The organism is Chromobacterium sp. S0633, from assembly GCF_024158805.1.
Classification (GTDB): domain Bacteria; phylum Pseudomonadota; class Gammaproteobacteria; order Burkholderiales; family Chromobacteriaceae; genus Chromobacterium.
Genome location: NZ_JAMZGH010000043.1, coordinates 1 through 57,671 on the forward strand (window position 1 = coordinate 1; position 57,671 = coordinate 57,671).

Annotated in this window: 47 protein-coding genes (1 of these 47 running past the window's edge); 25 read left to right on the forward strand and 22 right to left on the reverse strand. The window is 64.8% G+C overall.

The window, feature by feature from the left end:
* From dnaX to hrcA, 3 genes are all read right to left on the reverse strand, one after another.
* On the reverse strand, positions 1–1,286 hold a 1,286-nt coding region (gene dnaX, locus NK214_RS19950), incomplete at its 3' end, for a DNA polymerase III subunit gamma/tau (protein WP_253315316.1).
* A 73-nt stretch (positions 1,287–1,359) separates the two neighbouring features.
* Positions 1,360–2,370: a lytic murein transglycosylase B gene (gene mltB, locus NK214_RS19955; protein WP_227107469.1), complete on the reverse strand. Its 1,011-nt coding sequence runs from the start codon at positions 2,368–2,370 to the stop codon at positions 1,360–1,362.
* A gap of 130 nt (positions 2,371–2,500) precedes the next feature.
* Positions 2,501–3,523 (reverse strand): heat-inducible transcriptional repressor HrcA, encoded by a 1,023-nt coding sequence (hrcA, locus tag NK214_RS19960; RefSeq protein WP_107799013.1) that lies wholly within the window; start codon positions 3,521–3,523, stop codon positions 2,501–2,503.
* Between the two features lie 310 nt (positions 3,524–3,833).
* Between hrcA and recA the strand changes: the two genes are divergently transcribed.
* From recA to alaS, 4 genes are all read left to right on the forward strand, one after another.
* Positions 3,834–4,886: a recombinase RecA gene (recA, locus tag NK214_RS19965; protein ID WP_043591738.1), complete on the forward strand. Its 1,053-nt coding sequence runs from the start codon at positions 3,834–3,836 to the stop codon at positions 4,884–4,886.
* 8 nt (positions 4,887–4,894) lie between these two features.
* Complete coding sequence (gene recX / locus NK214_RS19970) at positions 4,895–5,350, forward strand: recombination regulator RecX (RefSeq protein WP_235089538.1); 456 nt, start codon at positions 4,895–4,897, stop codon at positions 5,348–5,350.
* Between the two features lie 2 nt (positions 5,351–5,352).
* On the forward strand, positions 5,353–5,811 hold the full coding sequence (locus tag NK214_RS19975) for an SRPBCC domain-containing protein (protein WP_107799011.1): 459 nt from the start codon (positions 5,353–5,355) through the stop codon (positions 5,809–5,811).
* A gap of 76 nt (positions 5,812–5,887) precedes the next feature.
* Positions 5,888–8,521 (forward strand): alanine--tRNA ligase, encoded by a 2,634-nt coding sequence (gene alaS, locus NK214_RS19980; RefSeq protein WP_253315317.1) that lies wholly within the window; start codon positions 5,888–5,890, stop codon positions 8,519–8,521.
* A gap of 408 nt (positions 8,522–8,929) precedes the next feature.
* On the opposite strand, the gene NK214_RS19985 is transcribed toward alaS, so the two are convergent.
* Complete coding sequence (locus tag NK214_RS19985) at positions 8,930–9,700, reverse strand: sulfite exporter TauE/SafE family protein (protein WP_227107460.1); 771 nt, start codon at positions 9,698–9,700, stop codon at positions 8,930–8,932.
* A 307-nt stretch (positions 9,701–10,007) separates the two neighbouring features.
* On the opposite strand from NK214_RS19985, the gene NK214_RS19990 reads away from it, so the two are divergent.
* From NK214_RS19990 to kdpE, 7 genes are all read left to right on the forward strand, one after another.
* On the forward strand, positions 10,008–10,199 hold the full coding sequence (locus NK214_RS19990; RefSeq protein ID WP_146176613.1) for a hypothetical protein: 192 nt from the start codon (positions 10,008–10,010) through the stop codon (positions 10,197–10,199).
* Positions 10,200–10,651: 452 nt separating this feature from the next.
* On the forward strand, positions 10,652–10,741 hold the full coding sequence (gene kdpF / locus NK214_RS19995) for a K(+)-transporting ATPase subunit F (RefSeq protein ID WP_019103745.1): 90 nt from the start codon (positions 10,652–10,654) through the stop codon (positions 10,739–10,741).
* Between the two features lie 2 nt (positions 10,742–10,743).
* A complete protein-coding gene (gene kdpA / locus NK214_RS20000; protein ID WP_253315318.1) occupies positions 10,744–12,567 on the forward strand; it encodes a potassium-transporting ATPase subunit KdpA in 1,824 nt (607 codons plus the stop codon).
* A 97-nt stretch (positions 12,568–12,664) separates the two neighbouring features.
* Complete coding sequence (gene kdpB, locus NK214_RS20005; RefSeq protein ID WP_235089785.1) at positions 12,665–14,710, forward strand: potassium-transporting ATPase subunit KdpB; 2,046 nt, start codon at positions 12,665–12,667, stop codon at positions 14,708–14,710.
* A 20-nt stretch (positions 14,711–14,730) separates the two neighbouring features.
* On the forward strand, positions 14,731–15,303 hold the full coding sequence (kdpC, locus tag NK214_RS20010; protein ID WP_253315319.1) for a potassium-transporting ATPase subunit KdpC: 573 nt from the start codon (positions 14,731–14,733) through the stop codon (positions 15,301–15,303).
* Positions 15,304–15,357: 54 nt separating this feature from the next.
* On the forward strand, positions 15,358–18,048 hold the full coding sequence (locus NK214_RS20015) for a DUF4118 domain-containing protein (RefSeq protein WP_253315320.1): 2,691 nt from the start codon (positions 15,358–15,360) through the stop codon (positions 18,046–18,048).
* A 20-nt stretch (positions 18,049–18,068) separates the two neighbouring features.
* Positions 18,069–18,764, forward strand: a complete 696-nt coding sequence (gene kdpE, locus NK214_RS20020) for a two-component system response regulator KdpE (protein WP_107801747.1) — start codon at positions 18,069–18,071, stop codon at positions 18,762–18,764.
* A gap of 52 nt (positions 18,765–18,816) precedes the next feature.
* On the opposite strand, the gene NK214_RS20025 is transcribed toward kdpE, so the two are convergent.
* The 9 genes from NK214_RS20025 to NK214_RS20065 all read right to left on the reverse strand — a co-directional run bounded on the left by NK214_RS20025 (position 18,817) and on the right by NK214_RS20065 (position 31,976).
* Positions 18,817–19,485 carry a response regulator gene (locus NK214_RS20025; RefSeq protein WP_107801745.1) on the reverse strand — a complete coding sequence of 223 codons (669 nt, stop codon included), beginning with the start codon at positions 19,483–19,485 and terminating at the stop codon, positions 18,817–18,819.
* A 69-nt stretch (positions 19,486–19,554) separates the two neighbouring features.
* A complete protein-coding gene (locus tag NK214_RS20030; RefSeq protein ID WP_107799005.1) occupies positions 19,555–21,489 on the reverse strand; it encodes a type IV pili methyl-accepting chemotaxis transducer N-terminal domain-containing protein in 1,935 nt (644 codons plus the stop codon).
* Between the two features lie 10 nt (positions 21,490–21,499).
* Positions 21,500–22,474, reverse strand: a complete 975-nt coding sequence (gene moaA / locus NK214_RS20035; protein WP_235089544.1) for a GTP 3',8-cyclase MoaA — start codon at positions 22,472–22,474, stop codon at positions 21,500–21,502.
* A 237-nt stretch (positions 22,475–22,711) separates the two neighbouring features.
* Complete coding sequence (locus tag NK214_RS20040) at positions 22,712–24,691, reverse strand: methyl-accepting chemotaxis protein (protein WP_253315321.1); 1,980 nt, start codon at positions 24,689–24,691, stop codon at positions 22,712–22,714.
* Positions 24,692–24,834: 143 nt separating this feature from the next.
* Positions 24,835–25,161, reverse strand: coding sequence for a glycine zipper domain-containing protein (locus NK214_RS20045; protein ID WP_107799002.1), 327 nt, complete (start codon positions 25,159–25,161; stop codon positions 24,835–24,837).
* Positions 25,162–25,365: 204 nt separating this feature from the next.
* On the reverse strand, positions 25,366–26,052 hold the full coding sequence (gene narI, locus NK214_RS20050; protein WP_253315322.1) for a respiratory nitrate reductase subunit gamma: 687 nt from the start codon (positions 26,050–26,052) through the stop codon (positions 25,366–25,368).
* A gap of 22 nt (positions 26,053–26,074) precedes the next feature.
* On the reverse strand, positions 26,075–26,716 hold the full coding sequence (gene narJ / locus NK214_RS20055) for a nitrate reductase molybdenum cofactor assembly chaperone (RefSeq protein WP_253315323.1): 642 nt from the start codon (positions 26,714–26,716) through the stop codon (positions 26,075–26,077).
* Between the two features lie 11 nt (positions 26,717–26,727).
* A complete protein-coding gene (narH, locus tag NK214_RS20060; protein WP_107798999.1) occupies positions 26,728–28,278 on the reverse strand; it encodes a nitrate reductase subunit beta in 1,551 nt (516 codons plus the stop codon).
* Positions 28,275–31,976: a nitrate reductase subunit alpha gene (locus NK214_RS20065; protein ID WP_253315324.1), complete on the reverse strand. Its 3,702-nt coding sequence runs from the start codon at positions 31,974–31,976 to the stop codon at positions 28,275–28,277. Before NK214_RS20065 ends, narH begins: the two co-directional genes overlap by 4 nt.
* A 314-nt stretch (positions 31,977–32,290) precedes the next feature.
* Here NK214_RS20065 and zigA point away from each other — a divergent pair, with 314 nt between their 5' ends.
* The 5 genes from zigA (at position 32,291) to NK214_RS20090 (ending at position 39,136) form a co-directional block, all read left to right on the forward strand.
* Positions 32,291–33,532, forward strand: coding sequence for a zinc metallochaperone GTPase ZigA (gene zigA, locus NK214_RS20070; protein ID WP_227107446.1), 1,242 nt, complete (start codon positions 32,291–32,293; stop codon positions 33,530–33,532).
* Positions 33,529–34,413: a GTP cyclohydrolase FolE2 gene (folE2, locus tag NK214_RS20075; RefSeq protein WP_253315325.1), complete on the forward strand. Its 885-nt coding sequence runs from the start codon at positions 33,529–33,531 to the stop codon at positions 34,411–34,413. The genes zigA and folE2 overlap by 4 nt, the downstream gene beginning before the upstream one ends.
* A gap of 151 nt (positions 34,414–34,564) precedes the next feature.
* Positions 34,565–35,125 carry a carbonate dehydratase gene (locus tag NK214_RS20080; protein ID WP_166451759.1) on the forward strand — a complete coding sequence of 187 codons (561 nt, stop codon included), beginning with the start codon at positions 34,565–34,567 and terminating at the stop codon, positions 35,123–35,125.
* Positions 35,126–36,463, forward strand: coding sequence for a dihydroorotase (locus NK214_RS20085; protein ID WP_253315326.1), 1,338 nt, complete (start codon positions 35,126–35,128; stop codon positions 36,461–36,463).
* Positions 36,464–37,147: 684 nt separating this feature from the next.
* Positions 37,148–39,136, forward strand: coding sequence for an exotoxin A binding domain-containing protein (locus tag NK214_RS20090; protein ID WP_253315327.1), 1,989 nt, complete (start codon positions 37,148–37,150; stop codon positions 39,134–39,136).
* A gap of 252 nt (positions 39,137–39,388) precedes the next feature.
* Here the strand turns inward: NK214_RS20090 and NK214_RS20095 are convergent, their stop codons facing one another.
* The gene (locus NK214_RS20095) at positions 39,389–41,197 is read right to left on the reverse strand and encodes a carbon starvation protein A (protein ID WP_253315328.1); all 1,809 of its coding nucleotides are present in this window, start codon (positions 41,195–41,197) and stop codon (positions 39,389–39,391) included.
* 207 nt (positions 41,198–41,404) lie between these two features.
* Here NK214_RS20095 and NK214_RS20100 point away from each other — a divergent pair, with 207 nt between their 5' ends.
* From NK214_RS20100 to NK214_RS20110, 3 genes are read left to right on the forward strand one after another with little or no spacing between them, the layout of a single operon-like run.
* The gene (locus NK214_RS20100; RefSeq protein WP_235089557.1) at positions 41,405–41,992 is read left to right on the forward strand and encodes a PAAR domain-containing protein; all 588 of its coding nucleotides are present in this window, start codon (positions 41,405–41,407) and stop codon (positions 41,990–41,992) included.
* Between the two features lie 11 nt (positions 41,993–42,003).
* Positions 42,004–42,630, forward strand: coding sequence for a hypothetical protein (locus NK214_RS20105; protein WP_253315329.1), 627 nt, complete (start codon positions 42,004–42,006; stop codon positions 42,628–42,630).
* Positions 42,627–43,115, forward strand: a complete 489-nt coding sequence (locus NK214_RS20110) for a hypothetical protein (protein WP_253315330.1) — start codon at positions 42,627–42,629, stop codon at positions 43,113–43,115. The genes NK214_RS20105 and NK214_RS20110 overlap by 4 nt, the downstream gene beginning before the upstream one ends.
* Before the next feature lie 28 nt (positions 43,116–43,143).
* On the opposite strand, the gene NK214_RS20115 is transcribed toward NK214_RS20110, so the two are convergent.
* The 5 genes from NK214_RS20115 to NK214_RS20135 form a co-directional block, all read right to left on the reverse strand.
* A complete protein-coding gene (locus NK214_RS20115; protein ID WP_146176666.1) occupies positions 43,144–43,920 on the reverse strand; it encodes a hypothetical protein in 777 nt (258 codons plus the stop codon).
* 71 nt (positions 43,921–43,991) lie between these two features.
* On the reverse strand, positions 43,992–44,726 hold the full coding sequence (gene btsR, locus NK214_RS20120; RefSeq protein ID WP_253315331.1) for a two-component system response regulator BtsR: 735 nt from the start codon (positions 44,724–44,726) through the stop codon (positions 43,992–43,994).
* The gene (locus tag NK214_RS20125) at positions 44,723–46,441 is read right to left on the reverse strand and encodes a sensor histidine kinase (RefSeq protein WP_305883567.1); all 1,719 of its coding nucleotides are present in this window, start codon (positions 46,439–46,441) and stop codon (positions 44,723–44,725) included. Before NK214_RS20125 ends, btsR begins: the two co-directional genes overlap by 4 nt.
* Positions 46,442–46,725: 284 nt before the next feature.
* Complete coding sequence (locus NK214_RS20130) at positions 46,726–48,252, reverse strand: fumarate hydratase (protein WP_253315332.1); 1,527 nt, start codon at positions 48,250–48,252, stop codon at positions 46,726–46,728.
* 195 nt (positions 48,253–48,447) lie between these two features.
* A complete protein-coding gene (locus tag NK214_RS20135; RefSeq protein ID WP_253315333.1) occupies positions 48,448–49,404 on the reverse strand; it encodes a GlxA family transcriptional regulator in 957 nt (318 codons plus the stop codon).
* 170 nt (positions 49,405–49,574) lie between these two features.
* On the opposite strand from NK214_RS20135, the gene NK214_RS20140 reads away from it, so the two are divergent.
* Both NK214_RS20140 and NK214_RS20145 read left to right on the forward strand, forming a co-directional pair.
* Positions 49,575–50,720: an aromatic ring-hydroxylating dioxygenase subunit alpha gene (locus NK214_RS20140; protein ID WP_253315334.1), complete on the forward strand. Its 1,146-nt coding sequence runs from the start codon at positions 49,575–49,577 to the stop codon at positions 50,718–50,720.
* Positions 50,721–50,735: 15 nt separating this feature from the next.
* A complete protein-coding gene (locus tag NK214_RS20145) occupies positions 50,736–51,665 on the forward strand; it encodes a PDR/VanB family oxidoreductase (RefSeq protein ID WP_253315335.1) in 930 nt (309 codons plus the stop codon).
* A 171-nt stretch (positions 51,666–51,836) separates the two neighbouring features.
* Here the strand turns inward: NK214_RS20145 and NK214_RS20150 are convergent, their stop codons facing one another.
* From NK214_RS20150 to NK214_RS20160, 3 genes are all read right to left on the reverse strand, one after another.
* Positions 51,837–52,247: a type II toxin-antitoxin system HicB family antitoxin gene (locus NK214_RS20150; RefSeq protein ID WP_107799897.1), complete on the reverse strand. Its 411-nt coding sequence runs from the start codon at positions 52,245–52,247 to the stop codon at positions 51,837–51,839.
* A gap of 9 nt (positions 52,248–52,256) precedes the next feature.
* The gene (locus tag NK214_RS20155) at positions 52,257–52,439 is read right to left on the reverse strand and encodes a type II toxin-antitoxin system HicA family toxin (protein WP_253315336.1); all 183 of its coding nucleotides are present in this window, start codon (positions 52,437–52,439) and stop codon (positions 52,257–52,259) included.
* 283 nt (positions 52,440–52,722) lie between these two features.
* Positions 52,723–54,141, reverse strand: coding sequence for a sigma-54-dependent Fis family transcriptional regulator (locus NK214_RS20160; protein WP_253315337.1), 1,419 nt, complete (start codon positions 54,139–54,141; stop codon positions 52,723–52,725).
* 490 nt (positions 54,142–54,631) lie between these two features.
* On the opposite strand from NK214_RS20160, the gene NK214_RS20165 reads away from it, so the two are divergent.
* The 4 genes in view from NK214_RS20165 to NK214_RS20180 are tightly spaced (at most 40 nt apart) and all read left to right on the forward strand, a layout consistent with a single transcriptional unit that may run on beyond the window.
* On the forward strand, positions 54,632–55,423 hold the full coding sequence (locus NK214_RS20165; protein ID WP_235089566.1) for an ABC transporter ATP-binding protein: 792 nt from the start codon (positions 54,632–54,634) through the stop codon (positions 55,421–55,423).
* Between the two features lie 19 nt (positions 55,424–55,442).
* A complete protein-coding gene (locus NK214_RS20170; RefSeq protein ID WP_253315338.1) occupies positions 55,443–56,213 on the forward strand; it encodes a transporter substrate-binding domain-containing protein in 771 nt (256 codons plus the stop codon).
* Between the two features lie 40 nt (positions 56,214–56,253).
* Positions 56,254–56,967, forward strand: coding sequence for an ABC transporter permease (locus NK214_RS20175; RefSeq protein ID WP_205465673.1), 714 nt, complete (start codon positions 56,254–56,256; stop codon positions 56,965–56,967).
* 13 nt (positions 56,968–56,980) lie between these two features.
* Positions 56,981–57,671, forward strand: the 5' portion of a protein-coding gene (locus tag NK214_RS20180) for an ABC transporter permease (RefSeq protein WP_253315339.1). Its footprint extends 5 nt past the window's final position; the window shows 691 of its 696 coding nt (coding positions 1–691); it begins with the start codon at positions 56,981–56,983; its stop codon lies beyond the right edge, outside the window.

The following is a 57,671-nucleotide window of genomic DNA, read 5'->3' on the forward strand; positions in this document are numbered from 1 at the left end:
GATATTTTTATAAGAGACAGGACCTGAACCGGCTGCGGCGCGTATTGCCGCGGCGCCGGCGAACTCAGGCCGGCGGCCTGCAAGGCCCGCGCGGCCGGCGAAATGCCTCCCGGCGCGGCCGGGACCGGCTGCGCTTGCGGCGGCTGCGGGCGAGCCGGCGCGCCGGCGGCCGGGCGCGGAGGTGCGGCTTCGGCCCGGGCGTTGGCCGGATGGAAGGCCAGCATGCGCAGCAGGGTCATATTGAAACCGGCGTGCTCGTCCGGCGCCAGCGCCAGGTCTTTGCGGCCGTGGATGGCGATCTGGTAATACAGCTGCACGTCCTGCGGCGCAATGGCGTCCGCCAGCGCCTGCAGGGCGTCGCGTTCCGGCTCGTCCTGGGCAACCGCCTGCGGCACGGTCTGCATCAGCGCCAGCTGCTGCAACAAGACCGCCAGTTCGCTCAAAGCGCCTTCGAAGCTGACCCCGCGCTCGGCCAGGCCGTCGGCCTCGGCCATCAGCTGCGGGCCGTCGCCGGCGGCCAAGGCCTGCAGCAAGGCGAACAGATAGCGGCGGTCCACCGCGCCCAGCATCGCGCGCACGCCGTCTTCCTTCACCTCGCCCAGACCGTAGGCGATGGCCTGGTCCAGCAGCGATTGCGCGTCGCGCATCGAACCGGAGGCGGCGCGGCCCAGCAAGGCCAGCGCCGGCGTCTCGTAGGCGATGCCTTCCACGTCCAGCATGTGGGCCAGATGGCCGGCCACTTGCTGCGGCGTCATATTGCGCAAGGAGAACTGCAGACAGCGGCTCAACACCGTGACCGGCACTTTCTGCGGATCGGTGGTGGCCAGAATGAATTTGACGTGGGCCGGCGGCTCCTCCAGCGTCTTCAGCATCGCGTTGAAGGCGCTCTTGGACAGCATGTGCACTTCGTCGATGATGTAGACCTTGAAGCGGCCGGACGTCGGCGCGTACTGGGCGTTTTCCAGCACTTCGCGGATATTGTCGATGCCGGTGTTGGACGCGGCGTCGATCTCCAGCAGATCGACGAAGCGGCCGGTGTCGATCTGACGACAGGCCGAACATTCGCCGCAGGGTTCGGCGGTGGTGCCGGTTTCGCAGTTCAGGCTCTTGGCCAGAATCCGGGCGATGGTGGTCTTGCCCACCCCGCGCGTCCCCGTCAGCAGATAAGCGTGATGCAGACGCTGTTCTTTGAGGGCGTTGGTCAAGGCGCGCACCACGTGCTCCTGGCCGACCAGATCGGCAAAGCGCTTGGGACGCCACTTACGGGCAAGGACTTGATAGCTCATGGGGGCGGATTTTAATGGCAATTGCCGCGCGTGGCGACAGGTTTCGCGCCGCCGCGGCGGGCGGCGCGCGGCGTCACGGCTGGGCCGCGGCCTGGCCCGCCAGATAGCGCTGGCGCAGCTGATCCGCGATTTCCTGCACCGCCTTGGCGTACAGCGTGCTGCGGTTGTAGCGGGTGATCACGAAGAAGTTGTTGAGGCCCAGCCAGTATTCGGTGACGCCGGGCGCCGTTTCCAGCGGCACCAGCACCGCCGGCACGTCGTCGGCCACCGGCGACTGCGGCGTCACGCCCATTTTCTTCAGCTCGCCCACGGTGTAGTGCAGATTGAATTTGTCGGCGATCAGCTGATCGATCTGCGGCCCCGGCTGCACGCTGGCCGGCAGGATCACATCGTCGCCGTGGCGCCAGCCGTGGCGCTGGAAGTAATTGGCCACGCTGCCGATCGCGTCGTCCGGATCGCTCCAGATGTCGCGGTGGCCGCTGCCGTCGAAATCCACCGCCCATTTGCGGAAGCTGGACGGCATGAATTGCGGCCAGCCCATCGCGCCGGCGTAGGAGCCCTTCAGCGTCAGCGGGTCCTTGCCCTCCTCCTTGGCCAGCAGCAGGAACTCGGTCAGCTCCTTGCGGAAGAATTCCGCGCGGCGCGGGTAATCGAAGCCTATGGTGGACAAGGCGTCCACCAGGCGGAACGATCCGGTGTTGCGGCCGTAATGGGACTCCACGCCCAGGATGGCGACGATGAGCTCGGGCGCCACGCCGTATTGCTGCTCGGCCCGCGTCAGCGCGGCCGCGTTGGCGCGCCAGAACGCCACGCCGTCGGCAATGGTCTTTTCCCCCACCGTGGAATTGCGGAACTGATACCAGGGGCGCGAGGTGGACGGCTTGTCCAGAATCTTGATGATGTTGGGCTTGAGTTCGACATTGGCGAACACCGCCTCCAGCTCCGGGCGGTTGAACTGGCCGCCGGCCACTTGCTCGTCGATATAGCGCTGCACGTCCGGACGCGCCAGAAAGGCCGCGTCGGCCTGCGCCAGCTGGAAGGAGAACAGAGCCGCCAACGGGGCCAGTTTAAGCAAAGATTTCATGGGCTGGTTTCTGAATAAGCGTTTTTGACTTAGCCGCGCTCCTCGAAGAACGCGGCGCGAAAACTATAGCCGCAGACCTCGCGTCAAGCCTTGCGGCGGCCAAAACCGGCGCTCGGCCGGCGCACGGGCGCTAGGCCCGGAACGACAAGGCGCTGGACACCAGGCGCGCGGTAATGTCGACGATAGGGATCACCCGCTCGTAAGCCATCCGGGTGGGACCGACCACGCCCAACGCGCCGACCACCTGGCCGTTGATCCGGTAAGGCGCGGTCACCACCGAGCATTCGTCCAGCGTCATCACGCCAGACTCCTCGCCGATGAAAATGTTCACGCCCTGCGCTTCCCGCCCCTGGTTCAGCAGCTTTAGCAGCTCGGTCTTGCGTTCGAACACGCTGAACAACTGACGCAGCCGCGACAAGTCCTCGGACAGGTCGCTCACCTCCAGCAGCCGGCTGCCGCCGGCCACCACCACCGCGGCGCTGCTGGCCGCCATCGAGCTCTGCCCCAGACGGATCGCCGCCGACATCAGTTCGGCGATGTCGCCCTGCAGCTGGCGCAACTCGTCCGCCACCCGGCTGGCGATGCGATCCAGCCCCTGGCCGGCGTAATGCTGGTTGATGAAATTGCCGGCCTCTATCAATTCCGACGGCGTGTAATCGCGTTCGGTGGTCAGCAGATGGTTCTGCACGTCCCCGTCCAACGTCACCAAGATCATCAGCACCCGCCGCTCGGACAGGCGCAGGAATTCGATCTGGCGAAAAGCGATGTCGGAGCGCTGCGGCGTGACGATCACGCCGGCGAAATGCGTCAGCTCGGACAGCAAGGAGGACGCGGACTGGGCGATGCGCTGCGGGCTGTCCGGCTGCAGATTCAGTTCCAGCTCGTGCAGCGCCGCCTCTTCCAAAGGCCGGATGGTGAGCAGACGATCGACGAACATGCGGTAGCCGCGCGCGGTGGGCACCCGGCCGGCCGAGGTGTGCGGCGCCGCGATCAGCCCCATCGCCTCCAGCTCCGCCAGCACATTGCGGATGGACGCGGACGACAGCTCGACGCCGGGCAGCATGGACAGGGTTTTGGACCCCACCGGCTGGCCGTCGACGATGTAGCGTTCGATCAGGACCTTGAGCAGGTGTTGCGCGCGTTCGTTCATCATGATGGCTTCATTGTACACAGGGTGGACACTTGTAAAAGTGGTCGCAATCACAACTTTTTCAAGCGAGATCGCGGTTTCCCGTCCCGAAGGACGGTATCGCCGGCAAGCGGCTCTGCCGTTGGCCAAGGCTTTATGAGATAATCGACGGCATCTTTTCGGCTATCGGCGCGGCAAGCGCGAGCGCGACGGGGCAACCCCGCCGGCGCCGCGCAAACCCCTGTCCGGCATCGGGTTTTCCCCGCCGCCATGGACGCGGCCCGCCGCTGGCCGAGCATTCATTTTGTTTAGCGCCCCCCACACTGGAGACAGCATGGCATCCGAAGACAAGAGCAAAGCGTTGGCCGCGGCCCTTGCCCAAATTGAAAAACAGTTTGGCAAGGGTTCGATCATGCGCATGAGCGACAACCAGATCAACGAAAACCTGCAAGTGGTCTCCACCGGCTCGCTGAGTCTGGACCTGGCGCTGGGCGTCGGCGGCCTGCCGCGCGGCCGCGTGGTGGAAATCTACGGCCCGGAGTCGTCCGGTAAAACCACCCTGTGTCTGCAAGCGGTGGCCGAGATGCAAAAATTGGGCGGCACCTGCGCCTACATCGACGCGGAAAACGCGCTGGACCCGCAATATGCGCAAAAGCTGGGCGTCAAGGTCGACGACCTGCTGATCTCGCAGCCGGACACCGGCGAGCAGGCGCTGGAAATCTGCGACATGCTGGTGCGCTCCAGCGGCGTCGATCTGATCGTGATCGACTCCGTCGCCGCCTTGGTGCCCAAGGCTGAAATCGAAGGCGAAATGGGCGACAGCCACGTGGGCCTGCAAGCCCGCCTGATGAGCCAGGCGCTGCGCAAGCTGACCGGCAACATCAAGCGCACCAACACCCTGGTGATCTTCATCAACCAGATCCGCATGAAGATCGGCGTGATGTTCGGCAACCCGGAAACCACCACCGGCGGCAACGCGCTGAAGTTCTACGCCTCCGTGCGCCTGGACATCCGCCGCACCGGCGGCATCAAGAAGGGCGAGGAAGTGATCGGCAACGACACCCGCGTCAAAGTGGTGAAGAACAAGGTGTCGCCGCCGTTCCGCCAGGCCGATTTCGAAATCCTTTACGGCGAGGGCATCTCCCGTCAGGGCGAGATCATCGAACTGGGCGTCAAGCACGGCTTCATCGACAAATCCGGCGCCTGGTACGCCTACAACGGCCAGAAGATCGGCCAGGGCAAGGACAACACCCGCGAATGGCTGAAGTCCAACCCGGAAATCGCCGCTGAAGTGGAACGCAAGATCCGCGACGCGGTGGGCATCAAAGTGGAAATCACCGAAGGCCAGCCGGACGAAGAGTTCGCCGACGACGCGCTCGACGCCTGATTCCCTGAATGGAAAAAAGCCTGAGGGCGCGAGCCGTCGATCTCCTGTCCCGCCGCGAATACACGCGGCGGGAACTGGAGCGGCGGCTCGCTCCGTTTGCGGAGAGCCCGGAACAATTGACGGCCTTGCTGGATGATCTGGCCGAACACAGCTGGCAGTCCGATCAGCGTTTCGCCCAGCAGTTCGCCGACAGCAAGGGCCAGCGCTACGGCAGCCGCCGCCTGCAACAGGAAATGCGTCAACGCGGCGTGGACGCCGAGCTGATCCGCGACGCCTTGCAAGGCCGCGACGACCTTGCCGCCGCCCAGGCGCAATGGCGGAAGAAGTTCGGCCAGCTGCCGGACACGCCGCAGGAGCGCGCGCGCCAGATCCGCTTTCTGGCCGGACGCGGCTTCCCGATGTCCGTGATCGGCAAGGTGCTCAGCGGCGCCGCCGACGACGACTTTCCCGCCGACGAGGACTGAGCATGCAAACGCGCGGCATCGCCACCCATATCGACATAGACGCCGCGCCGTCCGCGGTCTGGCGCGTGCTGTGCGACTGGGCAGCCTACCCGGAATGGAACCCCTTCATCGTCGGCCTGCACGGCCGCCAGCAGATAGGGTCTCGCCTGGTGGTCAGCATCCATCCGCCCGGCCGGCCGCGGCTGACCTTCCGCCCGCGGCTGGAAGTCTTGCAAACAGCGGAGGAGCTGGTGTGGCTGGGGCGCGCGCTGCTGCCCGGCCTGCTGGACGGCCGCCACAGTTTTCGCCTGGAAGCGCTGGAAAACGGCGGCACCCGCCTGCATCACGGCGAAACTTTCAGCGGCCTCTTGCTGCCGCTGTTCGGCCAGACGCTGCTGGCCGACACGCGCAAGGGTTTCGAATTGATGAACCAGGCGCTCAAGCGCCGCGCCGAAACCCTTGCCAGCGCCGGCGCGGCTTGACACAATCAGCTGTCCGCGCCGCTCTGGGTTCAAGCCCCCAAAGCGGCCCAGAATTCGCAATCTTACGAAATCAAACATGAAAACCTCTGAAATTCGCCAGAAATTCCTGGATTTCTTTGCCGGCAAAAACCATCAGGTGGTGCCCTCCAGCAGCCTGATCCCCGGCAACGACCCCACGCTGATGTTCACCGTCGCCGGCATGGTGCAGTTCAAGGACGTGTTCCTGGGCTTTGAAAAACGCGATTACACCCGCGCCACCACCAGCCAGAAATGTCTGCGCGCCGGCGGCAAGCACAACGACCTGGAAAACGTCGGCTACACCGCGCGCCACCACACCTTCTTCGAAATGCTGGGCAACTTCAGCTTCGGCGATTACTTCAAGCAGGACGCCATCACCTTCGCCTGGGAATTCCTGACCGGCGAGCAATGGCTGAACCTGCCAAAGGACAAGCTGCTGGTCACCGTCTACGCCTCCGACGACGAAGCCTACGACATCTGGCACAAGAGCGTGGGCCTGCCGGCCGACAAGATCATCCGCATCGGCGACAACAAGGGCGCGCCGTACGCCTCCGACAACTTCTGGACCATGGGCGACACCGGCCCCTGCGGCCCCTGCACCGAGATCTTCTACGACCACGGCCCGAGCGTGGCCGGCGGCCCTCCGGGCAGCCCGGACGAAGACGGCGACCGCTTCATGGAAATCTGGAACAACGTGTTCATGCAGTTCAACCGCGACGAGTCCGGCACCCTGCATCCGCTGCCCAAGCCGTCGGTCGACACCGGCATGGGTCTGGAGCGCCTGTCCACCGTGCTGCAACACGTCAAGTCCAACTACGAGACCGACGCGCTGGCCTGCCTGGTGCGCGCCGCCGCGCGCGAAACCGGCATAGCCTACAGCCAGGACGTGCCGTCGCTCAAAGTGATCGCCGACCACATCCGCGCCTGTTGCTTCATGGTCGCCGACGGCATCTTGCCGTCCAATGAAGGCCGCGGCTACGTGCTGCGCCGCATCGCCCGCCGCGCCATCCGCCACGGCTACAAGCTGGGCCAGAAAGGCCTGTTCTTCCATAAGATCGTCGCCGATCTGGTGGCCGAGATGGGCGACGCCTATCCGGAACTGCGCGAGAAGCAGGCGCATATCGAAGACGCGCTGCGCGCCGAGGAGATCAAGTTCGCCGAGACGCTGGAAATCGGCATGGGCCTGGTGGACTCCGCGCTGGAAGGCGGCAAGACCAAGCTTGACGGCGACACCATCTTCAAGCTCTACGACACCTTCGGCTTCCCGGTGGACCTGACCGCCGACATCTGCCGCGAACGCGACATCCACGCCGACCTGGAAGGCTTCGAGCGCGCGATGGAAGCGCAGCGCGAGCGCGGCCGCGCCGGCTCCAGCTTCAAGATGACCGGCAAGGTCAGCTACAGCGGCGCCGACACCTGCTTCCACGGCTATGATTCCGCCAGCACCGACGCCAAGGTCTTGGCGCTGTTCAAGGGCACCGAGGCCGTCGCCGCGCTGGAAGCCGGCGAAGAAGGCATCGTGGTGCTGGACGACACCCCCTTCTACGCAGAAGGCGGCGGCCAGGTCGGCGACGTGGGCGAGATTTCGCTGCAAGGCGGCATCGGCGCGCTGTTCGACGTCAACGACACCCAGAAGATCCAGGCCGCGGTGTTCGGCCACAAGGGCAAGCTGGCCCGCGGCCGTCTGGCCGTCGGCGACAGCGTGACCGCCACCATCGATCTGCACGCGCGCGCCGCCAGCGCCCGCAACCACTCCGCCACCCACCTCTTGCACGCGGCGCTGCGCCACGTGCTGGGCGACCATGTCGCGCAGAAGGGCTCGCTGGTGAATCCGGAGCGCACCCGCTTCGACTTCGCCCACGGCGAACCGGTCAGCGCAGAACAGATCGCCGAGCTGGAGCGCGTGGTCAACCGCGTGATCAGCCACAACTTGCCGGTCAAGGCCGAAGTGATGAGCATGGAAGCCGCGCAGAAATCCGGCGCGATGATGCTGTTCGGCGAAAAATACGGCGATGAAGTGCGCGTGCTGACCATGGGCGACTTCTCCGCCGAACTGTGCGGCGGCACCCATGTGCAGCGCACCGGCGACATCGGCCTGTTCAAGATCGTGGCGGAAAGCGGCGTCGCCGCCGGCGTGCGCCGCGTCGAAGCCGTCACCGGTGAAGGCGCCATCGCCCACATCCAGTCTCAGGACGCCCTGCTCAAAGAGGCGGCCGGCGCGCTGAAAGCGCAGACGCTGGACGAGGTGGCCGCCAAGATCGGCAGCTTGCAGGACAACGTCAAGACCCTGGAAAAAGAGCTGGCCAAACTCAAGGGCCAACTGGCCGCCTCCGCCGGCGACAGCCTGGCCGACGGCGCGGCCGACGTCAACGGCGTCAAGGTGCTGGCGGTGGAACTGCCGGGCGCGGACAACAACGCGCTGCGCGAAACCCTGGACAAGCTGAAGGACAAGCTGGGCTCCGCCGCCATCGTGCTGGCCGCCAAGGGCGACGGCAAAGTGGCGCTGGTGGCCGGCGTCACCGCCGACCTCACCTCCAAGCTCAAGGCGGGCGAGCTGGTCAACTTCGTCGCCCAGCAAGTGGGCGGCAAGGGCGGCGGCCGTCCGGACATGGCCCAGGCCGGCGGCACTCAGCCGGAAAACCTGGTGGCGGCCTTGGCCGGCGTGCAGGCCTGGGTGGCGGCTAAGCTGTAAGAACGTGTTTGCGATCTCGCGAGCTAAGGCAAGACAAGGAGAAAACGGCTGAGAAAGCGGAATGTACGCGTGGTACATGAGCATTTCGAAAACGTTTTCAACGCCGTATCGCCGACGCGCAGCAGATCGGAAACAGGTTCTAAGCCTCCCAACTCTCATCAACAGACCGCGCGCTGCGCGGTCTTTTTATGTCTTCCACGCCGTCGACCTTGGCTGCCGCCGCTTTCTTGCTCCAGGTCAAGGGCATCAGGATTACGAAATACTAATATTGAGAGGCTTAATGATGGCTTCTCCTTTTGTTGTTTGCATTTCAGCCCTGCTCGCCTCTCCGATCAGGGCGTTTTTTTTGCGCACGGCCATGGAAAAAGGCGGCCTGAGCCGCCCTGTCCCGTCATGCCGCGCCGCGGCTCACAACACCAGCTTGCCGCCTATCACCGCCAGCATCACCGCCAGCGCCGGCCGCAACCAGCCCTCCGCCAGCCGCCGCGTCAGCTTGCTGCCCAGCCAGATGCCGGGCAGGGAGCCCGCCAGCAGATTGAGCAAGAGCGTAAAATCCACATTGCCGAGCCCGGCGTGTCCCAGACCGGCCACCAGGGTCAAGGGCACCGCGTGGGCGATTTCGGTGCCCACCAGCCGCGAAGTCGGCAAGGCCGGATACAGCAGGAACAAGGCCAGGGTGCCCAGGGCCCCGGCGCCGATGGAACTGAGCGTGACCAAAACGCCCAACACCACGCCGGTGGCCACGGTCAAGCCTATCCGCGGCTCGAACGACGGGCTGGCCGCGCCGGCGCGGCCCAGCCAGCGCAAGAGCAAGGGTTTGCCCAGGATGGCCGCGGCGGTCAGCAGCAAGGCGACGCCCAGCACCAGCTTGAACAGGGTGTCCAGCATTTTTTCCGGCAGATGCAGATAGGACAGGCCGGCTAGCACCAGCAGGGCCGCCGGCACGCTGCCGGCGGTCAGCCAGCCGGCGATGCGCCAATCGACATGGCCTTGGCGATGATGCACCGTCACTCCGCCCATCTTGGTCAAGGCCGCGTATAAGAGATCCGTGCCCACCGCGGTGGCCGGAGAGATGCCGAACCACAGCAAGATGGGCGTCATCAGCGAACCGCCGCCCACGCCGGTCAGACCTACGATGAAGCCCACCGCCAAACCCGCGATCGCATACCCCCACTCCATAAAACCGCTCCTTGGCCGCGCCATTCGATAGCGGCATGCTACGCCAGTTTCATATAACGATTTATACCGTTTCGAAACAACATTATTCGAAAAGTGATTTACCTCAAAGACTTGCCCCGGACGCCCGCTCCATCATGCTGCGGTAACATCGCGCCGGTAGCGTGGGCGGAGTCCGCTGGAATGCCCAAGTCCGATTTGCTCCTAATCACAAGCAAACAGGGCTTTACAAATCGCGAAAATAGCGTCAATGTCAAAGGGTCAGGGTTTGCCCTGGCCTCACACAAGTACGTGACCGAGAGGTGCAAGGATGATGACTTCCCGTATTCCTCTGAGTGTTCGCAGAAAGCAGGCTAGAGACCAGCACGAGAGTTTTCTCTATGCGGTCGCCAAGCCTCAGTTGAGTGATGCTGAGAGGTCGCGCCAGCAGAAAGTGCGCCAGCGCGCGCACGATCGGGACGATGCCCGATTCCTGGCCGACCGCTGCGACGACCTGTTCTGAACACCTTGCCTACTGGCGGCTTGCCGCCTGTTGACGGTTAGCGGCCCAGCCATACGCCACGCCGCAACCTCCCTGCCTTGAAGCGGACCGCGCGCTTGCCGCCTGTGCCGAGCCGCCCGTTTCGTTTCCCGCCGCCGCGCCCGCGTCCAGCGACGCCGGTCGTCCGCCCGTTGTCCCCTGCGTCTCCGCCTCCGCGCGCATAAAGAAAATTCCTTTTCCCGCCGAAATCCGTCCGAATTTGCGCCAAACGGCGATTTCCCATCGATTTTTACGCGATTTTTATCTCTATCCAACGGCTTTTATCGGGTTTTTGACGCCGGCTTCAGTACCTTTCCATTACTGATTCAAATGGAGATTTTCATGATGGATGTCGTCTATCTGGGACTCGTCCTGTTGTTCGGCGCGCTGGCCTGCGGCTTTGTCGCCGGCTGCCGGAAACTGGGAGAAAAGGAATGAGCGTCTGGTATCTGCTCAGCGCGCTGATCGCGCTGGGCCTGCTTGGCTATCTGATCTACGCACTGCTTAAGCCGGAGAATTTTTAATCATGTTCGCCAATTTCATCGGCTCGGCCGCACCCTTGCAGCTGGGCTTGTTCCTGCTGGTGCTGCTGGCGCTGGCCTGGCCGCTGGGCGCCTATATCGCCCGTGTGATGCAGGGCGACAATGTCGGCCCCCTGCGCCTGTTCGCGCCGCTGGAGCGCGGCTTTTACCGGCTGGCCGGCGTCAAGCCGGACGAAGACATGGGCTGGCGCGGCTACGCCGTCGCCTTGCTGTTGTTCAATGTGCTGGGCGCGCTGGCCTTGTATCTGCTGCAACGCTTGCAGGGCTGGCTGCCGTTCAACCCGCAAGGCATGGGCGCGGTGGCGCCGGACTCCGCGTTCAACACCGCGATCTCCTTTGTCACCAACACCAACTGGCAAGGCTATGGCGGCGAATCCACCATGGGCTATCTGGTGCAGATGCTGGGCCTGACGGTGCAGAACTTCCTGTCCGCCGCCACCGGCGCGGCGGTGGTGCTGGCCCTGGTGCGCGGCTTTGTCCGTCACGGCTCGGCCAAGATCGGCAACTTCTGGGTGGACGTCACCCGCTTCACCCTCTACGTATTGCTGCCGCTGTCCTTCGTGTTCGCGCTGGCCTTCAGCCAGCAAGGCATGATCCAGAACCTGTCCGCCTATAAAAACGCGCAGACGGTGGAAACCACCCATTATCAGCAGGCCAAGACCGATGCTCAGGGCAACGCGGTCCTGGGCGCCGACGGCAAGCCGGTGATGGCGGACGCCAGCACCCAGCAGCAAACGCTGCCCATGGGGCCGGTGGCCTCGCAAGAAGCGATCAAGCTGCTGGGCACCAACGGCGGCGGCTTCTTCAACGCCAACTCGGCGCACCCGTTTGAAAACCCCACCCCGCTGAGCAACTTCCTGCAAAGCCTGGCCATCTTCCTGATCCCGGCGGCGCTGTGCTTCGTGTTCGGCCGCATGGTGGGCGACCAGCGCCAAGGCTGGGCCATCATCGCCGCGATGACGGTGATGTTCGTCTGCGCGGTCGTAACGGCCACCGGCGCGGAACAGGCCGGCGTGCCGCAGCTGAGCGCAATGGGCGTGGATCAGCAGGCCAGCCATTTGCAGGCCGGCGGCAATATGGAAGGCAAGGAAACCCGCTTCGGCGTCATCGACACCTCGCTGTTCATCGCGGTGACCACCTCCGCCTCCTGCGGCGCGGTCAACGCCATGCACGATTCGCTGACCCCGATCGGCGGCCTGGTGCCCACCTTCCTGATGCAATTGGGCGAGGTGGTGTTCGGCGGCGTCGGCTCCGGCCTGTACGGCATGCTGATCTTCGCCATCCTGGCGGTGTTCATCTCCGGCCTGATGGTGGGCCGCACCCCGGAATACCTGGGCAAGAAGATAGAAATCCATGAGATGAAGATGACGGCGATCACCATTCTGGTCACCCCGGTTCTGGTGCTGACGCTGACCGCCATCGCGGTGCTGGCCGCCTCCGGCAAGGCCGGCGTCCTCAACCCCGGCGCCCACGGCTTCAGCGAGGTGTTGTACGCCTTCACCTCGGCCGCCAACAACAACGGCAGCGCCTTCGCCGGCCTGTCCGCCAACACGCCCTTCTACAACGTCGCCACCGCGGTGGCCATGTTCTTCGGCCGCTTCTTCATGATCGTGCCCATCCTGGCCATCGCCGGTTCCTTGGCCGCCAAGAAGCGGCTGGCCGTCACCGGCGGCACCCTGCCCACCCATGGCCCGCTGTTCGTGGTGCTGCTGATAGGCACCGTCTTGCTGGTGGGCGCGCTCAACTATGTTCCCGCGCTGGCGCTGGGCCCGGTCGTCGAGCAATTGCAGATGATCAGCGGTCGCTGAACCTTGCGGGAGGACTCATAAAATGAACGATATCAATCATTCCAAACTGCCGGCCGCCCAGCCCGTTCAAGCGGGCCACAGGAGCGCGGCCAAATCCATGCTGGACCCCAGCCTGGTGAAACCGGCCATCGTCGACTCCTTCAAGAAGCTGTCGCCGCGCGCCCAGTGGCGCAACCCGGTGATGTTCGTCGTCTACATCGGCAGCATCCTGACCAGCGCGCTGTGGGTTCAGTCCCTGGCCGGCCAGGGCGAGGCGCCGTCCGGCTTCATCCTGGCGGTGGCGCTGTGGCTGTGGTTCACCGTCTTGTTCGCCAACTTCGCCGAAGCGCTGGCCGAGGGCCGCAGCAAGGCCCAGGCGGCCAGCTTGCGCTCGGCCAAGAAAAACGTGGTGGCCAAGAAGCTGTCCGGCCCCAGCCACGACGCCGGCAAGACCGTGATCGACGGCAGCAGCCTGCGCAAGGGAGACTATGTGCTGGTGGAAGCCGGCGACGTGATCCCGGTGGACGGCGAGGTGATCGAAGGCGTGGCCTCGGTGGACGAGTCCGCGATCACCGGCGAATCCGCGCCGGTGATCCGCGAGGCCGGCGGCGATTTCTCCTCGGTCACCGGCGGCACCCGCGTGCTGTCCGACTGGATCGTGGTGCGGATTTCCGTCAACCCGGGCGAAACCTTCCTCGACCGCATGATCGCCATGGTGGAAGGCGCCAAGCGCCAGAAAACGCCGAACGAGATCGCGCTGACCATCCTGCTGGTGGCGCTGACTATCGTCTTCCTGGTGGTCACCGTCACCCTGCTGCCCTTCTCGCTGTTCAGCGTGGAAGCGGCCAAGGCCGGCTCGCCCATCGGCATCACCACCCTGGTGGCCTTGCTGGTATGCCTGATCCCCACCACCATCGGCGGCCTCTTGTCCGCCATCGGCGTGGCCGGCATGAGCCGGATGATGGGCGCCAATGTGATCGCCACCTCCGGCCGCGCGGTGGAAGCCGCCGGCGACGTGGACGTGCTGCTCTTGGACAAGACCGGCACCATCACCCTGGGCAATCGCCAGGCCTCGGCCTTCATTCCGGCGCCCGGCGTCAGCGAACAGGCTTTGGCCGACGCCGCCCAGCTGGCCTCGCTGGCCGACGAAACCCCGGAAGGCCGCAGCATCGTGGTGCTGGCCAAGAAGCAGTTCAATCTGCGCCAGCGCGAGCTGGCCAGCCATGAAGCCGCGTTCATCCCCTTCACCGCGCAAACCCGGATGAGCGGCATAGACTACGATGGCCGCCGGATCCGCAAAGGCGCCATCGACGCCATCCGCCGCCACATCGCCGAACTGGGCGGCCAGTTCCCGGACGCGCTGGCGAAAAGCGCCGATGAAGTGGCCCGCCGCGGCTCCACCCCGCTCTTGGTGGCGGAAGGTAATCGCGCCTTGGGCGTGATCGAACTGAAGGACATCGTCAAGGGCGGCATCAAGGAGCGCTTCGCCGAGCTGCGCCAGATGGGCATCAAGACGGTGATGATCACCGGCGACAACCCGCTGACCGCCGCCGCCATCGCCGCCGAGGCCGGCGTGGACGATTACCTGGCCGAAGCCACGCCGGAAGCCAAGCTCAAGCTGATCCGCAGCCATCAGGCCGAGGGCAAGCTGGTGGCGATGACCGGCGACGGCACCAACGACGCGCCGGCGCTGGCCCAGGCCGACGTGGCGGTGGCGATGAACACCGGCACCCAGGCGGCCAAGGAAGCCGGCAATATGGTGGACTTGGATTCCAACCCCACCAAGCTGATCGAGATCGTGGAAATCGGCAAGCAGATGCTGATGACGCGCGGCTCCTTGACCACCTTCTCCATCGCCAACGACGTGGCCAAATACTTCGCCATCATTCCGGCCGCCTTCGCCAGCACCTATCCGCAATTGAACGCGCTGAACGTGATGGGCCTGAACAGCCCGGCCTCGGCCATCATGTCGGCGGTGATCTTCAACGCCGTCATCATCGTGTTCCTGATCCCGCTGGCGCTGAAGGGGGTCAAGTATCAAGCCAAGAGCGCGGCGGAGCTGCTGCGCGGCAACCTGCTGATCTACGGCCTGGGCGGCCTGCTGGTGCCCTTCGCCGGCATCAAGCTGATCGACATGCTGCTGGGCGCGCTGAGCCTGGCATAAGCACTGAAAGGACAAAGCAAATGAAACTGTTACGCCCGCTGCTGGTGGTGTTCGGCGGCCTGACCCTGATCACCGGCCTCGCCTATCCCTTGCTCACCACCGGGGCCGCCCAGGCGCTGTTCCCTTTCCAGGCCAACGGCAGCCTGATCGAACGCGACGGCAAGATCGTCGGCTCGCGGCTGATAGGCCAGAACTTCACCGGCCCGCAATATTTCTGGGGCCGCCCGTCCGCCACCAGCCCAATGCCGTACAATGCCGGCGGGTCCGGCGGCTCCAACCTGGGCCCCACCAACCCGGCGCAGCTGGACGCGGTGAAGGCCAATGTGGAACGCATCCGCGCCGCCCATCCGGGACAGACCGGCCCGGTGCCGGTGGACCTGGTCACCGCCTCGGCCAGCGGCCTGGACCCTGAAATTTCCGCCGCCGCGGCTTTCTACCAGTTGGAGCGCGTCGCCGCCGCCCGCAAGATGGAGCCGGCCGCGCTGCGCAAGCTGGTGGAAAGCCGGGTGATAGGCGAAACCTTCGGCCTGCTTGGCGAGCCGCGCGTCAATGTGCTGGAATTGAACCTGGCGCTGGACCAGCGGCGCGGCTGATAAGAACGAGCCGCGGAATCCCCGGCTTCCGCGGCTAAAAAAACAGGACAAGCCATGCCCGACATCCGTCCCGATCCGGACGCGCTGCTGGATGAACTGAAACGCGAAGAACTGGACGCCCAACGCGGCCGGCTGAAGATTTTCTTCGGAGCCTGCGCCGGGGTCGGCAAGACCTACGCCATGCTGGCGGCGGCCCGCGCCCGGCGCCAGGAAGGCGTGCAAGTGCTGGTGGGCGTGGTGGAAACCCACGGCCGCAAGGAAACCCAGGCGCAACTGGCGGACCTGGAATTGCTGCCGCCGCGGCGGATCGCCTACAAGGGCCACGAACTGTCCGAGTTCGATCTGGACGCGGCGCTGGCGCGCCGGCCGCAGCTGATCCTGATGGACGAATTCGCCCACTCCAACGCGCCCGGCTCGCGCCACCCCAAGCGCTGGCAGGACGTGGAGGAGCTGCTGGCCGCCGGCATCGACGTCTACACCACCCTCAATGTCCAACATCTGGAAAGCCTGAACGACGTGGTCGGACAGATCACCGGCATCGTGGTGCGCGAAACCCTGCCCGACCACGTGTTCGACCGCGCCGACGAAGTGGCGCTGGTGGACCTGCCGCCGGACGAGCTGCTGGGCCGGCTGGCCGCCGGCAAGGTCTATCTGCCGCAGCAGGCCGAGCGCGCGGTGAAGAACTTCTTCCGCAAGGGCAATCTACTGGCCTTGCGCGAACTGGCGCTGCGCCGCACCGCCGACCGCGTGGACGCGCAGATGCGCGCCTACCGCGCCGACCAGTCCATCAACCCCGTCTGGCACGCGCGCGAGCGCTTGCTGGTCTGCGTCGGCGCCAGCGCCGGCATCGACAAGCTGATCCGCAGCGCCAAGCGCCTGGCCGCCAATCTGGACGCGGACTGGATCGCCGTCTACGTGGAAACGCCGCGCCAGCAAAAACTGTCCGAGGAGCAGCGCGCCCGCGTGCTCAAGGGCCTGAGGCTGGCGCAGGAATTGGGCGCGGAAACCACGGTGCTGGGCGGCAACGAACTGGCGCCCACGCTGCTGGCCTACGCCCGCAGCCGCAACGTCTCCAAGCTGGTGGTGGGCAAATCCGTCCGCGGCCGCTGGTCGCGGCTGTGGCGCCCTACCCTGGTCAACGAGCTGAGCCGCCGCTCCGGCGACATCGATCTCTACGTGGTGGCCCACGACTTGGAAGCGGAGGACGCCGGCGCCGCCAAGACCGGCGCCAGCCTGTTGTTCGAAGAGCAGGACAGCCCGCGCTCCCGCGCCGGCTACATCGCCGCCGCCGTCGCCTGCCTGCTGACCACGCTGCTGGCCGGCCTGCTGATTCCCCATGTGGCGCTGGCCAACGACATCATGATCTACCTGCTGGTGGTGGTGCTGGTGTCGGTGCGCTACGGCCGCGGCCCCGGCATGCTGGCCTCGCTGCTGTCGGTGGCGGCCTTCGACTTTTTCTTCGTGCCGCCGCAGATGTCCTTCGCCGTCACCGACACCCAGTACCTGATGACCTTCGTGGTGATGTTGCTGGTGGCCGCCATCATCAGCCAGCTCACCGCCCGGCTGCGCTTCGCCGCCAATATCTCCACCTATCGCGAACGCCGCACCCGCGCGCTGTACGATCTGGGGCGCGAACTGGCCGGCGCGCTGACCGCCGCCCAGATCGTGGACACCGCCGTCGGCCGGCTGGAGCCGCTGTTCGCCGCCAAGGTCAACCTGTTCCTGCCCAATAGCGGCGACGAACTGCGCCTGGCCGGCGAAGACCGCGGCCATGCCGACATCGGCGTCGCGCAATGGGTTTACGATCATCAGCAGCCAGCCGGCCTCGGCACCAACACCCTGCCCGCCAACGCCGCGCTCTACGTGCCGCTGCGCGCGCCGATGCGCAACCGCGGCGTGATCGCGCTGCTGCCGGAAGTCACCGATCAGGCTTTTCTGCCGGAACAGCAAAGACTGCTGGAAACCTGCGCCGCCCAGATCGCGCTGGCGCTGGAGCGCGTGCATTACGTGGAAGTGGCGCAGGACGCCATCGTGGCGATGGAATCCGAGCGGCTGCGCAACAGCGTGCTGTCCGTGGTGTCCCACGATCTGCGCACGCCGCTGACCACCATGGCCGGCCTGTCCGAGCGGCTGTGTTCGCCCAATGTGGACGACGGCCAGCGCGCCGAGATCGCCGCCGCCATCCAGGACGAGGCGCTGCGCATGAACAAGCTGGTGACCAATCTGCTGGACATGGCGCGGCTGCAATCCGGCGTCAAGCTGAACAAGGAATGGCAGATGCTGGACGAGGTGGTGGGCAGCGCGCTGCGCGCCGCCGAACGCGGCCTGCGCGGCCGGGAACTGAAGCTGGAGCTGGACCCGGACCTGCCGGTGCTGGAATACGACGCCGTGCTGCTGGAGCGGGTGCTGGTCAACCTGCTGGAAAACGCCGGCAAATACACGCCGCCGGGCAGCCGCATCACGCTGGCGGCGCGGCGCGAAGGCGCGGAGGTGCTGGTGTCGGTCAGCGACGACGGCCCCGGCCTGCCGCCCAATATGGAACAGCGCGCCTTCGACAAATTCTCGCGCGGCGCGGCGGAGTCCAGCACCCCCGGCGTGGGGCTGGGCCTGGCGATCTGCCGCTCCATCGTGGAAATCCACGGCGGCCGCATCAGCGCGCGCAACCGCTCGCCGCACGGAGCGGAATTCCGCTTCAGCCTGCCGGCCGGTCAAGCGCCGGCGCTGCCGCCGGATGAGACGCCCTAACTCAAAAGAAAACCATGACCATGCAAGACGCACCGATCAGCATCGTCGTCATTGAAGACGAAAAACCGATACGCCGCTTTCTGAGCGCGGCGCTGGAAGAAGAAGGCCTGACCGTCCACGAGGCGGAAACCGGCAAGCAAGGCCTGATCGAAGTGGCCACCCGCAAGCCGGACCTGGTGATCCTGGACCTGGGCCTGCCGGACATGAACGGCCAGGACACCATCAAACAGCTGCGCGAATGGACCGACCTGCCCATCCTGGTCTTGTCCGCGCGCACCCAGGAAACCGAGAAGGTGGCCGCGCTGGACGCCGGCGCCGACGACTATCTGACCAAGCCCTTCGGCGTGGCCGAATGCCTGGCGCGCGTCCGCGTGCTGCTGCGCCGCCGCACCCACGGCAGCGCCGCCGCGCAACAAGTGTTCCAGTTCGGCGACATCAAGGTGGACCTGGTCAACCGGCAGGTGGCCAAGGCGGAAACGGCGGTGCATCTGACGCCGATAGAGTACCGGCTGCTGTCCACCTTGATACGCAGCGCCGGCAAGGTGATCACCCATCGCGAACTGCTGCTGGCGGTGTGGGGGCCATCGTTCTCGGAGCACAACCAGTATCTGCGCGTCTATATGGGCCATCTGCGGCAGAAGCTGGAAGACAATCCGGCGATGCCGCGCCACATCCTCACCGAGACCGGAGTCGGCTATCGGCTGGTGGAGGGCTGAGCGGACCGCCGCTTAGAAGCTGTTCATGGGAGCCAGGGCCGCGTGCAGCCGCTCACGCGCTGCGCCCCACCCCGTTCTCCACCGCGAACACCGCCGCCTGCACCCGGCTGCTGAGGCTGAGCTTCTTCAGGATGTTCTGCACATGGATTTTGACCGTGCTCTCGGCCAGATCCAGGCTGCGCGCGATCTCCTTATTGCTCTTGCCCTGGGCCAGAAAGCCGAGGATTTCGCGTTCGCGCGGGGTCAGCCGGTCCAGTTCCTGTTCCGCCGGCTCCACCGGCGCGGCCGCGCCGTGGCGGAACTGGGCCATCAGCTTGGCGGTCATCGAATCGCTCATCACCGATTCGCCGGCGGCGGCGCGCGCCACCGCCTGGGTCAGGAAGTCGGCGTCGATGTTTTTCAATAGATAGCCGCGCGCGCCGGCCTTCAAGGCCGCGGTCAGATCGTCGGCCTCCTCGGACACCGTCAGCATCACCACCGCCCGTTTGGGCTGGTCCTGCAGCATCAGGGTCAGCGCCTCCACGCCGGAAATGCCCGGCATGTTCAGGTCCAGCAACACCACGTCCGGGTCCAGCTGCTTGGCGAGCTTGACGCCCTCGGCGCCGTCGGCCGCCTCGCCGACAACGTCGAAAGCCGCCTGGCGCGCCAGCAAGGCCTTGATTCCGCTGCGGAACAAGGTGTGATCGTCCACCAGCAAAATGCGTATGGTCTGTTCAGACATCATCGAGTCCGGGTCTTTCAAATTCAGATATAGACAGTATGAGAGCTGTCTAGCCGCCGCGCCAGTGGCTCAAGCGGCCATGCGCCGCGCGCGCGGCAGCAGCAGGCTGACCAGGGTGCCCGCCTCCGGAGTGGATTCGATGTCCAGTTGCAGACCGGCGCGCTGCGCGCGCTCCTGCATGATGGACAGGCCGAAATGGCCGTCGCCCTTGTTGCGCACGGTATCCAGATCGAAACCGACGCCGTTATCCAGCACGCTGAGCACGAAGACCTCGCCGTCGTCGCTGAGGCTGACCGTGACCTGGCTGGCCTCGGCGTGCTTGCGCACATTGGACAGCGCCTCCTGCAAGATGAACAGGATCTGCAATTGCTGTTCCGGCATCAGCGGCGCGCCGGCTCCGGTGGAGCGCAGCTCCACCCGCATCCCGGTCTGCTTGCGGAATTTGTCCAGCAGGCTGCTCACCGCCTGGCTCAGGCTTTCCGACAGTTTGGAACGGAAGTTGTTGAGCAGCTCGCGCACATCGTCGTAGCTTTCTTTGACCCCGGCCTCGAACAAGGCCAGCGTGTCGTCCACCAGGCCCGGGTCGCCGCTGTCCAGCGCCTGGCGCATGATCTGGGTTTGCAGGTTCAGGAAGGACAGGCCCTGGGCGATGCTGTCGTGCAGGCCCTGGGCCACCAGATTGCGCTCCTCCAGCACCGCCAGTTCGCGCTCCTTGGCCGCCAGCCTCAGGTTTTCTATCGCCACCGCCAGGTGCTGGCCCAGCATCTCCAGTTGCCGCACCTGCTGCGGCGGCAGGATGCGCGCCTGTCGGAAATGCAGATTGAAAATGCCCAAGGTGCGGTTTTGCGTCGCCACCGGGAAGGCGCTGACCACGCGGAAACCTTCGCGGCTGCACTGTTTGTCCGGCAGGCCGCGCATATTCTCCACCCGGCTCTCTGCCTTGGCGGCGGCTTCTCCGCACAGGCAGTCGCCCACTTTCAGGCAATGCTCTTCACGCAGCAGCCCTTCCGGCAAACCGTCGTCGGCCACCACGAACACCATGCCCTGGCCGTGATCGGTCAAGCGCACCGCGCCGCCGTCGGCGTCGAAGGCGCGCATCACCCGGGCGAGGAAGCCCTTGCACAGCGCTTCCAGCGGCTGGGATTGATTGCAGAAGGAGGTGATTTCGTACAACAGCGCCAATTCCTGGTTTTTCTGCTGCAGGCTGGCGGTCTTGCCGCGCACCCGCTCTTCCAGCGTGGCGTGGGATTCGGACAGACAGGCCGCCATCAGATTGAAACCGGTGCTGACCTGACCGAATTCGTCGTCGGTCTCCACCGGCACCCGCACGCTGTAATCGCCGGCAGCCAGCCGGCGTATGCCCTGGTGCAGCTTGTCCAGCGGCCGCAGCACGATCAGCAGCATCAGATAAATCAACGCGACGGTGCCCACCACCGCCATGCTGGCGAGCAAGAGCTGCAGCAGGCGCAGATAATCGGTGTTGCGGGCGTTGTAGGCCTCCATGCCGCTAACGAAGGTGTTGATGTCCGCCACGTAGAGCGCCACGCGCTCGGCGAAACGGGCGGCCTCCGCCGCGTTGTCGCCGGGCCGCGTCAGCGCGTCCTGCAACACCGGTTTCAGTTGCTCGCGCCACTGCGTTTCCACCTGGGTCAGCGCCTGCTGGATGTCCGCCTGACGCGGCACCAGCAGCGGGCGCGCCGGGTCGCCGCGGCGCAGCCGCTGCAAGATGGCTTCGTAATTGACCATGTCGCGGCGCAGCGCGTCGGCGCGCGCGCCGTCCTGGCCGCTAAGCTGCAAATCCAGCGCCAGCCGGGTGACGCGCATACGCAGGCTGCCGGCGTCGTTGATCGCCGCCGCGCCGCCCTCCTGCTGCCAGGACAGCCACAACGTGGCGCCGATGGAACCCAGCGCCACCAAGAGAAAAATCGCCAGCACGCCGACGATCTTGGCGCTGAGCCGCTGGCCCAGCGGGCCGCCCAGCACCGGAGACACGTTCAGCCGCATCGCCGTCGCCCTAGCCACCGGTCATCGACATGAATCGCACCAGCTTTTTCGGCTTCTCGCTGAATTCATGTCGCTCCGGTTTCAGTTCTATCGCCGCGCGGATCGCCGCTTCCAGTTCGGCGTCGCTGACGCCGGCGCGCAGCAGAGGGCGCAGTTCGAAACTTTCTTCCTGGCCCAGGCACATGTAGAGCGTGCCGTCCACGGACAGCCGCACCCGGTTACAGGTGGCGCAGAAATGTTGGGAAATGGGCGTGATCAGGCCCAGCGAGAAACCGCCGTCCCGGGTTTTCCAGTAGCGGGCCGGGCCGCCGCCCAGGGTGGCGGCCTGTTCGACCAGGTCGAATTCGGTTTGCAGCTGACGCAGCACCGGCTGCAAGTCCAGGTAACTGGCGGCGCGGCCGGTGTCGCCCATGGGCATGGCTTCGATCAGCCGCAGCACGAAGCCATGCTGAATACAGAAGGCGACCATGGCGCCGATGTCGGCGTCGTTGACGTCCTTCATCGCCACCATATTGATCTTGATCGGGGAAAAGCCGGCCTCCTTGGCCGCCATCAGCCCTTCCATCACCCGCGGCAGGCTGTCGCTGCCGGTGATGTCGTGCACGCAATCGCGGCGCAGCGAGTCCAGGCTGACGTTGACGCGGCTGACTCCGGCGGCGCGCAGCGCCTGGGCGTGGCGCGCCAGCTGAGTGGCGTTGCTGGTCAGCGACAGGTCGTTGAGGCCGGGCAGCGCGGACAGGCGCGCCGCCAGCTCCGGCAGATTGCGGCGCAGCAGCGGTTCGCCGCCGGTCAGCCGCAGCCGCCGCGTGCCCAGGCGCGCGAAAGCCGCCACCACGCGTTCTATCTCGTCGAAGGTCAGCCAGTTGGCCGGCTCTTCGAAGCCTTTGAAGCCTTTGGGCAGGCAGTAATTGCAACGCAGGTCGCAACGGTCGGTCACGGACAGACGCAGGTATTCGATGGAGCGCCCGAAGCGGTCGGTAAGCATGAGTTCCTCCATGGCAGCCAATGATACCGCTTAGTCGCAACCAAGTGGCCCGGCTGTCGCCGCCAATCTGATATTTCCTGATTCCATTTTACTAGCTAGCCCAACAATTCGCAGTCCAACCAAAGCACGCCGGCCCCTAGTCACTTGTGACTAGGGGCCGGCCGGCGAAATGCGAGCGCAGGATGAAGGGAACAGGCGCGTCCGGCGATCAGGAGCGACCCCGTGGGAAATCGGCGCTCAGGCGTGTTTGAACTTGTCCACCAGATCCACCAGCTCGCTGGCCGAGGCGTTGAGACGGTCGGACAAATCCGCCACCTCTTGCACCAGGCCGGAATTCTCCTCCGCCAGCGAGGCGATCACGCTGATATTGTTGGCCACCTCGCCGCTGGCCGCGGTCTGCTGCGCCATCGCCACCGCGGTGCCCTGGCTCTTGGCCGCGGCTTCGCTGGCTTCCTGGTGGATTTCGTCCAGGTCGTTGACGGTCTGCCCCACCAGCTCCAGGCCGGACTCCATGCGCTGGCGCGCCTCCTGCATGTGGTGGGCGGCGGTCTGGGTCTCGCCGCGGATGTCCTCGATCAGCGATGTGATGTCCAGCGTCTCCTTGCCGGTGCGCTCGGCCAGTTTGCGCACCTCGTCCGCGACCACGGCGAAGCCGCGGCCCATCTCGCCGGCGCGCGCGGCCTCGATCGCCGCGTTCAAGGCCAAGAGATTGGTCTGGTCGGCGATCTCGCGGATGGCGGTGATGATGGAGCGGATGTCTTCGGACTTCTGCTGCAAGGATTCTATCCGGCCGCCGGCGTCGTCCAGCACCGTCGAGGTCTGATTCATCGCCTGCGTGGTGCTGCGCATGCGTTCGCGGCCGTCGCTGACGCTGCTCTGCATCTGCTGCGCCACGTTCAGCGACAGCCGGGTGTTGGCGCTGACCGACTCGATACCCGCGCTCATCTCCTCCACCGCCGCGGCAATGCCGGCCGCCGACTGGCTCTGGGTTTCCGAAGCCTTGGCGGCGCGATGGGAAATCGCCAGCATCGCGTGCGCCGCCTCCACCAGGCTGTGGGCGTTGTGATTGACTTGGTTCAGGGTGCGGGCGAAGGCCTCCACCAAGTGGTCGAAAGCCTTGCCCATGCGCGCGATTTCATCGTGACCGCGGATGTCGGCGCGCGGCCTCAGGTCGAAATCCCGGCTCATCGAGGTCATCAGCAGTTCCAGCCGCTGCACCGGCACATGGATGCCGCGATAGATGGCGAAACCCAGGCCGCCCAGGGCCAGAATCACCAGGGCGGAGCCGCCCAGCGTCACCCACAGGTCGACGCGGGCCTGGGACACCTTGGCCGCCACCAGGCCGGCCAGATCGGACAGCAGCTTGTCCTGCAGCGTTTTCAGCGCGCCGATGCGCTGGGTCGCCGCCTGAAACCACGCCGCCGGCGCCACGCCGGCCGGCTGGCCCAGGGCCTGGCCCAAGAGTTTATCGCGCAGCGCCTGCAAGGCCTTGGCCTCGTCGCCGCCTTCCACCGCGTCCATCTGGGCGCGCAGCGTATCGTCCGCCATCAGCCGCAGCTGTCCGGCGCAGGCGTCCTGCTTGGCCTTGAGGCCCACCGCCTGGGCAAAGCTTTTTTGATCGAACACGCCGCCGTTGAGCACGCCGTTGACGTAGCCGCGCTCGCGGCCGGCGAACTCCTTCTCGCATTGCAGGCTGAGCAAGGCCGCGGTGCTGCGCAGCAGATCGCCGTCGCTATTGGCCTGCGCCAGCTTGGCGATCAGGCCGATCAGGGCGTCGATGCGGCCGGAATAGGCGGCGAAGGCCTCAGCCGCCGGCATCGCGCGTTTTTCCACGCTGTCGCGCAGCTGGGACAGGCCGTCCAGTTGACTGCTCAGGGCGGACAGATCGCCGGCCAGGCTGCTGGCGGCGTGATTGGCCGCCTCGTCGCGGAAGGCGGCCAGGTCCTTGTCGCTGACCGCGCGCGCCTGCTGCAAGGGCGGCGGCAAGCCGGCGGCCTGGCCGCTGAGGAAGCCGTTGCTCAGGCCGCGTTCGGTCTGCAAATCGTGGATCAACTGGCTGGAACGCGCCGCCACCTGGATCAGGCGATCCGAGCGTTGCAGTTCCGACAGGGTCTGGAAGCGATCGACGGCCAGCACCGAGGCCAGGCCGATCAGGGCGGCGGAAAAAGGCAGCAGCAGCAATAGCAGCTTGCTGGCGAGGGATAGCCTGGACAGCATGGCGGGCTCCGATCTCTATCGACTGTTTCTCTTGACTTTCCATGACAATGGAAACCAACACCCATCAATATAGATCAAGCCCGGTTCATGCTGAATACTGCAATGGGTTTAATGCCAATGGCCGGCTGGACAGCCGCGGCGGCTCAGCAACGGCCTTTCTTGGCCTGGCCCGGCGGGCAGAAATAGCCTTTGTCGCGGTGATGGCGATGGCGGTGCTTGCGATAGCGGCGGCCGTCGTCGTCGCGGCGTTCCGACGCCGCCGGCTTGCCGTAGTCGTGGCCGATGGCCGCGCCGGAAGCGCCGCCCACCGCGCCGCCGATGATGGCGCCGTTGCGGCCGCCCACCGCCTCGCCCACCGCCGCGCCGGCCGCGCCGCCCAGCGCGCCGCCAACGATGGTGGAGGTGTCCGCCAGGGCGGTGGAGGCCAAACCGGCCAGGCTCAGCGATAAGATGACAAGTGCGCGTTTCATGCGGCTAACTCCTGAATTTAAACGGATGAGGCAGCTTAACCGTTTGGTTGACAGCCGGCTGTTTCGAATTGTTAGGAATTGTTCTCTCTTGTTATCGCTTCACAACTTATCGAATTTATATGTAGCCGGACGGCATGAAAAACGGCGGAGCATCCAAAGATGCCCCGCCGCGACCTCATGCTGAATCTTGGCAAACCCGCCGGATCACCCCCGCGGCCGCACCAGCTGCCAGGCCCGGCCCAGATAGCTCACCGCGCCGAAGCCGCTCCACACGTGCACCAGACGGGTGAACGGGAAGATCACGAACAAGCTCATGCCCATGAACAAGTGCGCCTTGAACACCGGCGAGGCGCCGACGATGAAGATGGCCGCGTCGCCGCGCAGGGTGACGATGTGCTGAGCCCAGCTCATCAGCAACACCATCTCGTGGCCGTCCAGATGCTGCGCCGACACCGCGATGGTGCTGAGGCCCAGCAGCAAGGTGGCCAGAATCCACAGCAACACCAGCTTGTCGCGCCAGGTGGTGTTGGCCGCCAGCCGGTCACAGGTAAAGCGACGGTGCAGCAGGATCAGGATGCCGATCAGGCACAGGCCGCCCATGATGCCGCCGGCCGTCATCGCGAACACTTGCTTGAAGCTGTGGCTGACGCCCAGCGCGTCCCATACCGCCACCGGCGTCAACAGGCCCACCAGATGGCCGAAGAACAGGCCGATGATGCCGAGGTGGAACAGGATATTGCCCAGCCGCAGCTGGCCGCGGTACAGCAGCTGCGAGGATTCGCTCTTCCAGCTGTATTGCTCGCGGTCGAAGCGGATCAGGCTGCCCAGCAGGAACACCGCCAGCGCGATGTAGGGGTAGATGCCGAATACGAATTGGTGCAGATAGTTCATGTTGCTCTCCTGGCAGCGGGATTCAGCCCTGCGGCCGCTGCGGGTAAAAGTTCACCGGAGCGATGGCCGGCCGCGCCGGCTTCAGCAGCGGCTCCACGCCGTCCACGCCGGGGCCGAAGGTCTCCAGCATCTCGTCCATGTCGCGTACCGGCGGCACGGTCAGCGCTTCCGGCTCCACCGGCGACAGCAGCACCAGCCCCTGCAGCACGCCGGCGTAGTGGGAGTGGCTGTCGGCCAGCTTGCCGGCCACGTGGGCGATCACATGCACCGCGTCGGAGAGCAGCCGGGCGGCCTCCTCCGGCTGGCACTGCGCCAGGAACTCCAGGAACAGCGGCAGATAGTCCGGCAGCTCGTTCGCCGCCGGCTCCAGGCCCTGGGCCTGGTATTCGGCCAGCAGGTCCACCATGGCCTGGCCGCGGGCGCGGTCCTCGCCGTGGATATGCTCGAACAGGTGCAGCGAATGGCTGGGGTTGCGATCGAAGGTCTGCACATAGCGTTCTTGCAGCGTGATCAGATCCTCGCCCTCCAAGGACAGCAGCAAGGGCTCCAGCAGCCGGGCGATGCGCGGCTCGGCCGCCACCTCGGCGCGGATGTCGTCCGCCGCCGCGATCAGATCCGGCTCCGGGTAGCACAGCAGCGCCGATAAGGCCTGATAGATGCGCATGGCGTTCTCCTTCACTGACCGGAATTGGACTTGCGGTCGCGCCGCATGTCGTGGAACACGATGGGAGTGGCCTTCTTCTTGCCGAACAGGCTGGCCTCGGACTCGCCGCCGGAGCAGCCGTTGCCGAAGGTGAAGCCGCAGGACGCCTTGTCCTCGAAGGTGTTTTCCACCAGCTCCTTGTGGCTGGACGGAATCACGAAGCGGTCTTCGTAATTGGCGATGGCCATCACCTGATACATCTCCTCCACCTGGGCCGGGTTCAGATGCGTGCCCTTGAGGGTGGCGGGGTCCGACACCTTCTCCACGCTCTTCTTGCGCATATAGCGCCGCATCGCCACCATGGTTTCCAGCGCCTTCACCACCGGCTCTTCCTTGCCGGCGGTCAGCAGATTGGCCAGGTACTGGATGGGGATGCGCAGGTCCTTGACGTCCGGGATGATGCCGTTCTCGCCGATCAGGCCGTTTTCCATCGCGGACTGGATGGGCGACAGCGGCGGGATGTACCACACCATCGGCAGGGTCCGGTATTCCGGGTGCAGCGGGAAAGCCACTTTCCACTCCATCGCCATCTTGTAGACCGGGGAGCGCTGCGCGGCGTCGATCCAGCTTTGCGGAATGCCCTGCTTCTGCGCCTCGGCGATCACTTCCGGCGCGTTCGGGTCCAGGAACACGCCCAGCTGCGCCTCGTACAGGCTCTTCGGGTCTTCCACCGCGGCGGCTTCGTCTATCTTGTCGGCGTCGTACAAGAGCACGCCCAGGTAGCGGATGCGGCCGACGCAGGTTTCCGAGCACACCGTCGGCTGGCCGCCCTCGATGCGCGGGTAGCAGAAGGTGCACTTCTCGGCCTTGCCGGAGGTCCAGTTGTAATAAATCTTCTTGTACGGGCAGCCGGACACGCACATGCGCCAGCCGCGGCATTTGTCCTGGTCTATCAGCACGATGCCGTCGTCTTCGCGCTTATAGATGGAGCCGGACGGACAGGAGGCGACGCAGGCCGGGTTCAGGCAGTGTTCGCACAGGCGCGGCAGATACATCATGAAGGTGTTCTCGAAGGCCGAGTACATTTCCTTCTGGATGCCCTCAAACAAGGCGTCCTTGCTGCGCTTGGAGAATTCGCCGCCCAGATCGTCCTCCCAGTTCGGGCCCCATTCGATCTTGTTCATCTTCTTGCCGGTCAGCACCGACACCGGCCGCGCGGTGGGCGGCGTCTTCATCTCCGGCGCGTTCTGCAGATGTTCGTAGTCGTAGGTGAACGGCTCGTAGTAATCGTCTATCGCCGGCATATTGGGGTTGGCGAAGATATTGCCCAGGATTTTCAGCCGTCCGCCCTGACGCGGCTCCAGCTTGCCGTTGGGCTTGCGCACCCAGCCGCCCTTCCATTTTTCCTGGTTTTCCCATTCCTTGGGATAACCGATGCCGGGCTTGGTTTCCACATTGTTGAACCAGGCGTATTCGACGCCGTCGCGGCTGGTCCAGACGTTTTTGCAGGTGACCGAACAAGTGTGGCAGCCGATGCACTTGTCCAGATTCAACACCATGCCGATTTGAGCGCGGATTTTCATTGTTGCTCTCCTGCCGGACTATCCATCCAGTCCACTGAGTTCATCTTGCGCACCACCACGAATTCGTCGCGGTTGGCGCCCACGGTGCCGTAGTAGTTGAAGCCCCAGGACAGCTGCGCGTAGCCGCCTATCATGTGGGTGGGCTTGGTCACCGTGCGGGTCACCGAGTTGTGGATGCCGCCGCGCTTGCCGGACACTTCCGCGCCCGGCACGTTCACGATCTTCTCCTGGGCGTGGTACATCATCGTCATGCCCTGCGGCACCCGCTGCGACACCACGGCGCGGGCGGTCAGCGTGCCGTTGGCGTTGAACACCTCGATCCAGTCGTTGTCCACGATGCCGGCCTTCTTGGCGTCGTCCTCGGACAGCCACACGTTCGGGCCGCCGCGGCTCAGGGTCAGCATGCGCAGATTGTCGGAGTACGTGCTGTGGATGCCCCATTTCTGGTGCGGGGTCAGGAAGTTCAGCACCAATTCGTGATTGCCGTTGCCGTGCTTGCCCAGCACCGCCTGGGTGGTTTTCAGATCCACCGCCGGCTTGTACACGCACAGGCCTTCGCCGAAGGCGCGCATCCACTGGTGATCCTGGTAGAACTGCTGGCGGCCGGTGATGGTGCGCCAGGGAATCAGCTCGTGCACATTGGTGTAGCCGGCGTTGTAGCTGACTTCTTCGCTTTCCAGGCCGGACCAGGTGGGCGAGGAAATGATCTTGCGCGGCTGCGCCTGCACATCGCGGAAGCGGATGCTGTCGTGCTCGCGCGGCTTGGCCAGGTGGGTGTGGTCGCGGCCGGTGATCTTGGACAGCGCGTCCCAGGCCTTCACCGCCACGTGACCGTTGGTTTCCGGCGCCAGCGTCAGAATCATCTCGGCGGCGTCGATCGCGGTTTCCAGCTTGGGCTGGCCCTTGCCGGCGCCCTGGCTCGCCACCTGGTTCAGGCCGCGCAAGATGTCCACCTCATGGCCGGTTTTCCAGTTGATGCCCTTGCCGCCGTTGCCGGCTTTTTCCAGCAAGGGACCGATGGTGGTGAATTTGTCGTAGATCGCGCCGTAGTCGCGCTCCACCACCGTCATCTTGGGCATGGTCTTGCCCGGCACCGGCTCGCACTCGCCTTTTTTCCAGTCCTTGGGATCGAAGGGCTGGCCCAGTTCTTCCGGGGTGTCGTGCATCAGCGGGGTCAGCACCAGGTCCTTTTGCACGCCCAGATAGTCCTTGCCCAGCTCGGACAGCTTCTTGGCGAAGCCCTTGTAGATCTCCCAGTCGGTGCGCGACTGCCACAAGGGCTGCACCGCTTCGGACAGCGGGTGGATGAAGGGGTGCATGTCCGAGGTGTTGAGGTCGTCCTTCTCGTACCAGGTGGCGGTGGGCAGCACGATATCGCCGTACAAGCAGGTGGTGGACATGCGGAAGTCCAGCACCACCAGCAGGTCCAGCTTGCCTTCCGCCGCCGGGCGCACGGTGATTTCGGTGGGCTTGATGCAGTCGTCTTCCGAATTCAGCACCGCGTTCTGGGTGCCCAACAGGTATTTGAGGAAGTATTCGTGGCCCTTGCCGGAGCTGCCCAGGATGTTGGAACGCCACACGAACATATTGCGCGGGAAGTTCTGCGGGTTGTCCGGGTCGTTGCAGGCCAGGTCCAGCTTGCCGGACTTCAGACCGTCCACCACGTAGGCGGCGGCGTCCTGGCCGGCGGCGGCCGCGGCGCGGGTCACCTCCAGCGGGTTGGCGGACAGCTGCGGCGCGGACGGCAGCCAGCCCATGCGCTCGGCCTTGGCGTTGTAATCGATCAGCGCCATGCCAGCCATGCGACCGTCGGCGGTGGGCGCCAGGATTTCGCCTACGCCCAGTTTTTCATGCCGCCACTGGCTGGTGTGGGCGTAGAAGAAGCTGGTGCCGTTCATCTGCCGCGCCGGGCGGTTCCAGTCGCCGGCGAAGGCCAGCGGCGCCCAGCCGGTTTGCGGACGCAGTTTTTCCTGGCCCACATAGTGGCACCAGCCGCCGCCGGACTGGCCGATACAGCCGCACAGCATCAGCATATTGATGATGCCGCGGTAGGTCATGTCCATGTGGTACCAGTGGTTCAGCGCCGCGCCGACGATGACCATGGATTTGCCCTGGGTCTGATCAGCGTTCTGCGCGAACTCGCGCGCCACCTGGATCACCAGTTCCGGTTTCACGCCGGTGTGCTTCTGCTGCCAGGCCGGGGTGTAGGGCACGTCGTCCATGTAATCGACGGCGACGTTGCCGCCGCCCAGGCCGCGGTCTATGCCGTAGTTGGCCGCCATCAGGTCGAATACCGTGGCCACCAGGGTTTCGCTGCCGTCGGCCAGACGGATGCGCTTGGCCGGCACATTGCGGGTCAGCAGTTCATCGTGCTCGGCGCCGAAGTAAGGGAAGCCCACGCCCACCACCGCGTCGCTTTCTTTGATCAGCGACAGCTTGGCGGACACCTCGCGGCCATTGCCGCCGTCCTTCTGCTCCAGGTTCCACTTGCCGGCCTTGCCCTCGGCCTGGCCCCAACGGAAGCCGATGGAGCCGTTGGGCGCGACGATGTCGCCGCTGGCTTCGTCGATCAGCAGGGTTTTCCAGTCCGGGTTGTTGTCTTCGCCCAGGCTGCCTTCCAGATGGGAGGCGCGCAGGAAGTAGTCCGGAATGTAGCGCTCGCCGTCTTGCTTCAGCGCCACCAGCATCGGCATGTCGGTATAGCGGCGGATGTAGTCGGTGAAGTAGCCGGACGGATTATCGAGGTGGAATTCCTTGAAGATCACATGGCCCATCGCCATTGCCATCGCGGCGTCGGTGCCCTGCTTGGGGGCCATCCAGATGTCGCCGAACTTGGCCATTTCGCCAAAGTCGCTGGACACCGCCACCGTCTTGGTGCCCTTGTAGCGCACCTCGGTATAGAAGTGGGCGTCCGGGGTGCGGGTCATCGGCACATTGGAGCCCCACACCATCAGATAGGTGGAGTTGTACCAGTCCGCGGATTCGGCCACGTCGGTCTGCTCGCCCCAGGTCTGCGGGCTGGCCGGCGGCAAATCGCAATACCAGTCGTAGAAGGACAGCGGCACCCCGCCGATCAGGCTGAGGTAACGGCTGCCGGCGGCGTAGGACACCATGGACATCGCCGGAATCGGCGAGAAGCCCACCACGCGGTCCGGACCGTATCGCTTGATGGTGAAGGCGTTGGCGGCGGCCACGATCTCGTTGGCCTCGTCCCAGCTGGCGCGCACGAAACCGCCCTGGCCGCGCTTGGACTTGTACTGCTTGGCCAGTTCCGGCGTCTGGCTGATCTTTTCCCAGGCCTCCACCGGGCTCAGGGTCTGGCGCGCCTCGCGCCACAATTTGGCCAGCCGGCCGCGGATCATCGGATATTTGACGCGCTGGGCGGAGTAGACGTACCAGCTATAGGACGCGCCGCGCGGACAGCCGCGCGGTTCGTGATTGGGCAGGTCCGGCCGGGTGCGCGGGTAATCGGTCTGCTGGGTTTCCCAGGTGATCAGGCCGTTCTTCACATACACCTTCCAGCTACAGGAGCCGGTGCAGTTCACGCCATGGGTGGAACGCACCACCTTGTCGTGCTGCCAGCGCTGGCGGTAGGCGTTTTCCCAACCGCGATCCTCGTTGACGACGGCGCCGTGACCATTGGCAAAGGTGGAGCGGGTCTTGCCCAGGAAATTCAAACGGTCGAGAAAGTGACTCATCTTGCCTCCAAATATCGGGGTCCGCGCCGCACGGGCCGGCGGCTCCAGCCACCGGGGGAAACGGACCTTTTCACTTGATTGCAAGCTTAGAACGCGGCGGCAAGCGCCGACATTCGCCGAAGGTCGACGCCGGACGGCGCATTGGCACTAGTCACGGTTAGTACTTTGGCGAGACGAACTAGCCAGAAAGAACTAGTGGCGATATTCGACCCTTGCCGTCGAAAAATAAAATGTTATAACATAACAAAAACCGCGAACAGCCAAAGGCCTTCCTTCGCCACTCGCATCGCCCTCACCTAATCGGACCCCATGCCATGACGCCCACGCCCTCCTCCTCCGCCGCGCTAGACGCCAGACTGCCGGTCACCGTGCTGTCCGGCTTCCTCGGCGCCGGCAAAACCACCTTGCTCAACCACATCCTCAACAACCGCGAAGGCCGCCGCGTGGCGGTGATCGTCAACGATATGAGCGAGGTCAATATCGACGCCGCCCTGGTGCGCGAAGGCGGCGCCGCGCTGTCGCGCACCGAGGAAAAACTGGTGGAGATGAGCAATGGCTGCATCTGCTGCACCCTGCGCGAAGACCTGCTGCTGGAAGTGTCGCGGCTGGCGCGCGAAGGCCGCTTCGACCAACTGGTGATCGAATCCACCGGCATCGCCGAACCGCTGCCGGTGGCGGAAACCTTCACCTTCGCCGATGAGCAGGGCCGCAGCCTGGCCGACTCCGCGCGGCTGGACACCATGGTCACCGTGGTGGACGCCTGTCACTTCCTGCGCGACTACGCCTCGCGCGATCAGCTGCGGCAACGCGGCGAATCCCTGGGCGAGGCCGACGAGCGCACGGTGGCGGACCTGTTGATCGAACAAGTGGAGTTCTGCGACGTGATCGTGCTCAACAAAACCGATCTGATCGACGCCGCGGACAAGGAACGGCTGGCCGGCATTCTGCGCCAGCTCAACCCGCGCGCCCGCATCGTCGAAGCCCGCTTCGGCCAGGTGCCGCTGGACGCGGTGCTCGACACCGGCCTGTTCGACTTCGACGCCGCCGCCGACGCCCCCGGCTGGCTCAGCGAGCTGCGCGGCGAACACACGCCGGAAACCGAGGAATACGGCATCGCCAGCTTCGTCTACCGCGCGCGCCGCCCCTTCCACCCCCAGCGCTTCTTTGAACTGGCGCAGCGGGAATGGCCGGGCGTGCTGCGCTCCAAGGGCTATTTCTGGCTGGCCAGCCGCCCGGCCCACGCCCAGCTGTGGTCGCAGGCCGGCGCGGTGTGCCGCCACGAGCTGGCCGGCCAATGGTGGGCCGCCACCCCGCGCGAATACTGGCCGCAGGACGAAGACAGCCTGCGCCAGATCGAAAGCCACTGGCGGGACGGCATCGGCGACGCGCGTCAAGAACTGGTGCTGATCGGCATCGCCATGAACGAAGCCGAACTGCGCCGGCAATTGGACGACTGCCTGCTGGACGAGGCCGAAATGGCCGCCGGCCCGGCCGCCTGGGCGCTGCTGCCGGACCCCTTCCCGCCGCTGGACACCCTTGCCGAGGACGCCGCATGAACGCCCCGCTGCCCGATATCGCGCGCAGCGGCGCCGCCGCCGCGCTGCTGCCCTTGAACTGGGTGGGTATGGACGGCATCGCGCTGCCGCTGCGGCTGGCGGACGCCGCCCACGGCTGCGTCGCCGCCCGCGCCAGCGTGCAAGTCAACCTGCCCCGGCCGGCGATCAAGGGCATCCACATGTCCCGGCTCTACCGGCTGCTGCAAGCCCACGCCGACGCCGCGCCGCTGAGCCCGGACGCCCTAAGCCGGCTGCTGCGGGCGATGGCGGACAGCCACGCCGACTGCGGCAGCGACGCCGCCCGCGCGGAATTCCGCTTCGAACTGCTGTGCCAGCGCCCGGCGCTGGCCACGCCGGGCCTGTCCGGCTGGAAGGCCTACCCCGCCGCGCTGGGCGCCGAACTCGACGGCGGCGGCTGCCGGCCGTGGGCCGAAGTGGAAATCGCCTACTCCTCCACCTGCCCCTGCTCCGCCGCGCTGGCGCGCCGGCTGATCGCCGACGCCTTCCGCCAACAGGAGCGCGCGGCCACGCCGGACGCGGTCTACGACTGGCTGCTGGAACACGCCACCCTGGCCACCCCGCACAGCCAGCGCAGCCAGGCGCGGCTGCGCTTCGACATCCCCGCCGACGCCGCCGGCTGGGAGCTGGCGGCGCGCATAGACCTGGCCGAACAAGCGCTGGCCACCCCGGTGCAAACCGCGGTCAAGCGCGCCGACGAACAAGCCTTCGCCGCGCTCAACGGCGCCAATCTGATGTATGTGGAAGACGCCGCGCGCCGGCTGCAAGCGGCGCTGGCCGGCCACGGCCTGAGCCGGGTGGACGTCCGCCACCAGGAAAGCCTGCACCCGCACGACGCGGTGGCGGCCAGCCAACTCTCATAAGCTATCCACGATCTCGCGAGCAAGAGCGAGACAAGGCGAGAACAGCGGAGAAAGCGGAATGTACGTTCGGTACCTGAGCATTTCGAAGATGTTCTCAACGCCGTATCGCCGCAGCGCAGCAGATCGTGAACACTCTCTCAGGGAGCAGCGCTTGATACGCAAAAACCCCTCCGGCCACCTGCCGGTGATCGCCGAATCCGCCTACGTCGACAAGACCGCCATCCTCTGCGGCAAGATCATCGTCCACGACCATGTCTTCATCGGCCCCTACGCGGTGATCCGCGCCGACGAAGTGGACGCCAACGGCGAGATGGAGGCCATCGTCATCGGCCCCCACTCCAATATCCAGGACGGCGTGGTCATCCACTCCAAGGCCGGCGCCGCCGTCGCCATCGGCGCGCACACCTCCATCGCCCACCGCTCCATCATCCACGGCCCCTGCGCCGTGGGCGAACGCGTCTTCGTCGGCTTCAACAGCGTGCTGTTCAACTGCCGCGTCGGCGACGGCTGCGTGGTGCGCCACAACGCGGTGGTGGACGGCTGCGAACTGCCGGCCGGCTGCTACGTGGCCTCCACCGAACGCATAGGCGCGGCCAGCGACACCGCGCGCCTGCCCAAGGCCAGCGTGTCCGCCGCCGAATTCTCCGAAGACGTGCTGCGCGCCAACAGCGAACTGGTGCGCGGCTACAAAGCGCTGCAAAACGAGTTCTGAATGAGCGACATCCTGATCCGCAACGCCCGCCTGGTCAGCGACGGCCGCGAGTGGGAAGCCGACCTGCGCGTCGGCAACGGCCGCATCCGCCGCATCGATGCCAGCCTGCCCGGCCGCCCCGGCGACATCGACATCGACGCCGCCGGCCAATGGCTGCTGCCCGGCATGATCGACGACCAAGTCCACTTCCGCGAACCCGGCGCACCGCACAAGGGCAGCATCGCCAGCGAATCCCGCGCCGCGGTGGCCGGCGGCGTCACCAGCTTCATGGACATGCCCAACACCCGGCCGGCCACCACCTGCCTGGACGCGCTGGCGGACAAGGAAAGCCGCGCCGCCGCCGGCTCGGTGGCCAATTACGGCTTCCACCTGGGCGCCACCCGCCACAATCTAGCGCTGATCGCCGCGCTGCCGCCCAACCGCGCCGCCGGCGTCAAAGTGTTCATGGGCGCCAGCACCGGCGACCTGCTGCTGGACGACCCGGCCGCGCTGGAACGGCTGTTCGCCGCTTGCCCGCTGCCCATCCTCACCCACTGCGAACACACGCCGCGCATCCGCGAGCGCGAAGCCGCCTGGCGGCTGCGCTTCGGCGACGACATCCCGCCGGACCAGCACCCGCTGATCCGCGACGCCGAAGCCTGCTACCAATCCACCCGGCTGGCGGTGGAGCTGGCGCAACGCCACGGCAGCCAGCTGCACGTGCTGCACCTGAGCAGCGCGCGCGAACTGGAGCTGTTCCCTCCCGGCCCCGTCGCCGGCAAGCGCATCACCGCCGAAGCCTGCGTCCACCACCTGCTGCTGGACGACGGCGACTACGCCCGCCTGGGCCACCTGATCAAATGCAATCCGGCGATCAAAAGCCGCGCTGACCGCGACGCGCTGCGCCAGGCGCTGCGCGACGGCCGCATCGACCTGATCGGCACCGATCACGCGCCGCACGCCTGGGAGGAAAAACAGCAGCCCTACGCCCAGGCCCCGGCCGGCCTGCCGCTGGTCCAGCACGCGCTGCCGGCGCTGCTGGAATTGGTGGCCGACGGCGAACTGACGCTGCCGCAACTGGTGGACAAGACCAGCCACGCGGTGGCCACCCGCTTCGCCATCGCCGAACGCGGCTATCTGCGCGAAGGCTATTGGGCCGATCTGACGCTGGTGCAGCGCCTGCCCGCGCCGCGCCCGGTCTGCCGCGACGCCCTGCTGGCCCATTGCGGCTGGACCCCCTTCCCGCACCTGGCCTTCCGCCACGCGGTCAGCGCCACCATCGTTTCCGGTCAATTGGCTTGGTTCCAGGGCCGCATCCAGCCGGACTGCCAGGGCCTGCCGCTGCGGTTTGTGCGCTGAGGGCCGGTTCAAGACCGGCTGTCGGCGGGCTCCCGAAGCCGCTGCCGGTGGGTATCGCCGATGGCTCCACCCACCCTACGGACTAACGCCTCGCGCAGCGTCCCCTGGGTAGGGTGGGTGGAGCGCAGCGATACCCACGCGGAGAAAGCCGACGGCCCTATCCTAGCCACACGACGGCTGACAGAATCGGTTGGCAAGCCAGGCGGATACCTCAAGACAACGCAGAATGGAGGCGGCAGACGCCTAACAGGGTTGACAGACCGGCATATCGGAACCGGCAGCCCGTGAGGGCTCCCCGCCAGCGCCCGCCATTAACACTTATGCCGATACCGACCATGCCGCGCGATAGCATGGCGAAAAGGGTTGGCTAAACGGCCAAATACGTCAAGCCAAGGCGGTCTAATTGAAACCGCATCGCCATTCCGCCCCCTCCCCTCAATAAACATTCAAATATCCATCCATCACATCAATAGAAACAACAATAAAGTCCTTACAAAACCATCTTTATTTAATACTTTCCTAGAAAGCAATTTAACAATTAAAATCAATGACATAGGTCTGTAATTATTTACCATTGACCTTAAAAAACAAACAGCGGAATACTGTAAATATAAAATTCAATCATTTACAAAAATGATCACAACAATGGCTCGCTCGCTTCATTCCATCACTTAGGAGCGCCATATGCGATTGTATAAAAGCCTTGCCCTTGCCGCGGGCCTGATTCCCTTATTGTCCGCGTGCGAAACCGACGAAGCCAGCCCCTTTTCCGCCGGATCGGTACAGACCGCTAATTTCAAACAGGCCGCCAGTTCCGTCATCAAAACCGATTTCGAAATCTTCAAGCAATGCGCGGACAACTGCATTCTCTCGCCGGCGGAACCGGGTAAATTCATCAGCACCTCATTGCCGCTGCAAATCACCCCGTCGCCGGACGAAGGCGTGCTGTATTACTCGATGTTCGTGCAAGACCGTCTCATCGCCGCGGCCAATAATAGCGCCACCATCAAGATCGACAACTTCGCCAAGGTCCGGATCAACGACGGCCAAAGCACCGGCCACGCGCCGGGCACTTTGACCATTGAACTGGCCGCCCCGGACGGCAAGGTCAAGACATTCACCCATAAGCGCCGCACCGAATGGTTCACGCTGAATTGGGTGGTGCCCATCGGCAAAGACGCGCCCACCAGCATCAAGCTGTTCATCATGGACATGGACAGCAATAAGAAGATCGTCGATCACTCGCCGCTGTACAGCGTGGACCTGGACAACGCCGCGCTGGCGCGCTGGCCGGACAAGGCCAAGCTGGCGTTCAGCTCCGCCAATCCAAGAAACGACATCATCCTGTCTTGGCCGGGCGTGGGCTACACCGCCGCGCCCACGCAGCACAACCGGCAAAAGCGCTGGAGCGAATGGCATAGCGGCGTCCTGCTGTGCTGGCTGGACCCGCTGGACGCCATCTACAACTATGTCACCCAAAACCGCTGCCAGTTGAACAAGACCTGGGAAGGCAAGCTGTACCAGGTGGTGGCCGGCAAGCCGCAGATCAATGAATTCAAACCGCTGGCCAAAGCGCCCATCCAGCACCGGGTGCACTTCAGCAAGGAAAACGCCTTGGGCGCGCTGTCCGCCCACCGCGTCTGCGGCATCCCGCTGGAATCCCTGGCCCGCAGCCGCCAGCCCAGGGGATGGGAAGAGCTGTCCGCTTGCGGCTTCCGGGTGGAAAACATCGTCGGGCTGTACATCGCCACCCGGCTGTCCTTCGACCGTTTCCGCCAGGTGGTCGATGACTTGATCCATTCCCGCCCGGTCAGCGGCGCGCAAGATCCGGAGGCGCTGGAGCAATTGGGCACCGCGGTGCGCGAAACGCCGGAACTGGCCCGCGAAGGCCTGGCCGAGGCGGAAGCGCGCTTGAACGCCTATCGCGCCAACCACGCCGGCGCCAGCGCCGACGACGCGCAAAGAGCGGACGTGCTGTCCCTGACTTGCCCGGCCGACAGCGAGCCTTGCGCCGCCGCCAACGCCGACGGCGCCCACGTCAACCGCGAGTACCACCCCGGCTCAAGCTTCTTCGCGCCGGGCGAAGCGGTGGAATTCCTCGCCAACGGCACCACCGGCAACTGGAGCCAGGAACGCCTGCTGGCCACCCATCAGCGGCTGCTGGACCAGGGCTATGTCTTCGCCGGCTATCACGGCGGCTCCCGCGCCGCCGCCACAAGCATCGTCACCGCCGGCATCACTCACCGCACCCAGGATCTGCAGCCGATCTGGCGCGGCCTCTACATCGCCGGCGATCCGAACGTCGCCTACGGCTACGCGCTGGACAACGACTCCGGCGCCACCGGCATCATGATGCGCGTCTACGTGCCCAGAACCGCCCTCTCCCGCCTGTTCCGCACCAGCCAGCCGCTTAGCGACGAGGCCGCGGCGCTCAGGGAGATCAGCCGCTTGCTCGGCCGCAACGTCACCTTGAACAGCCTCTTGGGCTATGAGTCGATCACCGGGCCGCAAGACCCCGGCGAAGCGGATGAAACCATTCTGGGCTGGGATCTGGCGGAACACGCGGTGGCGATTCCGTCGATGATTCAGGGCAACAACAGCGTGCGGCCCATCAATGTGCCGGACTACGAGAAGAAGATCAGCGGCCTGCCTGACTACGTCACCAAGCGCTGACCACCATCAGGCCCTGGGAAAGCGCCCTCCGGCTTTCTCAGGGCCTGTTTACGATCTGCTGCGCGTCGTGGAGCGTTACACGGTGGGTACCGCTTCAGAATGCTCCTGTACCGTATGTACATTCCGCTTCTTCAGCCGCAACGCCTTGTCTCGCTCTTGCTCGCAAGAACCTAAACAGACTCTCACGGCCCTGGCGCAAAAAAAGCCCGCTGTTCCCAGCGGGCCAAGTCTTACCCCATCGTTTTGTTCAGCTCAAGCCTTGGCAGCGGCCAGTTCCCGGCTCGCGTCCGGCGCCGGCCGCGCCAGCAGCTCCATCCACTTGCGGCAGGCGGACAGCAGGATCACCAGGCCCAGCGCCAGCATGGCGATAGAGATGGCGGCGTTGAACAGGTTGTAGCCCTTGGCCGCCGGGTTCAGGTAAACGTGCTTGATCATCCAGTAACCGGCGTAATTGACGGTGACGTAGAGATAAGCCAGCGGCAGCAGGCAGGTCATCATGTAGGCGCGATTGTGCGACAGCCGCAGGATGATGGTGGCGCCGATGATCAGGCCGATGGACGCCATCAGCTGATTGGACACGCCAAACAAGGCCCACACCGAATTGATGTCGCCGGAGTTCAGCAGATAGCCCCACAGCAGGCAGGCCACCACCGAAGCGCCGATGGCGCCGGGCATCCAGTCAGTGCGCTTGAGCGGCGCCCAGGCGTCGCCGACGAAGTCCTGGATCAGATAACGGGCGACGCGGGTGCCGGAATCAATGGCGGTGAGGATGAACACCGCTTCGAACATCACCATGAACTGGAAGAAATAGGACGCCAGATTATGGAACCAGGGAATGCGGGTGAAGATGTCCGCCATGCCCACCGCCAGCGTCACCGCGCCGCCGGTGCGGCCATACAGGTCCAGGCCGATCTCCTGAGACAGCTGCGGCAGGTTCACCACCTGCATGCCCAGCTTGGCGAAGGTGTCCGGCGCGGAGTTGATGGCGAAGTAATCCGCCGGGTGCAAGGCGGTGGCGGCGATCAAGGCCATCACCCCCACAACGCATTCGGCCAACATCGCGCCGAAACCCACCGGCAGGATGTCGCTCCAGCGGTCTATCTGCTTGGGCGTGGTGCCGGAGCCGATGAAGGCGTGGAAACCGGAAATGGCGCCGCAGGCGATGGTGATGGAGATGAACGGCCATACCGGGCCGGCCAGCACCGGGCCGCCGCCGTGGATGAACTGGGTGACGGCCGGGAACTGGATTTGCGGGTTGATGAACACCACGCCCACCACCAACAGGCCGAACACGCCTATCTTCATGAAGCTGGACAGACAGGCGCGCGGGGTCAGCAGCATCCACACCGGCAGCGCGGTGGCGAAGAAGGCGTAGACGGGCAGCAGCAGGGACACGGTGGACGCCTTCAGCGTCAGCAGCTCGCCCAACGCGGTGCCCTGGATGTAGGGGCCGGCGAACACACAGGCCATGATGGCGGCGACGCCGACATAGCTGGCGTTCTTCATGCTGCCGGTGACGCGCTCCCACAGGCCGACGGCGATGGCGATGGGAATGGTCATGCTCACCGCGAACGCGCCCCAGGGATTGCGCTCCAGCGCATGCACCACCACCATGGACAGGCCGGCCATGGTGATGGTGATGATGAACAGCATGGCCAGGCCGGTGCACCAGCCGGCCCAGGGACCCAGCTCGGTCTTGGCCACTTCCGACAGCGATTTGCCGTGATGCTTCATCGAGGCGAACAACACCACGGTGTCGTGCACCGCGCCGCCGATCACACAGCCTATCAGCAGCCACAGCATGCTGGGCAGATAGCCGTACTGGGCGGCCAGCACCGGTCCCACCAGCGGACCGGCCGCCGCAATGGCGGCGAAGTGGCCGCCAAACGCCACCCACTTGCTGGTGGGCACATAATCCTTGCCGTCCTTTAACTCATGCGCCGGGGTCACGGCGCTATCATCGACACCCAATACCTTGCGCGTGAAGAACACCCCGTACAGGCGGTAGCAGATGGCAAGTATGCAAAGGGTGGCGATCACGAAGGTCAATGCGTGATCCATTTTTGTCAGCTCCGGTGATAGTCTCACCCGGAACTTACGCGCGGGCGCGGTCTCCGTGGGGCGGAAAACGGCTCAGCGGCCGAATGGCGTCGCCAGCGGCGGCCAGAGCGGGGCGAGCGGCACAAGGCAGGCGTCAGCTCACGAACTCGCGAGCATATGAGCGCAGCTCAAAAACGAGTCAAAAGGCCAGCAGATTAATCAATAAAAATGATCTATGGTTTTTGCTTCATTAACCATATTGACGGTATGGCTATGAAGAGAGTGATTCGCTTGGGCGACCCGACAGATCATGGCGGTTTTGTCACGGGCGCAGCGCCCACAACGACTTTCTTTGGGAAGCCTGTCGCTCGGATTGGCGACCCAGTAAGCTGCCCACAACAGGGACATACTGGCTGTGTCATTGTTGAAGGGGATCCCTCATGGATCATCGACGGTAAAGCAACGGCACTGGAAGGACACAAAGTTAGCTGTGGCGCTACCTTGATCTCAACACTGGGTGAGGTTGGGCGTAGTTATGAAGCCAGCGGTGCGGCAAGCGTTGGAGGGACAGCTCGTGCTGTTGTACTTGTAGCGACGGCTGCTGCCGCAGCTTTGGAAAATGAGATTATCGAGCATTGGTACACACTTGAAGATGAGTCCGGTCATCCCGTTGAAGGCTATCGCTACGATCTTTATCAAAACAAAGAGCGCGTCACTCATAAAGGAAGCTTCAACTCAGGCAAGACAAACGCGATCCAAGGAGGGAACTCGGACTTCGTCATGTGGCTGGAGCGTGATTCCGCTAAACGTGATTAGGGACTCAAATCATGACAGCTATAGCCAAACCGAGGATAAACCCGGAGGTTCGCCTGTTAGCCGCCATGGCGTATGGCGAAGCATCTCTGGCGGATAGCCCCGATGAAATGTACGCCCTGGCCAGCGTGCTAAAGCGTCAAAGAGATGCTCGGGGTTATTCCAGCATGGCCGCGTTTGTGGCAGGTGAACCATCTTTTTCATTTGTAGTCGGGAATGGCAATAAGCGTTATGCCCACTTTAAAAAGACAAAAGACGAGGACATACTGGCCAACGCCGGGATGAAAATCGCTATAGCCGCCGCAGAAAATGCGCTGGCAAATGGCCCTGACAAATCTAATGGCGCTTGGTTTTGGGATGGCGCCGATATTAAATCCAACTACAAAAAACATTTCAAGGTAAGGGTCGGCATTCGTTTTACCGACCCATCGCACAACATTTATGATATCAATGAGTCGTCAAAGCTGGTTATAAAACACAAAGTCACCAAAAAGAAAGCAAACGGAAAAATAGAAACTTACAAGGAGGAGCTTTATCGCTACGATCACGTCTATGAGTCCACGGCTGCCCATGGGGGAACAATCTTTTGGAAGCAGAACACGGACTATTTGCGGTTTACCAAGGCGAAGGAATATAAATGAAATCGCTTGGCATTGCATTGGCTTTAATTTCAACCGCACTATTCGCAGCGCCATCTGCCAATGTGATCAGTAGTTGCCTAGAAACACAGGCTAGAGGTGGCATAAGCTCGGTTGAAATACGGACAAATGAAATTATTCAAGAAGATGGCTATAAGCCAGGGTACACTGCTGAGTATGTAAAACACGAGGGTATTGACATTGGCTTTGCCACCTCGCCAAAGGGAGGCGCGGTACTTTACATGGGCAAACTCTGGCCTATTAATCGCTCGACACTGCTTCCAGGAGTAGCAAAGGTGAGCAAGCCGGTGGTTCATGTTGAATTAGCTTATTGGGCATTACTTGAGGAGGGTCCGAAGAAATATCTTTGCATAACGGATAATTTTGATGGCATAGGCCGCAGTGGTAGCTTTCAAAAGAGCAAATATGCATACATTCTTGAGCTAACAGGCAAGCGTATTTTGTATTTTATCGTAGGCAGAACATAAAGATGCAGCGTCTTTAGTCTACAGGCCCTCAGGGCTGCCAGTCCTGATAGGGCTTATGCACCTTGGCGTAGGCTTTTTGCAGTTCGCCGCTGGCGCGCGCGGCGCGGATGGCCCGGTTCAGCGCCTGATGGACGAAATCGCCGCGGCGGTTGCAGTTGAGGAAGAGCACGTCCGGGTAGTCGTCGAAACGGGCGCGGCGGATATTGTTCAGCTTGAACTTGCGCACCAGATAATCCGCCTCCTCCTGCGCCCACAGCACCCCGTCCACCCGGCCCAGATTCAGCTTTTTCAGCGATAGCTCCAGATTGACCACGCTCTTGCTGGGAAAGCCCCAGTTCACCGGCGGCGCCTCGATATTGTATTTGGCCAGATTGGCCATGCGCAGCACGTCCTCTTTGTCCAGCGGCTTGGTCTTGTGGGTGTAGAGCACGAAGGTGACCTTGCCCAGCATCTCCTTGGTGAACTGATAGGGCGTGGCGTCGTCCGCGCCCTCCCTCACCTTCATGATGGGAAAGCGGAAGTCCGCGTTCTTGTCGCTGGCGTCCAGATAGACGCGCTTGACCGGCTCTATGCTGAAACTGATCTTGCCTTCCTTGTAATGTCTGGCCACCACTTGCAGCAATTCGGCGAACGGGCTGTTCTGGTTGTTCTCCAGCAATTGCGGCAGAAACACGGCGATGCCGTGCAGATCCGGCCGGTTGATGTCCGGCGAGCTGTCCTGGGTTGCCGTGCCGTTGCAGGCATGAAGCAGGCCGGGCGCGCAGCCCAGCGCCCAGGCCGCGCACAGCAGCATTTGTTTTGTCATCGAATGTCTCCCCCTGGACTGAGGTTTAGCACAGCGGAGGGGGATGCGCGGCGCATTTGGACGGGCGGCCGCTAGCTCGCGATGCCCAGCGCGTCCTTCAAGGGCTTCAGATAGCGGCGGCTGACCGGCAGGCTGTGACCATCCAGCGTGTGGATGGTGGCGACGCCGTTGTCGCCGAACAGGATTTCCCGGATCGCCGACAAGCGCACCAGGTATTGCCGATGGCAGCGGAACAGATCGCTGCGCTCTTCCAGCGTGCGCAGCGTCAGCTCGGTGAAGCGCTCCACGCCGGCGGCGTCCACCACGTAAACGCCGCTGAGCCGGGAGCAGACATAGGCCACCTCCTCCAAACGGCACAGCACGATGCGGTTGACGCCCTGGCAGGGAATCAGGCTGAGCGGCGCCAAGGCGCATACCGCCGCCGGCGGCGACGCGGCGCGCTGGCGTAGCCGCGCCAGGGTCTTGGCCAAGCGCGCCGGGTCCACCGGCTTCAGCAGGTAGTCGCAGGCGTGTTCTTCAAAGGCCTGCAGCGCGTAGGCGTCGTAAGCGGTGACGAACACCACTTGCGGCATGGCCTCCGGGTCCAGCATCGCCAGCATTTCCAGGCCGCTGATGCGCGGCATCTGGATGTCCAGGAACACCACGTCCGGCTTGCGGCGATGGATGAAGGCGATGGCCTCCACCGCGTTGCCGCACTCGCCGACGATGTCCAGGCCGCCGGCGGTCTGCAATAGCTGGCGCAATTCCTCGCGCGCCAGCGGCTCGTCGTCCACCAGCAGCGCGCTGGGCAGGCCGGCCGCGCTCATGCCGCCGCTCCGGCGCGGCGCGCGTCCGCCCGCGGGCAACGACAGGGCAGCAGCAGGCTGACTCGGGTGTAAAGCTCAGGCGCGCAATCCACCGCCACCCCGTAGGCCTCACCGTAACGGGCGCGGATGCGGCGGTCCACCAGGGACATGCCCAGGCCGTCGCTCTGTTCCGGCTTGCGGTAGAGCCCGGCGTTGTCCTCCACCGTCACCCGCAGGCCTTGCGCGTCGCAGCGGGCGGAAATGCGGATGCGCCCCGGCTCCAGCAGCTGGGAGGTGCCGTGCTTGATCGCGTTTTCCACCAGCGGTTGCAGGGAAAACGCCGGCAGTTCGGCGCGGCGCGCCGCCTCCGGCGCGGCTATCTCCACTTGCAGCCGGCCGGCGAAGCGCGCCTCCTCGATGCGCAGATAGGCGCTGACGTGGTCGATCTCGTCGCCCAGCGTGGCCATCTCGCTGGAGCGCTTCAGATTCTTGCGGAAAAAGGTGGACAGGTATTGCACCAGTTGGCGCGCATGCTCCGGGTTGCGGCGTATCACCGCGGACAGGGTGTTGAGCGCGTTGAACAGGAAATGCGGATTGACCTGGGCGTGCAGCAGCTTGATTTCGGTCTGGGCCAGCAGCTGTTTCTGCTGTTCGTACTTGCCTTGCAGGATCTGGTTGGACAGCAGCCGGGCAATGCCCTCGCCCAGGGTCAGGTTGATGCCGGAAAACAGCTTGTTGCGCGTCTCGTACAACTTGATGGTGCCGATCACCCGCTCGTCCTCGCCGCGCAAGGGGATCACCAGCGAGGAGCCCAGCTTGCAAGCCGGGCTGATGGAGCAGCGGTATGGCGTCTCATTGCCGTCGGCGTACACCACCTGGTTGGCGGCGATGGCGCGCTGGGTCAGCGGCGAGGTGATCGGCGTGCCCGCCAGGTGGTGGTCGGCGCCGGCGCCGATGAAGGCCAGCAGCCGCTCGCGGTCGGTCAGCGCCACCGCGCCCACGCCCAGCTCCTCGTACAGGATGCGCGCCATGGTCATGCAGTTGTCGCGGTCAAAGCCGTGGCGCAGCACGCCCTCGGCGCGGGCGGCGATCTGCAGCGCCTTGGAGGAGAAGGCGGAGGAATACTTCTCCGCCAGCGCGCGCCGGTCCAGCAGGATGCGCATGAACATGGCCGCGCCCAGGGTGTTGGCTATCATCATCGGCAAGGCGATGCTGCGCACCAGATGCCAGGCGGCGGCGAAGGGCTTGACCGCCGCCAGCAGGATCAGCATCTGCATGCACTCCGCCAGCAAGGCCACCGCGGCCACCGCCAGCGGGTCGAATACCCGCCCCAGTTGGCCGCGCCGCACGAAATAACGGTGCACCAGCCCGCCCAGCAGGCCTTCGGCCATGGTGGACGCCATGCAGGCGCCGGCGGTGACGCCGCCCAGCGAATAACGATGCAGGCCGCCGGTGAAACCCACCGCCAGCCCCACCCACGGCCCGCCCAGCATGCCGCCCAGCACCGCGCCGGTGGCGCGGGTGTTGGCGATGGAATCGTCGATGTGCAAGCCGAAATAAGTGCCCATCACGCAGAACACCGAGAACACCAGATAGCACACCAGCTTGTGCGGCAGGCGGATAGTGACCTGGGTCAGCGGAATGAACAACGGCGTCTTGGACAAGAGATAGGCGATCACCAGGTAAACGCACATCTGCTGCAACAAGGTCAGGATCAATGAGAACTCGGTCAACATGCGGGCAGCACAATAAGGGTGTGCCGCCGAGCATAGGCGACGGTTCGCCGCCCGACCTTGGTCTGGATCAAACCGTTTTCAGGCGCCGCCGGCGCAAACCAAAACGGCCGCCGAAGGCGACCGTTTCTTTCATGCGGACTCAGAACGTGTTTACGATCTCGCGAGCTAAGGCGAGACAAGGCGTTGCGGCTGAGAAAGCGGAGTGTACTCACGGTACATGAGCATTTCGAAGTCGTACTCACCGTGTAACGCTCCACGATGCGCAGCAGATCGTAGGCAGGTTCTCAGACGGGGATGACCGGAATCTTGCCTATCTTCACGCGCCACTCCGCCGGGCCGGTGTTGTGCACGCTGGAACCACAGGAATCCACCGCCACCGTCACCGGCATGTCCTTGACCTCGAACTCGTAAATGGCTTCCATGCCCAGGTCTTCGAAGGCCACCACTTTGGACGCCTTGATCGCCTTGGACACCAGATAGGCGGAACCGCCTACGGCCATCAGATAGACCGCCTTGTTGTCCTTGATCGCCTCGATCGCGGTGGGACCGCGCTCGGCCTTGCCTATCATGCCCAGGAGGCCGGTCTGCTCCAGCATCTGGCGGGTGAACTTGTCCATGCGGGTGGCGGTGGTGGGGCCGGCCGGGCCCACCACTTCGTCGCGCACCGGATCCACCGGGCCCACGTAGTAGATGAAGCGGTTGGTGAAGTCCACCGGCAGCTTCTCGCCCTTGTTCAGCATGTCCACCATGCGCTTGTGCGCGGCGTCGCGGCCGGTAAGGATCTTGCCGTTGAGCAGCAGCACGTCGCCCGGCTGCCAGCTTTGCACCTCTTCCGGGGTGATGGCGTCCAGGTTGACGCGCTTGCCGTTGGAGTTGTCGTAAGTGATGTCCGGCCAGTCTTCCAGACGGGGCGCTTCCAGCGAAGCCGGGCCGTTGCCGTCCAGGTGGAAGTGCACGTGGCGGGTGGCCGCGCAGTTGGGGATCATCGCCACCGGCAGGCTGGCCGCGTGGGTGGGGTAATCCAGAATCTTCACGTCCAAGACCGTGGTCAGGCCGCCCAGGCCCTGGGCGCCGATGCCCAGCGCGTTGACCTTTTCAAACAGTTCCAGGCGCAGTTGCTCCACGCGGCTCAGTTCCGCGCCGCTGTCGGCCTTAGCTTTCAAATCCTGGATGTCCACATGGCTCATCAGGCTTTCCTTGGCCAGCAGCATCGCCTTTTCCGGCGTGCCGCCGATGCCGATGCCGAGAATGCCCGGCGGACACCAGCCGGCGCCCATGGTGGGCAGGGTCTTCAGCACCCAGTCCACGATGGAGTCGGACGGATTCAGCGCGTAGAACTTGGATTTGTTCTCCGAGCCGCCGCCCTTGGCCGCACAGGTCACTTCCACGCCGTCGCCTTCGACGATCTCGAAATGCACCACCGCCGGGGTATTGTCCTTGCTGTTCTGGCGCTTGCCGGCCGGATCCAGCAGCACCGAGGCGCGCAGCTTGTTGTCCGGGTTCAGGTAAGCGCGACGCACGCCTTCGTTCACCATCTCCTGCACCGACAATTCGGCGTCCCACTGCACCTTCATGCCCACTTTCAGGAACACCACGGCGATGCCGGTATCCTGACAGATCGGGCGCTTGCCTTCCGCGCACATGCGGCTGTTGATCAGGATCTGGGCCATGGCGTCCTTGGCCGCCGGGCTCTCTTCCTTCAGATACGCCTGGTACAGCGCGTCGATATAGTCTTTGGGATGGTAATAGCTGATGAACTGGAAGGCGTCGGCAATGCTTTGCACGAAGTCTTCCTGACGGATGATGGCCATTTTCGGGTTTCTCCAGCGTAGGGCTATTTGGGGTTTGCCCTGTTATTTTATGGAGGCGCGCCGCCCGCGCCAATCCAAACCCTCAACAGTACCCGATAAAACCGTCCGCGGCCAGCCAATGCCCCCCGGCTCCGGACCGGTCCAAAGCCTCGCGAGCAAGCGCGAGACAAGGTGAAAACCGCTGAGAGCAGCTTCTCAAGCGCCGCTGCGATCCTCGCGATCCTCCCTCGGACTGCGGTCGAAACGCTTGCGATAGGCGCGGGAAAAATAAGACGGCGACTCAAAGCCGCAGACCACGCTGATTTCCACCACGCTCAGCTCGGTCTGCCGCAGCAGCCAGCGAGCGCGATCCAGCCTCAGCGCGCGGTAGAACTCCGCCGGCGAGGCCTTGAGATGCGCGCGGAACAAGCGTTCCAGCTGGCGGCGGGTGGCGCCGCAACGCGCGGCCAGCTCCTCCGGCGGCCACGGCTCCTCCAGTTGCTCTTCCATCAGCCGTATCGCCTGCGCCAGCTTCTTGTTGTGCACCTGATAACGGCTGGCCACCTGCAGGCGCTGGTGCTCGGACGGGCTGCGCATCTGTCCCTGCACCAATTGCTCGGACACCGCCAGCGCCAGCTCGCGGCCGTGACGGCGCGCCAGCAAGGCCAGCGCCAGATCCAGCCCGGCCGCCGCGCCGGCGGAGGTGGGCCGCCGCTCGGTCAGGAACAGCTCCTGGCTGGCGGTCACCTGCGGGTAGCGTTCCCGGAAGGCCGGAATCGCCTCCCAGTGCAGCGTCACCGTCTCGCCGCGCAGCAGGCCGGCCTCAGCCAGGATGAAGCAGCCGGTGTCTATCGCCCCCAGGGTCATGCCCCCGCGCTCCAGCCGCCGCAGCGCCGCGCCCAGCTCCGGCGTGTAATGCCGCAGCGGATGGAAGCTGCTGACCACGAACAGACAGGTGCACGGCCCGGCCTCCGCCAGCGCGCCGTCCACCATCAGCGCGATGCCGTTGCTGGCCGCCACCGCCTGGCCGTCCACGGACAACAGCCGCCAGCGGCTGGCGCCGGGCTGAAAGCGATTGGCGATGCGGAAGGGCTCCATCAGCGCGGCGAAGCCGATGAAGGAAAACTCCGGCAACAACAGGAAATGGTATTCGTCCACCACGGCGCTCCCCATTCAATCCAGTACGCTCCATGGCCAGCATAAGCGCGAGCGCCCGGTTCGCGCCAATGCAAATTGTCGCGCAATGAAAAGTAAGCGTCGCGGCCATCCGCTCCCCCGCCGCCGGCACACCGTTAAATCATCAACAGCCGTCCCCCACTCAAGGCTTTTGAAGGAGCCCCGCCATGCAACAGCACGCCGTCATCCAGCCCCCGCCCGCCGCGCCGCGCCTGCCCGCCGACTTCTGCAGCGACATCGAGCGCGCCCACACCCTGCCGGCGCGCTGCTACACCGCCGACGAGGTGTTCCAGTACGAAAAAGAACAGATCTTCGCCAAATCCTGGCTCTGCCTGTGCCACGGCAGCGAGCTGGCCCGGCCCAACGATTACGTCACCCGCCGGGTGATAGGCGAGAACATCCTGCTGCTGCGCGACCGCGACGGCGAGCTGCGCGCCTTCTACAACGTCTGCCCGCACCGCGGCCATGAGCTGCTCAGCGGCAGCGGCCAAGCCAGGAATGTGATCACCTGTCCCTACCACGCCTGGGCCTTCAAGCTGGACGGCCAACTGGCGCACGCGCGCAACTGCGAGCAGGTGGCGGACTTCGACCGAGCCGGCAGCCATCTGAGCCCGTTGCGAGTGGCCGAATACTGCGGCTTCGTCTTCGTCAACATGGACCCGGACGCGCCGGACATCGACGTCGAATACGCCGGCCTGCGCGAGCACTTCATGCAAGTGTGCCCGCGAGTGGCGGACTTGAAGGTGGCCGAGCGCGTGATCACCACCACGCCGGCCAACTGGAAAGTCATCGTCGACAACTACATGGAGTGCTACCACTGCGCGCCGGCCCACCCCAGCTTCTCGCAATCGGTGACCACCGACGGCTACACCCACAGCCTTCACGGCCGCTGGACCTTGCAGCGCGGCGTGGCCCAATCCAGCGACAGCAGCTACGCCTTTGACGGCGAGGCCGCCAACCAGGCTTTCAACGGCTACTGGCTGTGGCCCGGCGTGATGTTCAACGTGGTGCCCGGCGACGCGGCGATGACGGTGATTTACGAATTTCCGGAATCCGCCGGCGTCACCGTCCAGCATTACGAAATCCTCTTCCTCAACCAGGATTTGAGCGAGGAACAGCGCCGCTTCGTCAGCTGGGCGCGCGACGAATTCCGCCCCGAAGACCTGCGGCTGGTGGAAAGCGTGCAACGCGGGCTGCAATCGCGCGGCTACCGCGGCCAGGGCCGCATCATGGCGGACAGCCAGCGCAGCGGCATCAGCGAGCACGGCATCGCCCATTTCCACCAGATGGTGGCCGCCGCCTACCGCGGCTGAACCGGAGCGCCGCGCATGCCTGCCATCGTCACCGAAGTCTGCGCCATCGAAGAAGTGGCCGCCGGCGTCAAGGCCTTCACCCTGCGGCCGCTGGACGGCCCGGCCCCGCCCTGCCCGTCCGGCAGCCACATCGTGGTGGACATGCCGCCGCCGGGCCGGCCGGCGGCCTACTCGTTGCTGGACCCCGGCGGCGGGGTCTACCGCATCGCGGTCAAACACGAGCCGGATTCGCGCGGCGGCTCGCGTTATCTGCACGCGCTGGCGCCGGGCAGCCGCCTGCGGGTGCAAGCGCCGGCCAACCGTTTCCCGCTGGCCGCCGTGCCCGGCCCGCGGCTGTTCATCGCCGGCGGCATCGGCATCACGCCCTTCATCGCCCATATGGCGGCGCTGGGCGCTGACGCGAACTACCAGCTGCACTACGCCTTCCGCGACGCCGCCGGCGCCGCCTTCGCCGCCCAGCTGGCCGAGCGCGGCGACGCCAGAATCCGCCTGTACGAGAGCCGGGCCGGCCGCAGGCTGGACCTGGACGCGCTGATCGCCGCCGCGCCGGCGGACAGCCAGGTGTATGTCTGCGGGCCGGAACGGCTGATCGCGGCGACGGCGGACGCCTGCGCGCGGCGCTTGCCGGCCGGCCGGCTGCACTATGAGCGCTTCAGCGCCGACACGGCGGCCGAGAGCGCCGGCTTTGAGGTGGAACTGGCCCGCTCCGGCCTGCGGCTGCGAGTGGACGCCGACGAATCCATCCTGGCGGCGATAGAACGGCAGAGCTCGCTGCGGCCGGACTGTCTATGCCGGGAAGGCTATTGCGGCAGCTGTGAAACCAGGCTGCTGGCCGGCGACGCCGAACACCGCGACCAATACCTGAACGAGGCGGAGCGGCGGGAGCGCATCATGATCTGCGTGTCGCGAGCGGCGGGGAGCGGGCCGCTAGTGCTGGATTTGTAACTAAGGCCCGCTAACAAAACCCCTGATCCTGCGTTGCGCCTCCTGGTCGTACGACTTGTACTGCCTGCGTCGGCGCGCCTTGACTCAGGTACGCTGCGCGGTTTTGTTAGCGGGCCTAGGCTGAGTGCGCTCCGCGGCACATCCATGCTCAAACAGTAAAATTAACCGCTTTTACGGCCGACACAACAGCTTTTCTAGCGCGGTCTTGGCCAGGAAACCGCTGCGGCTATCGTATTCCGGGTGGGAAGCGACATATTCATCGATACGGTGCAGAAGGTTGGCCGGCAACGTGACATTGATCTTGGTCGCTTTACCCAGATAGCGGGTGATGTCCACATCCACCAGCGCCCAGAGATGGCCGGCAAACTCGGGTTTACCGACATGAGCCTGCGCGCTGCTGGCCAGAGGGATAACGTCTAGGTCGTCCACCAGCCCTTCCAGATGTAGCTCAATGGCTTCTCGGGCGTTCCGGATGGCCTCATCCAGAGTGTCCCCGGCGGAGAAGCAGCCGGGCAGATCCGGCACGATGACGCCGTAGGCATGTTGGTCGTCACCGGGTTCAACTGCAATCGGGTAGTACATAATGGTTCCTTACTGGAGACCCGCTTGTTTCTTGATGCTGTTCAGCGTGCCTATCGGTATGTCCTTCTTGGGGTGAGGCACCGTCACCCGGCTGGTCTTGATCGGGTGTTTGAACTGTTGATGGCTGCCCTTGGCGGCAACCAGATACCAGCCGTCGGCCTCTATCATGCTGATGACTTCTTTGCTGGTCACGGTGTCGCCCCTGCGCTTAGAGTCTGTTTACGATCTGCTGCGCTTCGTGAACACGGTACGGTGAGAACAGGTTCAGAATGCTCATATGGCATTTCTACATTCTGCTTTTGTTTTCACCTTGTCGCGCCCTTGCGCGCACGACATTTGAGCAGACTATCGGACAGAGCTTATTGTAGCTTCTACAACAGGCCAGTCAATAACCCTGGGGTTATTGAGCAGACAGCCCAGCGCTCTGGCTCCCAATCAGCGACTCAGCTACGAGGGACGCCATGCCCCGCCCCGCTCACCCCAGCACCGTGCGCGCCAGCTGTATCCCGTGCTTCTTCAACTTGTACTGCAAGGTGGCGCGCGGCAGGCCCAGCCGGCGCGCCGCCTCGGTCAGATTGGCGCAGCCCTCCAGGCAATCCACCAATAGCCGGCGCTCATAGCGCGCCATCCGCTGCTCCAGCGTGCCCTCGCCGTCCGGCGGCGGCGCGGCCGGGGCCGACGGCCGGCGTTCCTCCGCGCGCCGCTGCGCCGTCTCGCCCTCTTCCTCCAACAACAGGAAGTCCAGTTCGTCCCCGCCCTCGCACAGGATCAGGCTGCGCAGCAGCACGTTCTCCAGCATGCGCACATTGCCCGGCCAGTAATAGCGCAGCATGCGCTCCATCACCGCATGGCTGATGCGCTGCACGCGGTGGCCGGTGACCTTGCCGTGCTTGCGCAAGAAAGCCTGCGCCAGCAGCGGAATATCCCGCAGCCGCTCGCGCAGCGGCGGCACCGCCAGACAGCCCACGTTCAGCCGGTACAGCAAGTCCGGCCGGATCTTGCGCTCGTCCAGCATCCGCTGCGGCGACTCGTTGCTGGCCGCCACCACCCGCACGTCCACGCGCACCTCCGCGCCGGAGCCCACCCGGCTGAACGTGCCCTCCTGCAAGGCGCGCAGCAGCTTGCCCTGGATGGACAACGGCAGCGAGTTGATCTCGTCCAGAAACAGGGTGCCGCCATGGGCGGACTCCAGCACCCCGCGCCGGTCCTCGGCCCCGGTGAAGGCGCCGCGCACGGTGCCGAACAAGGTGCTTTCAAACAGCGGCTCCGGCAATGCCGCGCAATTGAGCACCACGAAGGGGCGCTCGGCGCGCGGCCCCTCCTGATGCAGCAGCCGGGCGAACAACTCCTTGCCGGTGCCGGTTTCACCGTGGATCAACACCTGCACATCGGCGCGCGCCAGCCGCCGGGCCTGGTGGATCAGCTGCTTCATCGCCGCGTCGTCGGTGATGATGCCCATCAGCCCGCCGTCGGCCCCCTCCTCCACGTTCTGCTGCAAATCCACCAGCGCCTGATGCAGCGGGCTGACCACGGTCAGATCGCGGGACAGCTCCACCGCGCCGACGATGCGGCCGTCAGCGCGCTTCAGCGGCAGCGTGGTGTGCACCTGATGCACCGCCTTGCCCCTGGGATTGCGGTAGCGCTGGTAATGATTGCGGTAGCTTCGGCCCTGCCGCAGCGCCTGCAACAGCGTGCTGCTGTTCTCGTCCAGTTCCGGGTACAGCTCCAGCAGATAGGCCCCCAGCGCCTGCTCCGCGGTGTATTCGTCCAGCTGCGAGCACTCCTGGTTGTAATAGGCGTAGCGCCCGTCCTGGTCGATGATGGCCACCGACAGGCCGATCGCGTCGAAGAAATCGCCAAACAGCGCAATGCCCTGGTTCAGGTCTGCATCCATGTCTCCCCCTTCCCCTTAAGAACCTGTTTTCGATCTGCTGCGCGTTGTGGACGCGTTACACGATGAGTACGGCTTCAGAATGCTCATGTACCACCTGTACATTCCGCTTTCTCAGCCGCAACGCCTTGTCTCCCCTTAGCTCGCGAGATCGTAAACAGGTTCTTAGCTGCTTCAAGCACGGGCGCCAAGAATTCGGCGCTTTTATGAATAGTTGCAGTATTGACGGTTTTTGTCGCCGCGAGCAAGCGCAAAACCCTTTTAAATTCATGCAATTAAAAAACAGACCCGCTGGCATGGATGTTGCCACGCCTACACTGTCGCGCTAAGAGCGGCTAACAAAATCAGTTTCACGTCTGAGGCAAGGCGCGCCGACGCAGGCAGTACTTGAGTACGGCAAGTCGGCGCAACGCAGCATCAGGAATTTGTTAGCCACTCTCCGGCGCGGCACACAACTACAGCAGGCTGCCACAGCCGCAAGGAGGAGAGCCCCATGCATCACCCCACCCCCGCCATCCACCCTCCCCCCGCGCCCATCGTCGCGGTGGAAAACCTGCGCAAGCGCTTCGACGGCCAAGTCGTGCTGGACGGCGTCTCCTTCGCCGCCTCCGCCGGCGAGGTGGTGTCGCTGATCGGCGCCAGCGGCTCCGGCAAGAGCACCTTGCTGCGCTGTCTCAACCTACTGGAAGTCCCGGACGACGGCCGAGTGCTGATCGCCGGCGAGGAAATCGCCCTGCGCACCGACAAACGCGGCCGGCGCGCGCCGGCCGACCCGCGCCAGGTGGACCGGCTGCGCTCGCGGCTGGGCATGGTGTTCCAGAACTTCAATCTATGGCCGCACATGACGGTGCTGGAAAACCTGATCGAGGTGCCGGTGCGCGTCCTGCGCCAGCCGCGCGCCGAAGCGGTGGCGCTGGCCGAGGCGCTGCTGGAAAAAGTGGGCATGGCGGACAAGCGCCAGGCCTATCCGGCCTTTTTGTCCGGCGGCCAGCAACAGCGTGTGGCCATTGCCCGCGCGCTGGCCACCCGGCCGGCGGTGATGCTGTTCGACGAACCCACCTCCGCGCTGGACCCGGAACGGGTGGGCGAAGTGCTGCGGGTGATCCGCCAGCTGGCCGATGAAGGCTGCACCATGCTGCTGGTCACCCATGAAATGGCCTTCGCCCGCGAAGTGTCCAGCAAAGTGCTGTTCCTGCACCAAGGCCGAATCGAGGAAGCCGGCCCGCCGGAACAGGTTTTCGCCGCGCCGCGCAGCGAACGCTGCCGCCAGTTTGTCAACGCCTGACACCCCAGGGAGAAACCCCATGAACCGATTCCGCGCCCTCATCGCCGCCTTCGCCGTGCTGTGCTGTGCCGCCGCGGCGGCCAACCCGCTGCGCATCGGCATCGCCGCCGAACCCTATCCGCCGTTCACCATCAAGCAGAGCAACGGCCAATGGAGCGGCTTTGAAGTGGAACTGGTGCACAAGCTGTGCCAGCGCCTCAAGCAAAGCTGTCAGATCGCCGAAGTCTCCTGGGACGGCATCATCCCCGCGCTCAACAGCAAGAAGATAGACGTGATCTTCAACTCCATGTCCATCACCCCGGAGCGGGAAAAAGTCATCGCCTTCAGCCTGCCTTATTACTACACCGCCTCCGAGTTCGTCGGCCCCAAGGGCCAGAAAGCCGTCCTCAGCCCGGCCGGCCTCAAGGGCAAGACCCTGGGCGTGCAATCCGCCACCACCAACGCCAACTTCCTGAAGAAATACTACGGCGCCGGCTCCGTCATCCGTTACTACAACACCCAGGACGAACTGAACGCCGATCTCGTCGCCGGCCGCGTGGACCTGATGCTGCTGGACGCGCTGGCCGCCAGCGATTTCCTTGGCGGCAAGGACGGTTCCGGGCTGGAATCCAAGGGCCTGGCGCCCAAGGACCCGCTGTTCGGCCCCGGCATCGGCGCCGGCCTGCGCAAGGCCGACCTCGCGCTCAAGCAGCAGTTCGACCAGGCCATCCTGCAACTGCGCGCCGACGGCAGCTTCGACGCCATCCAGAAGAAATACTTCAAGGTCAACATCTCGCCGGACGCCAAGTGACAGCGACCCGCCCGCCTGAGCCGCCCCAGGGAGAGCCTATATGCTGGATGCACTGCAACAAGCCTACGACGCCGTAGTCCGCGACTGGGGCCCCGCCCTGCTGCAAGGCGCCGTGGTCACGCTGGAAATCTCGCTGGGCGCTTTCGCGCTGGGCCTGCTCATCGGCCTGGCCACCGCTCTGGTCAAACTGGGCGGCCACCCGCTCCTCAAGCGGCTGGCCAACGCCTACACCAGCGTGTGCCGCTCGCTGCCGGAGCTGCTGTTGATCCTGCTGCTCTACTATGCCGGCGGCGACGCCATCAACGCGCTGGCGGCGCTGCTGGGCCAGCCGCAGGTGGAGGTGAACGGCTTCGCCGCCGCCATCGTGGTGCTGGGCATCGTGCAAGGGGCTTACGCGGCGGAAATCATGCGCGGCGCGGTGCAGGCGATACCGCACGGCCACATCGAGGCCGCGCGCGCCTTCGGCTGCGGCCGCTGGCTGACCGCCCGCCGCGTGATCCTGCCGGAGATGATGCCCTACGCGCTGGCCGGCCTGGCCAATCTGTGGCTGGTGCTGATCAAGGACAGCGCGCTGATCAGCGTGGTGGGCTACAGCGAACTGCTGTTCACCACCAAGCAGGCCGCCGGCTCCACCCGCCAGTACCTGCTGTTCTATCTGACCGTGGCCGCCATCTACCTATTGATGACCCTGCTGTCCAACGCCGGCTTCAGCCTGATTGAACGCCGCTTCCGCCGCTGGCAACCGGCGCTGTGAACGGGAGACCCGCATGAGCTTCCAATGGCTGCAAGACTACGGCCCCATGCTCTGGCGCGGCGTCGCCGTCACCGTGCAACTACTGCTGCTCTCCGGCGGCCTGGGCTTCGCGCTGGCGGTGGCGGTGGGCTTTGCCCGGCTGTCCCGCCAGCCCTTCCTCGCCTGGCTCAGCCTGTCCTTCACCAACCTGATCCGCGGCACCCCGCTGCTGGTGCAGATCTACGTGCTCTATTACGGCCTGGGCAGCCTGTTCGCCGGCTTTCCGGCGCTGCGCGACAGCCTGCTGTGGCCTTATCTGCGCGAAGGCTTCTGGTACGTGGCCCTGGCGCTGGCGCTGAGCGTGGCCGGCTATGTGGGCGAAGTGGTGCGCGGCGGCCTGGCCGCCGTGCCCAAGGGCGAACTGGAGGCCGCCCGCGCGCTGGGCATGTCGCGGCTGACCACGGCGCGGCGCATCTGGCTGCCGCGCGCGCTGCTGATCCTGCTGCCGTCCTTGGCCGGCGAAACCGTGCTGCTGCTCAAATCCACCGCGCTGGCCTCCACCGTGGCGGTGATGGACGTGCTGGGCGCGGCCAACCTGGTGCGCGCGCAAACCCTGCGCACCTACGAACCGCTGCTGACCGTGGCGCTGATCTATTTCACGCTGGCCTGGCTGATAGAACGCGTCTTCCTGCGGCTGGAAAAGAGACTGCCGGTCCGCACCGCCT

Coding starts and splice junctions, on each gene's coding strand:
- mltB (WP_227107469.1), bottom strand. CDS start 2,370: ATGAAATCTTTGCTTAAACTGGCCCCGTTGGCGGCTCTGTTCTCCTTC.
- hrcA (WP_107799013.1), bottom strand. CDS start 3,523: ATGATGAACGAACGCGCGCAACACCTGCTCAAGGTCCTGATCGAACGC.
- recA (WP_043591738.1), top strand. CDS start 3,834: ATGGCATCCGAAGACAAGAGCAAAGCGTTGGCCGCGGCCCTTGCCCAA.
- recX (WP_235089538.1), top strand. CDS start 4,895: ATGGAAAAAAGCCTGAGGGCGCGAGCCGTCGATCTCCTGTCCCGCCGC.
- NK214_RS19975 (WP_107799011.1), top strand. CDS start 5,353: ATGCAAACGCGCGGCATCGCCACCCATATCGACATAGACGCCGCGCCG.
- alaS (WP_253315317.1), top strand. CDS start 5,888: ATGAAAACCTCTGAAATTCGCCAGAAATTCCTGGATTTCTTTGCCGGC.
- NK214_RS19985 (WP_227107460.1), bottom strand. CDS start 9,700: ATGGAGTGGGGGTATGCGATCGCGGGTTTGGCGGTGGGCTTCATCGTA.
- NK214_RS19990 (WP_146176613.1), top strand. CDS start 10,008: ATGATGACTTCCCGTATTCCTCTGAGTGTTCGCAGAAAGCAGGCTAGA.
- kdpF (WP_019103745.1), top strand. CDS start 10,652: ATGAGCGTCTGGTATCTGCTCAGCGCGCTGATCGCGCTGGGCCTGCTT.
- kdpA (WP_253315318.1), top strand. CDS start 10,744: ATGTTCGCCAATTTCATCGGCTCGGCCGCACCCTTGCAGCTGGGCTTG.
- kdpB (WP_235089785.1), top strand. CDS start 12,665: ATGCTGGACCCCAGCCTGGTGAAACCGGCCATCGTCGACTCCTTCAAG.
- kdpC (WP_253315319.1), top strand. CDS start 14,731: ATGAAACTGTTACGCCCGCTGCTGGTGGTGTTCGGCGGCCTGACCCTG.
- NK214_RS20015 (WP_253315320.1), top strand. CDS start 15,358: ATGCCCGACATCCGTCCCGATCCGGACGCGCTGCTGGATGAACTGAAA.
- kdpE (WP_107801747.1), top strand. CDS start 18,069: ATGCAAGACGCACCGATCAGCATCGTCGTCATTGAAGACGAAAAACCG.
- NK214_RS20025 (WP_107801745.1), bottom strand. CDS start 19,485: ATGTCTGAACAGACCATACGCATTTTGCTGGTGGACGATCACACCTTG.
- NK214_RS20030 (WP_107799005.1), bottom strand. CDS start 21,489: ATGCGGCTGAACGTGTCTCCGGTGCTGGGCGGCCCGCTGGGCCAGCGG.
- moaA (WP_235089544.1), bottom strand. CDS start 22,474: ATGCTTACCGACCGCTTCGGGCGCTCCATCGAATACCTGCGTCTGTCC.
- NK214_RS20040 (WP_253315321.1), bottom strand. CDS start 24,691: ATGCTGTCCAGGCTATCCCTCGCCAGCAAGCTGCTATTGCTGCTGCTG.
- NK214_RS20045 (WP_107799002.1), bottom strand. CDS start 25,161: ATGAAACGCGCACTTGTCATCTTATCGCTGAGCCTGGCCGGTTTGGCC.
- narI (WP_253315322.1), bottom strand. CDS start 26,052: ATGAACTATCTGCACCAATTCGTATTCGGCATCTACCCCTACATCGCG.
- narJ (WP_253315323.1), bottom strand. CDS start 26,716: ATGCGCATCTATCAGGCCTTATCGGCGCTGCTGTGCTACCCGGAGCCG.
- narH (WP_107798999.1), bottom strand. CDS start 28,278: ATGAAAATCCGCGCTCAAATCGGCATGGTGTTGAATCTGGACAAGTGC.
- NK214_RS20065 (WP_253315324.1), bottom strand. CDS start 31,976: ATGAGTCACTTTCTCGACCGTTTGAATTTCCTGGGCAAGACCCGCTCC.
- zigA (WP_227107446.1), top strand. CDS start 32,291: ATGACGCCCACGCCCTCCTCCTCCGCCGCGCTAGACGCCAGACTGCCG.
- folE2 (WP_253315325.1), top strand. CDS start 33,529: ATGAACGCCCCGCTGCCCGATATCGCGCGCAGCGGCGCCGCCGCCGCG.
- NK214_RS20085 (WP_253315326.1), top strand. CDS start 35,126: ATGAGCGACATCCTGATCCGCAACGCCCGCCTGGTCAGCGACGGCCGC.
- NK214_RS20090 (WP_253315327.1), top strand. CDS start 37,148: ATGCGATTGTATAAAAGCCTTGCCCTTGCCGCGGGCCTGATTCCCTTA.
- NK214_RS20095 (WP_253315328.1), bottom strand. CDS start 41,197: ATGGATCACGCATTGACCTTCGTGATCGCCACCCTTTGCATACTTGCC.
- NK214_RS20100 (WP_235089557.1), top strand. CDS start 41,405: ATGATCTATGGTTTTTGCTTCATTAACCATATTGACGGTATGGCTATG.
- NK214_RS20105 (WP_253315329.1), top strand. CDS start 42,004: ATGACAGCTATAGCCAAACCGAGGATAAACCCGGAGGTTCGCCTGTTA.
- NK214_RS20110 (WP_253315330.1), top strand. CDS start 42,627: ATGAAATCGCTTGGCATTGCATTGGCTTTAATTTCAACCGCACTATTC.
- NK214_RS20115 (WP_146176666.1), bottom strand. CDS start 43,920: ATGACAAAACAAATGCTGCTGTGCGCGGCCTGGGCGCTGGGCTGCGCG.
- btsR (WP_253315331.1), bottom strand. CDS start 44,726: ATGAGCGCGGCCGGCCTGCCCAGCGCGCTGCTGGTGGACGACGAGCCG.
- NK214_RS20125 (WP_305883567.1), bottom strand. CDS start 46,441: ATGTTGACCGAGTTCTCATTGATCCTGACCTTGTTGCAGCAGATGTGC.
- NK214_RS20130 (WP_253315332.1), bottom strand. CDS start 48,252: ATGGCCATCATCCGTCAGGAAGACTTCGTGCAAAGCATTGCCGACGCC.
- NK214_RS20135 (WP_253315333.1), bottom strand. CDS start 49,404: ATGGGGAGCGCCGTGGTGGACGAATACCATTTCCTGTTGTTGCCGGAG.
- NK214_RS20140 (WP_253315334.1), top strand. CDS start 49,575: ATGCAACAGCACGCCGTCATCCAGCCCCCGCCCGCCGCGCCGCGCCTG.
- NK214_RS20145 (WP_253315335.1), top strand. CDS start 50,736: ATGCCTGCCATCGTCACCGAAGTCTGCGCCATCGAAGAAGTGGCCGCC.
- NK214_RS20150 (WP_107799897.1), bottom strand. CDS start 52,247: ATGTACTACCCGATTGCAGTTGAACCCGGTGACGACCAACATGCCTAC.
- NK214_RS20160 (WP_253315337.1), bottom strand. CDS start 54,141: ATGGATGCAGACCTGAACCAGGGCATTGCGCTGTTTGGCGATTTCTTC.
- NK214_RS20165 (WP_235089566.1), top strand. CDS start 54,632: ATGCATCACCCCACCCCCGCCATCCACCCTCCCCCCGCGCCCATCGTC.
- NK214_RS20170 (WP_253315338.1), top strand. CDS start 55,443: ATGAACCGATTCCGCGCCCTCATCGCCGCCTTCGCCGTGCTGTGCTGT.
- NK214_RS20175 (WP_205465673.1), top strand. CDS start 56,254: ATGCTGGATGCACTGCAACAAGCCTACGACGCCGTAGTCCGCGACTGG.